This window comes from Vibrio furnissii CIP 102972 (assembly GCF_000176175.1).
GTDB lineage: Bacteria > Pseudomonadota > Gammaproteobacteria > Enterobacterales > Vibrionaceae > Vibrio > Vibrio furnissii.
This window is the reverse complement of record NZ_ACZP01000018.1, coordinates 173015-228926: the sequence shown is the minus strand read 5'-3', so window position 1 is coordinate 228926 and position 55912 is coordinate 173015. Positions and strand designations below refer to the sequence as shown.

General features: G+C 51.5%; 66 protein-coding genes and 1 pseudogene (2 of these 67 cut by a window edge). 17 read left to right on the top strand and 50 right to left on the bottom strand.

What is annotated here, in order from left to right; genetic code table 11:
- Window positions 1–26 carry the start of a flavin prenyltransferase UbiX gene (locus VFA_RS19885; protein ID WP_004728649.1) on the bottom strand. Its footprint begins 598 nt before the window's first position, so only the first 26 of its 624 coding nucleotides appear in the window; it begins with the start codon at window positions 24–26; the stop codon falls past the left edge of the window.
- A gap of 25 nt (window positions 27–51) precedes the next feature.
- The gene (gene mpl / locus VFA_RS19880) at window positions 52–1422 is read right to left on the bottom strand and encodes a UDP-N-acetylmuramate:L-alanyl-gamma-D-glutamyl-meso-diaminopimelate ligase (protein WP_004728648.1); all 1371 of its coding nucleotides are present in this window, start codon (window positions 1420–1422) and stop codon (window positions 52–54) included.
- A 259-nt stretch (window positions 1423–1681) separates the two neighbouring features.
- On the opposite strand from mpl, the gene fbp reads away from it, so the two are divergent.
- Both fbp and ppa read left to right on the top strand, forming a co-directional pair.
- A complete protein-coding gene (fbp, locus tag VFA_RS19875) occupies window positions 1682–2692 on the top strand; it encodes a class 1 fructose-bisphosphatase (RefSeq protein WP_004728647.1) in 1011 nt (336 codons plus the stop codon).
- A gap of 229 nt (window positions 2693–2921) precedes the next feature.
- On the top strand, window positions 2922–3452 hold the full coding sequence (gene ppa, locus VFA_RS19870) for an inorganic diphosphatase (protein WP_004728646.1): 531 nt from the start codon (window positions 2922–2924) through the stop codon (window positions 3450–3452).
- Between the two features lie 91 nt (window positions 3453–3543).
- Here the strand turns inward: ppa and VFA_RS19865 are convergent, their stop codons facing one another.
- The 4 genes from VFA_RS19865 to tamA all read right to left on the bottom strand — a co-directional run bounded on the left by VFA_RS19865 (window position 3544) and on the right by tamA (window position 9842).
- Complete coding sequence (locus tag VFA_RS19865) at window positions 3544–3891, bottom strand: DUF2799 domain-containing protein (RefSeq protein WP_004728645.1); 348 nt, start codon at window positions 3889–3891, stop codon at window positions 3544–3546.
- Window positions 3892–3980: 89 nt separating this feature from the next.
- The gene (locus VFA_RS19860; protein WP_004728644.1) at window positions 3981–4328 is read right to left on the bottom strand and encodes a gamma-glutamylcyclotransferase family protein; all 348 of its coding nucleotides are present in this window, start codon (window positions 4326–4328) and stop codon (window positions 3981–3983) included.
- A 46-nt stretch (window positions 4329–4374) separates the two neighbouring features.
- The gene (gene tamB / locus VFA_RS19855; protein WP_004728643.1) at window positions 4375–8130 is read right to left on the bottom strand and encodes an autotransporter assembly complex protein TamB; all 3756 of its coding nucleotides are present in this window, start codon (window positions 8128–8130) and stop codon (window positions 4375–4377) included.
- The gene (tamA, locus tag VFA_RS19850) at window positions 8127–9842 is read right to left on the bottom strand and encodes an autotransporter assembly complex protein TamA (protein WP_038152622.1); all 1716 of its coding nucleotides are present in this window, start codon (window positions 9840–9842) and stop codon (window positions 8127–8129) included. Before tamA ends, tamB begins: the two co-directional genes overlap by 4 nt.
- A gap of 145 nt (window positions 9843–9987) precedes the next feature.
- Between tamA and msrA the strand changes: the two genes are divergently transcribed.
- The 8 genes from msrA to VFA_RS19805 all read left to right on the top strand — a co-directional run bounded on the left by msrA (window position 9988) and on the right by VFA_RS19805 (window position 16161).
- Entirely contained in the window at window positions 9988–10623 is a 636-nt protein-coding gene (msrA, locus tag VFA_RS19845; RefSeq protein ID WP_004728641.1) for a peptide-methionine (S)-S-oxide reductase MsrA, read from the top strand.
- A 106-nt stretch (window positions 10624–10729) separates the two neighbouring features.
- Entirely contained in the window at window positions 10730–11281 is a 552-nt protein-coding gene (locus VFA_RS19840) for a YtfJ family protein (RefSeq protein ID WP_004728640.1), read from the top strand.
- A 106-nt stretch (window positions 11282–11387) separates the two neighbouring features.
- Complete coding sequence (locus tag VFA_RS19835; RefSeq protein WP_004728639.1) at window positions 11388–11729, top strand: DUF2607 family protein; 342 nt, start codon at window positions 11388–11390, stop codon at window positions 11727–11729.
- A gap of 20 nt (window positions 11730–11749) precedes the next feature.
- Window positions 11750–12412, top strand: a complete 663-nt coding sequence (gene zrgA, locus VFA_RS19830) for a zinc uptake protein ZrgA (RefSeq protein WP_004728638.1) — start codon at window positions 11750–11752, stop codon at window positions 12410–12412.
- A gap of 57 nt (window positions 12413–12469) precedes the next feature.
- Window positions 12470–13186, top strand: coding sequence for an ABC transporter ATP-binding protein (locus VFA_RS19825; RefSeq protein ID WP_004728637.1), 717 nt, complete (start codon window positions 12470–12472; stop codon window positions 13184–13186).
- Window positions 13183–14442 carry an ABC transporter permease gene (locus VFA_RS19820; protein ID WP_004728636.1) on the top strand — a complete coding sequence of 420 codons (1260 nt, stop codon included), beginning with the start codon at window positions 13183–13185 and terminating at the stop codon, window positions 14440–14442. The genes VFA_RS19825 and VFA_RS19820 overlap by 4 nt, the downstream gene beginning before the upstream one ends.
- Window positions 14443–14469: 27 nt before the next feature.
- A complete protein-coding gene (locus tag VFA_RS19815) occupies window positions 14470–14964 on the top strand; it encodes a DUF3299 domain-containing protein (protein WP_004728635.1) in 495 nt (164 codons plus the stop codon).
- Window positions 14965–15261: 297 nt separating this feature from the next.
- Entirely contained in the window at window positions 15262–16161 is a 900-nt protein-coding gene (locus VFA_RS19805) for a TIGR03899 family protein (RefSeq protein WP_004728633.1), read from the top strand.
- Window positions 16162–16228: 67 nt separating this feature from the next.
- On the opposite strand, the pseudogene cysC reads toward VFA_RS19805, so the two are convergent.
- The 5 genes and pseudogenes from cysC to cobA all read right to left on the bottom strand — a co-directional run bounded on the left by cysC (window position 16229) and on the right by cobA (window position 21955).
- Window positions 16229–16850, bottom strand: a pseudogene (gene cysC, locus VFA_RS19800) (adenylyl-sulfate kinase).
- Between the two features lie 29 nt (window positions 16851–16879).
- Window positions 16880–18604 carry an SLC13 family permease gene (locus tag VFA_RS19795; protein WP_004728631.1) on the bottom strand — a complete coding sequence of 575 codons (1725 nt, stop codon included), beginning with the start codon at window positions 18602–18604 and terminating at the stop codon, window positions 16880–16882.
- A 43-nt stretch (window positions 18605–18647) separates the two neighbouring features.
- Window positions 18648–20078, bottom strand: a complete 1431-nt coding sequence (cysN, locus tag VFA_RS19790) for a sulfate adenylyltransferase subunit CysN (RefSeq protein ID WP_004728630.1) — start codon at window positions 20076–20078, stop codon at window positions 18648–18650.
- A gap of 17 nt (window positions 20079–20095) precedes the next feature.
- Window positions 20096–21004, bottom strand: a complete 909-nt coding sequence (cysD, locus tag VFA_RS19785) for a sulfate adenylyltransferase subunit CysD (protein WP_038152619.1) — start codon at window positions 21002–21004, stop codon at window positions 20096–20098.
- Window positions 21005–21076: 72 nt separating this feature from the next.
- Entirely contained in the window at window positions 21077–21955 is an 879-nt protein-coding gene (cobA, locus tag VFA_RS19780) for a uroporphyrinogen-III C-methyltransferase (protein WP_004728628.1), read from the bottom strand.
- Between the two features lie 304 nt (window positions 21956–22259).
- Here cobA and cpdB point away from each other — a divergent pair, with 304 nt between their 5' ends.
- Both cpdB and VFA_RS19770 read left to right on the top strand, forming a co-directional pair.
- A complete protein-coding gene (gene cpdB, locus VFA_RS19775) occupies window positions 22260–24221 on the top strand; it encodes a 2',3'-cyclic-nucleotide 2'-phosphodiesterase (RefSeq protein WP_004728626.1) in 1962 nt (653 codons plus the stop codon).
- An 87-nt stretch (window positions 24222–24308) separates the two neighbouring features.
- The gene (locus VFA_RS19770) at window positions 24309–24875 is read left to right on the top strand and encodes a Crp/Fnr family transcriptional regulator (protein ID WP_172475431.1); all 567 of its coding nucleotides are present in this window, start codon (window positions 24309–24311) and stop codon (window positions 24873–24875) included.
- A gap of 3 nt (window positions 24876–24878) precedes the next feature.
- On the opposite strand, the gene dbpA is transcribed toward VFA_RS19770, so the two are convergent.
- The gene (gene dbpA, locus VFA_RS19765; protein ID WP_004728624.1) at window positions 24879–26261 is read right to left on the bottom strand and encodes an ATP-dependent RNA helicase DbpA; all 1383 of its coding nucleotides are present in this window, start codon (window positions 26259–26261) and stop codon (window positions 24879–24881) included.
- A 170-nt stretch (window positions 26262–26431) separates the two neighbouring features.
- On the opposite strand from dbpA, the gene VFA_RS19760 reads away from it, so the two are divergent.
- On the top strand, window positions 26432–26884 hold the full coding sequence (locus VFA_RS19760; RefSeq protein WP_004728623.1) for a GNAT family N-acetyltransferase: 453 nt from the start codon (window positions 26432–26434) through the stop codon (window positions 26882–26884).
- On the top strand, window positions 26881–27786 hold the full coding sequence (locus VFA_RS19755) for a DMT family transporter (protein ID WP_081454510.1): 906 nt from the start codon (window positions 26881–26883) through the stop codon (window positions 27784–27786). Before VFA_RS19760 ends, VFA_RS19755 begins: the two co-directional genes overlap by 4 nt.
- Here VFA_RS19755 and VFA_RS19750 read toward each other — a convergent pair.
- Window positions 27732–28310 (bottom strand): LysM-like peptidoglycan-binding domain-containing protein, encoded by a 579-nt coding sequence (locus VFA_RS19750; protein ID WP_004728622.1) that lies wholly within the window; start codon window positions 28308–28310, stop codon window positions 27732–27734. The genes VFA_RS19755 and VFA_RS19750 overlap by 55 nt on opposite strands.
- Before the next feature lie 230 nt (window positions 28311–28540).
- Here VFA_RS19750 and VFA_RS19745 point away from each other — a divergent pair, with 230 nt between their 5' ends.
- Together VFA_RS19745 and VFA_RS19740 are read left to right on the top strand one after the other, a co-directional pair.
- The gene (locus tag VFA_RS19745; RefSeq protein WP_004728621.1) at window positions 28541–29161 is read left to right on the top strand and encodes an FKBP-type peptidyl-prolyl cis-trans isomerase; all 621 of its coding nucleotides are present in this window, start codon (window positions 28541–28543) and stop codon (window positions 29159–29161) included.
- 99 nt (window positions 29162–29260) lie between these two features.
- On the top strand, window positions 29261–29758 hold the full coding sequence (locus VFA_RS19740) for a DUF2780 domain-containing protein (protein ID WP_004728620.1): 498 nt from the start codon (window positions 29261–29263) through the stop codon (window positions 29756–29758).
- Between the two features lie 85 nt (window positions 29759–29843).
- Here VFA_RS19740 and rplQ read toward each other — a convergent pair whose 3' ends face one another.
- The 30 genes from rplQ to rnr form a co-directional block, all read right to left on the bottom strand.
- Window positions 29844–30230: a 50S ribosomal protein L17 gene (gene rplQ, locus VFA_RS19735; protein ID WP_001216360.1), complete on the bottom strand. Its 387-nt coding sequence runs from the start codon at window positions 30228–30230 to the stop codon at window positions 29844–29846.
- 26 nt (window positions 30231–30256) lie between these two features.
- A complete protein-coding gene (locus tag VFA_RS19730; protein WP_004728619.1) occupies window positions 30257–31249 on the bottom strand; it encodes a DNA-directed RNA polymerase subunit alpha in 993 nt (330 codons plus the stop codon).
- 24 nt (window positions 31250–31273) lie between these two features.
- The gene (gene rpsD / locus VFA_RS19725; protein WP_014204361.1) at window positions 31274–31894 is read right to left on the bottom strand and encodes a 30S ribosomal protein S4; all 621 of its coding nucleotides are present in this window, start codon (window positions 31892–31894) and stop codon (window positions 31274–31276) included.
- 27 nt (window positions 31895–31921) lie between these two features.
- On the bottom strand, window positions 31922–32311 hold the full coding sequence (rpsK, locus tag VFA_RS19720; RefSeq protein WP_001118870.1) for a 30S ribosomal protein S11: 390 nt from the start codon (window positions 32309–32311) through the stop codon (window positions 31922–31924).
- A gap of 19 nt (window positions 32312–32330) precedes the next feature.
- On the bottom strand, window positions 32331–32687 hold the full coding sequence (gene rpsM, locus VFA_RS19715) for a 30S ribosomal protein S13 (RefSeq protein WP_004728617.1): 357 nt from the start codon (window positions 32685–32687) through the stop codon (window positions 32331–32333).
- Window positions 32688–32836: 149 nt separating this feature from the next.
- Entirely contained in the window at window positions 32837–32950 is a 114-nt protein-coding gene (rpmJ, locus tag VFA_RS19710; protein WP_000868186.1) for a 50S ribosomal protein L36, read from the bottom strand.
- 38 nt (window positions 32951–32988) lie between these two features.
- Window positions 32989–34323 (bottom strand): preprotein translocase subunit SecY, encoded by a 1335-nt coding sequence (gene secY, locus VFA_RS19705; protein WP_004728616.1) that lies wholly within the window; start codon window positions 34321–34323, stop codon window positions 32989–32991.
- A 20-nt stretch (window positions 34324–34343) separates the two neighbouring features.
- A complete protein-coding gene (rplO, locus tag VFA_RS19700) occupies window positions 34344–34778 on the bottom strand; it encodes a 50S ribosomal protein L15 (protein ID WP_004728615.1) in 435 nt (144 codons plus the stop codon).
- Window positions 34779–34783: 5 nt separating this feature from the next.
- A complete protein-coding gene (rpmD, locus tag VFA_RS19695) occupies window positions 34784–34960 on the bottom strand; it encodes a 50S ribosomal protein L30 (protein WP_000201159.1) in 177 nt (58 codons plus the stop codon).
- 7 nt (window positions 34961–34967) lie between these two features.
- Entirely contained in the window at window positions 34968–35471 is a 504-nt protein-coding gene (rpsE, locus tag VFA_RS19690) for a 30S ribosomal protein S5 (RefSeq protein ID WP_004728614.1), read from the bottom strand.
- A 15-nt stretch (window positions 35472–35486) separates the two neighbouring features.
- The gene (gene rplR / locus VFA_RS19685; RefSeq protein WP_004728613.1) at window positions 35487–35840 is read right to left on the bottom strand and encodes a 50S ribosomal protein L18; all 354 of its coding nucleotides are present in this window, start codon (window positions 35838–35840) and stop codon (window positions 35487–35489) included.
- A gap of 9 nt (window positions 35841–35849) precedes the next feature.
- A complete protein-coding gene (gene rplF / locus VFA_RS19680) occupies window positions 35850–36383 on the bottom strand; it encodes a 50S ribosomal protein L6 (protein WP_004728612.1) in 534 nt (177 codons plus the stop codon).
- 12 nt (window positions 36384–36395) lie between these two features.
- A complete protein-coding gene (rpsH, locus tag VFA_RS19675) occupies window positions 36396–36788 on the bottom strand; it encodes a 30S ribosomal protein S8 (RefSeq protein WP_004728611.1) in 393 nt (130 codons plus the stop codon).
- 29 nt (window positions 36789–36817) lie between these two features.
- Entirely contained in the window at window positions 36818–37123 is a 306-nt protein-coding gene (gene rpsN, locus VFA_RS19670; RefSeq protein WP_004728610.1) for a 30S ribosomal protein S14, read from the bottom strand.
- A gap of 17 nt (window positions 37124–37140) precedes the next feature.
- On the bottom strand, window positions 37141–37680 hold the full coding sequence (gene rplE, locus VFA_RS19665) for a 50S ribosomal protein L5 (RefSeq protein WP_004728609.1): 540 nt from the start codon (window positions 37678–37680) through the stop codon (window positions 37141–37143).
- A 24-nt stretch (window positions 37681–37704) separates the two neighbouring features.
- Window positions 37705–38022, bottom strand: a complete 318-nt coding sequence (rplX, locus tag VFA_RS19660) for a 50S ribosomal protein L24 (RefSeq protein WP_004728608.1) — start codon at window positions 38020–38022, stop codon at window positions 37705–37707.
- A 14-nt stretch (window positions 38023–38036) separates the two neighbouring features.
- Window positions 38037–38408 (bottom strand): 50S ribosomal protein L14, encoded by a 372-nt coding sequence (gene rplN, locus VFA_RS19655; RefSeq protein WP_004394532.1) that lies wholly within the window; start codon window positions 38406–38408, stop codon window positions 38037–38039.
- A gap of 161 nt (window positions 38409–38569) precedes the next feature.
- Window positions 38570–38824, bottom strand: coding sequence for a 30S ribosomal protein S17 (gene rpsQ, locus VFA_RS19650; RefSeq protein ID WP_004728607.1), 255 nt, complete (start codon window positions 38822–38824; stop codon window positions 38570–38572).
- On the bottom strand, window positions 38824–39015 hold the full coding sequence (gene rpmC, locus VFA_RS19645) for a 50S ribosomal protein L29 (RefSeq protein ID WP_004728606.1): 192 nt from the start codon (window positions 39013–39015) through the stop codon (window positions 38824–38826). The genes rpsQ and rpmC overlap by 1 nt, the downstream gene beginning before the upstream one ends.
- Window positions 39015–39425 carry a 50S ribosomal protein L16 gene (gene rplP, locus VFA_RS19640; RefSeq protein WP_004728605.1) on the bottom strand — a complete coding sequence of 137 codons (411 nt, stop codon included), beginning with the start codon at window positions 39423–39425 and terminating at the stop codon, window positions 39015–39017. The genes rpmC and rplP overlap by 1 nt, the downstream gene beginning before the upstream one ends.
- 11 nt (window positions 39426–39436) lie before the next feature.
- Window positions 39437–40138, bottom strand: a complete 702-nt coding sequence (gene rpsC / locus VFA_RS19635) for a 30S ribosomal protein S3 (protein ID WP_004728604.1) — start codon at window positions 40136–40138, stop codon at window positions 39437–39439.
- Between the two features lie 19 nt (window positions 40139–40157).
- Window positions 40158–40490 (bottom strand): 50S ribosomal protein L22, encoded by a 333-nt coding sequence (gene rplV, locus VFA_RS19630; RefSeq protein WP_004728603.1) that lies wholly within the window; start codon window positions 40488–40490, stop codon window positions 40158–40160.
- 10 nt (window positions 40491–40500) lie between these two features.
- Window positions 40501–40779, bottom strand: a complete 279-nt coding sequence (rpsS, locus tag VFA_RS19625; protein WP_004394525.1) for a 30S ribosomal protein S19 — start codon at window positions 40777–40779, stop codon at window positions 40501–40503.
- 21 nt (window positions 40780–40800) lie between these two features.
- Window positions 40801–41625: a 50S ribosomal protein L2 gene (gene rplB, locus VFA_RS19620; protein ID WP_004728601.1), complete on the bottom strand. Its 825-nt coding sequence runs from the start codon at window positions 41623–41625 to the stop codon at window positions 40801–40803.
- A 16-nt stretch (window positions 41626–41641) separates the two neighbouring features.
- Window positions 41642–41944: a 50S ribosomal protein L23 gene (gene rplW, locus VFA_RS19615; RefSeq protein ID WP_004728600.1), complete on the bottom strand. Its 303-nt coding sequence runs from the start codon at window positions 41942–41944 to the stop codon at window positions 41642–41644.
- On the bottom strand, window positions 41941–42543 hold the full coding sequence (gene rplD, locus VFA_RS19610) for a 50S ribosomal protein L4 (RefSeq protein ID WP_004728599.1): 603 nt from the start codon (window positions 42541–42543) through the stop codon (window positions 41941–41943). Before rplD ends, rplW begins: the two co-directional genes overlap by 4 nt.
- 16 nt (window positions 42544–42559) lie before the next feature.
- On the bottom strand, window positions 42560–43189 hold the full coding sequence (gene rplC, locus VFA_RS19605) for a 50S ribosomal protein L3 (protein WP_004728598.1): 630 nt from the start codon (window positions 43187–43189) through the stop codon (window positions 42560–42562).
- A 14-nt stretch (window positions 43190–43203) separates the two neighbouring features.
- Complete coding sequence (gene rpsJ, locus VFA_RS19600) at window positions 43204–43515, bottom strand: 30S ribosomal protein S10 (protein WP_001181007.1); 312 nt, start codon at window positions 43513–43515, stop codon at window positions 43204–43206.
- A 418-nt stretch (window positions 43516–43933) separates the two neighbouring features.
- Entirely contained in the window at window positions 43934–44674 is a 741-nt protein-coding gene (gene rlmB, locus VFA_RS19595) for a 23S rRNA (guanosine(2251)-2'-O)-methyltransferase RlmB (protein ID WP_004728597.1), read from the bottom strand.
- Window positions 44675–44681: 7 nt separating this feature from the next.
- The gene (gene rnr, locus VFA_RS19590; protein ID WP_004728596.1) at window positions 44682–47132 is read right to left on the bottom strand and encodes a ribonuclease R; all 2451 of its coding nucleotides are present in this window, start codon (window positions 47130–47132) and stop codon (window positions 44682–44684) included.
- 183 nt (window positions 47133–47315) lie between these two features.
- On the opposite strand from rnr, the gene VFA_RS19585 reads away from it, so the two are divergent.
- Window positions 47316–49151: a DUF3413 domain-containing protein gene (locus tag VFA_RS19585; RefSeq protein WP_004728595.1), complete on the top strand. Its 1836-nt coding sequence runs from the start codon at window positions 47316–47318 to the stop codon at window positions 49149–49151.
- Window positions 49152–49204: 53 nt separating this feature from the next.
- Here VFA_RS19585 and motX read toward each other — a convergent pair whose 3' ends face one another.
- From motX to kefG, 7 genes are all read right to left on the bottom strand, one after another.
- A complete protein-coding gene (gene motX / locus VFA_RS19580) occupies window positions 49205–49840 on the bottom strand; it encodes a flagellar protein MotX (RefSeq protein ID WP_014204354.1) in 636 nt (211 codons plus the stop codon).
- Window positions 49841–50066: 226 nt separating this feature from the next.
- Window positions 50067–51383 (bottom strand): adenylosuccinate synthase, encoded by a 1317-nt coding sequence (locus tag VFA_RS19575; RefSeq protein WP_004728593.1) that lies wholly within the window; start codon window positions 51381–51383, stop codon window positions 50067–50069.
- 128 nt (window positions 51384–51511) lie between these two features.
- Window positions 51512–52453, bottom strand: coding sequence for an isoaspartyl peptidase/L-asparaginase family protein (locus tag VFA_RS19570; protein WP_004728592.1), 942 nt, complete (start codon window positions 52451–52453; stop codon window positions 51512–51514).
- A gap of 169 nt (window positions 52454–52622) precedes the next feature.
- Complete coding sequence (slyD, locus tag VFA_RS19565; protein ID WP_004728591.1) at window positions 52623–53186, bottom strand: peptidylprolyl isomerase; 564 nt, start codon at window positions 53184–53186, stop codon at window positions 52623–52625.
- A gap of 164 nt (window positions 53187–53350) precedes the next feature.
- On the bottom strand, window positions 53351–53566 hold the full coding sequence (locus VFA_RS19560) for a YheV family putative zinc ribbon protein (protein ID WP_004728590.1): 216 nt from the start codon (window positions 53564–53566) through the stop codon (window positions 53351–53353).
- Between the two features lie 13 nt (window positions 53567–53579).
- A complete protein-coding gene (kefB, locus tag VFA_RS19555) occupies window positions 53580–55382 on the bottom strand; it encodes a glutathione-regulated potassium-efflux system protein KefB (RefSeq protein ID WP_004728589.1) in 1803 nt (600 codons plus the stop codon).
- Window position 55383: 1 nt separating this feature from the next.
- Window positions 55384–55912 carry the 3' portion of a glutathione-regulated potassium-efflux system ancillary protein KefG gene (gene kefG / locus VFA_RS19550; RefSeq protein ID WP_004728588.1) on the bottom strand. It continues 41 nt past the right edge of the window, so the window shows 529 of its 570 coding nt (coding positions 42–570); its start codon lies off the right edge, out of view; its stop codon occupies window positions 55384–55386.

Genomic DNA, 55912 nt, shown 5'->3' with positions numbered 1-55912 from the left:
GTAATGGCTTTGGGTTGTTTCGTCATAGGGTTCGCAAATTCACTGTTTGAGTTAAGCCGGTTGCTGCGCTTTGGCTTTCAGCGCTGCCAGCAGTTTGCCGTGAATGCCATCAAAGCCGCCGTTGCTCATCACCAAAATTTGGTCGCCCGGCTGGGCTTCTTGGCAAATTTGCGCCACAAACTCGGCCATGTTGTCGCTCACGTGCGCCGGTTGCGAACATTGGTCAGCCACATCCTGCACCGCCCAAGGAATGTTACTGGGTTGGAACAGGTAAACCGAGTCGGCCGCCGCCAGCGATGCCGCTAAGGTTTCTTTGTGCACGCCCAATTTCATGGTCGCGGAACGGGGTTCCAGCACAGCAATGATTTTACGGTCGCCGACTTTATTACGCAGCCCTTCCAGCGTCAGTTCAATCGCAGTCGGATGATGGGCAAAATCGTCGTACACTGTGACACCATTTTCGGTACCTTTCAGCTCCAAACGACGTTTGGTGTTGATGAAAGAACCCAAAGCCTCACACGCCAGATCTGGCGTCACGCCGACATGACGCGCCGCCGCGATGGTCATCAGCGCATTATTCACGTTATGCTCGCCCACCAAATCCCACGTCACGGTGCCAACACGTTCGCCTTGGTGTAACACATGGAATTGCGAGCCATCTTTGCAGATTTTCTCCGCTTGCCATTCGCCCTGCTCGCCCGAAAACTCGGTTTCGCTCCAACAACCACGACGCAACACATCAGCTAACGCGGCATCTTGACGCGGTGCCAGAATGCGGCCATTGCCCGGCACGGTACGCACTAAATGGTGAAATTGACGCTTAATCGCTTCCAGATCATCGAAGATGTCCGCATGATCGAACTCTAGGTTATTCATCACCAAAGTGCGCGGATGGTAGTGAACGAACTTCGAACGCTTATCGAAAAAAGCACTGTCGTATTCGTCCGCTTCAACCACGAAAAACATGCTTTCGCCCAAACGGGCTGAAATGCCGAAATTTCCCAGAACGCCGCCGACCAAAAAGCCAGGTTGGTAACCGCAATGTTCGAGTACCCACGCCAACATGCTCGAAGTGGTCGTTTTTCCGTGCGTTCCCGAAACCGCCAGTACCCAACGATCGTATAAAAGATGGTCTTGCAACCATTGCGGGCCCGAGGTGTAACGCAGGTTATGATTCAGCACATATTCCACACATGGATTGCCCCGGCTCATGGCGTTGCCAACCACCACCAGATCAGGCCTCGGCTCCAATTGAACCGGATCAAATCCCTCGATGATGTCAATGCCATGCGATGCCAACATGGTGCTCATTGGTGGGTAAACATTGGCGTCACTACCGGTCACTTTATGGCCTAACTGGCGAGCCAACATGGCGACACCGCCCATGAATGTGCCACAAATTCCCAGAATATGAATGTGCATAAACCTAGCCTCATTACGACTGTTTTGTATTGCACTCCATTATCCTGATTCGCATCGCAAAAGCGAGCACCACAAATCAGAGCAATGTAATTTCCAAAAAGTCGACAAACAAATTGAGATCTCCGTCTGTTACTTCATTACCCATAAAAAGATCTACCCCCTAAAATCGTCGCTAGGCGCGAGTGCAAATAAGTTCCCCCCAAAGAACCCGTCACGGCGCCGACAAACTCCCCCAAAAAATTAGTGTTAAGGAAAGAACATGTCTGAGATGCGCACCCTTGGTGAGTTCATTGTTGAGAAGCAACATGACTTCCCCCATGCAAGTGGTGAACTATCCTCCCTACTGGCATCGATTCGTCTTGCTGCGAAAATTGTCAACCGCGAAATCAACAAAGCGGGCCTAGCCGACATTACTGGCGCGTCAGGTAACGACAATATTCAAGGTGAAGAACAACAGAAGCTTGATGTGTATGCGAACGAAAAATTCAAATCCGCTCTCGAAGCGCGCGACCAAGTGTGTGGCGTGGCGAGTGAAGAAGAAGATGAAGCCGTCGCGTTCAATAAAGAGCTGAACAAAAACGCCAAATACGTCGTGCTGATGGACCCGCTTGACGGCTCATCGAACATCGATGTGAACGTGTCCGTGGGAACCATTTTCTCGATTTACCGCCGTATTTCACCGGTGGGCGGTCCACCAACTGCGGAAGATTTCCTGCAACCGGGCAATAAACAAGTCGCCGCGGGTTACGTGATTTATGGTTCATCTACCATGCTGGTGTACACCACCGGCAATGGCGTGAACGGCTTTACTTACGACCCGTCAATTGGCTCATTCTGCCTGTCGCATGAAAACATGTGCATTCCAGAAAACGGGAAGATTTACTCGATCAACGAAGGCAACTACATTCGTTTCCCAACCGGCGTGAAAAAGTACATCAAATACTGTCAGGAAAATGTGCCGGAAGATGGTCGTCCTTACACCTCTCGCTACATCGGTTCCTTGGTGGCAGATTTCCACCGCAACCTGCTCAAAGGCGGCATCTACCTCTACCCGAGCACGCAAAGCCACCCGAACGGCAAACTGCGTCTGTTGTATGAGTGCAACCCGATGGCCTTTTTGATTGAGCAAGCTGGCGGCACCGCATCGGATGGCGTGAACCGTATCATGGACATCAAACCGACCGAGTTGCACCAGCGTGTGCCGTTCTTCGTCGGTTCGAAGCGCATGGTGGCGAAAGTCGAAGAATTCCTCGAAGCCAACCCCGATTAAATCACTGAGCGTCGCACATGCGGCGCTTTTTTTCGCTTCACAGAAATTCAAGCAGTTAGCCATGCGCGGCCGCTCGGTGGCGTGATTCGGCTGAGGTTTATTTGGGAATCAGTCAATTTGAGAGTAAACTCTCGGCGTAACTGAGTGTTGATTTTTGCACCTCAGCGCAACTTGAATAATAATAAGTCTCGATTTTTTGAAGTCCGGCCAACAGAAAAAGGAAAACTTAATGAGCTTAAACAATGTGCCAGCAGGCAAATCGCTTCCTGATGACATCTACGTTGTAATCGAAATCCCAGCCAACGCGGATCCGATCAAATACGAAGTCGACAAAGATTCTGGCGCTGTGTTCGTAGACCGTTTCATGTCTGCGCCAATGTTCTACCCATGTAACTACGGTTACGTGAACCACACCCTGTCTCTAGACGGTGACCCGGTAGACGTATTGGTCCCAACGCCATACCCACTGATCCCAGGTTCAGTGATTCGCTGCCGCCCAGTTGGCGTCCTGAAAATGACAGACGAGTCTGGTGAAGACGCGAAAGTTGTTGCGGTACCGCACTCTAAACTGTCGAAAGAGTACGACCACATTCAAGATGTGAACGATCTGCCAGAACTTCTAAAAGCACAAATCACTCACTTCTTCGAGCGTTACAAAGAGCTTGAATCAGGCAAGTGGGTGAAAGTTGACGGTTGGGAAGATGCAGCTTCAGCTCGCGCTGAAATCCTGACTTCTTACGAGCGCGCTCAACAAAAATAAGCGTTTCGACGTCAGACGATCTAAAAAGCCAGCAATTTGCTGGCTTTTTTACGTCGACAGGCTGCGAAATGAACCTGACATAGTGCTCGACTTAGTCGAGGCTGGCACCATCATCCCACCATAACCCCTCAGAAAATTGAGCGCGGAAATTGGGGTTTTGCGCATCACACACACCCAAATAGGCACGTTGCGCTTTCCCGAGGGCAACCGGATCCTGAGCGCAGTACTGTTGCAGGCCTTGCGCATACCCTTGCTGATAGCTGGCAATCATATCCGACGTCGCTTTCTGTTGGTCGAAATTCATCGCCACACGCCCATGAGTCCCTTGGTCATAGCCATAAGATTGCCAATCTGCCGCGTTAAACGCCGTGGTATCTGGATTCATGCTACAACCGGCCATCACGGTGACGGCCACTGCCATTAACCAACCTTTCTTCATGATATCGTCTCCTTTATAGGTAACCATATCAATAGTATGGACGTTTTTGGGTCAGACCTTGTAAATGAAATGTAAATCAGTGTAAAGATTTAGATTCTCTGACACCAGTCACCGGAATCGATGATCGCATCAAGGCGACTGGCATCTTGGTAGATGTAAATCCACGCCATGCCATACGGCGTCTCGATGGTCTCACGCCGATATTCCACCGGTACATCTTCCAGAATATCGAGCTTGGCGAGTGTCGCTTCATCAACGCGATAGACTTCGCCATGAATCGACTGATGGCCCGCGACCAATCCCGGATAAGGACCGAGATCATGAAGGGCATACTCAGGCAACGTATCAAAACGCCCCAGCAGTTCACCGTCGGTCAGGTAATTGTGGTTACTCTCACCTTGACGCAACGTGCCATAAACAAAGACCAGATGCTGCACAGCTTTTCTCCCTGATGTCATTCGGCTTGCGATCGTCAGCCAGCGATTAGTTAAACTCGAAGCGGTACAACAGATCCACCGCACTGTCGATGCCCGACACCGCTTCCAGATAGAGATCCTTCATTAACCGGTAGCGAACGGTAAACTCGCCCACCGAGTTAAAAATACCCACACCATACTTCACTTGCAAGCCCGGCAGAATGTAACCACTCACCGTCACCTGCGAATCATCGCCAGAACCGGCAGTATCCAATTGCAAATCCTGCACACCGAGCTCTTCGCCAATCTGGCCAACCACTTTCCCGCTTTTCGCAAGGCTCAAACCAATCAACGTGGTGGTCATGGCATTGCCGCCAGTTTCGCCATCAATGTCCTGACCACGCAGCAAGTAAGACAGCGCGTTGGCCTGAGGCATCGACGGCTCAGAGAAAATCGACACCGTCGGTTCATCCGCCGGCCCCGTCACCTGCACCCCGGCAACCACGTCATCTTGCGTGTTATCCGGGTTACGAATCGCTTTGATCGACACGTACGGCTGATCCACCGGACCATTCATCAAAATTTTGCCTTCTTGAATGATCAAATCTTGGCCGAACGAACGATACTGGCCGCCCTGAATGTTCACCTCACCGGTCACAAAGGGGCCTTTGTCTTTTTGGCTCACTTGCAAACGACCAACTAAGCCGCCCGACAAACCAAACGCATTGAGTCTAAAGTCATCCCCAATCACGATGCTGACATTGGTTTCGACATCAAACGGAATCGCGCTTTGTTCAGACACCGGTTGCAGATCCGCATTCACCAACACTTGATCTTTCGACACCCCAATGGCGCTTGGTGGCAGCTCTTCCACCACGATACGCCCCCACGGCAATGCGATTGAGCCGTCGATTTTGGCCAGTTGTGGACGAATGGCCAGCGTCAAATCCGGCACCACCTTCATCTTCACCATCGGCGGCATATCCACCAACAACGACGCCGCACCGACATGCGCGTTGACGCGCCAGTCGTCGAGTTGTTGCCAGTTGGCATCCCCGGTGACATTCAGCAACCCGTCGGTGGTTTGTATGTCTGCATTGAGCGTGGCGTCATAGCCATTGAATAAAAGCGCCACCGTGCCGTCGTTGATTTCAACGGGCGAAATGTCACCACGCACCACCATGTCACTGACGTTGAAACGGCCTTTGACCTGCGGATGTAACATCGCACCACTGAAGGTCAGGTCGGTTTCAATGTTGGATTTCACTTCGCTGTACTCACCAATCAACGGCGCAAGAAAATCGATGTTGAAGGTCGTCAGCTTGAGCCCGCCCTGCATCTGTTTGTCCTGCACGGTGACGTCGGGAATCATCAATTTACCGCTGATGTCGCCGTTGTCGGTGATATCCAATCGCCAATCGGCCTCCAAGCGGTTTTTAAGCAGCGTCGCGTTGAGTTCAATGTCATCCCAACCCACATGCAGTGGCTGATCGAATTTCTGTTCGACATGGCCTTGCGGCAGACGAACTTTGGCTTTGACTTGAGGCGGCTGCTCTGGGGCCCATTGGGCCCACACATCCGCATCAACCGAGCCACGCAATTGCGTTTCGGCAGGCAAAAACGCGCTCACCTGTGAGAAATCAAACTGGTTGATGGACAACTGCGCTTCACCGCGCGTGCCGACCGTGGCGGGTTTATCGAGACACAGCGACGACCCCGCTTGCAGCCAGCAGTGCGCCGCTATGGTCGCATTCTGCTGATCGATGTTGGCGTCAATCGCCGTGGGTTGATTGAGCGACCACACGCCCTGCTGCGATTCAATGCGCGCGCGTTCCAAGCGGCCCTGCCAACGCATCGACGGCTGTGTCAGCAAACTACCACTGATCGCGATCTGCGTGGAGACAATGTCTGATGCCACATCCAGTGTCAGTTCATGTTGCTGCTGCCCGCCTGCGGCAACCAAGCTCACGCTGTCGATGCGCTGATCTTGATATTGAATGTCGCTGATGCGTAGCCTTACATCGCCTTGCGGCACCGGCATCGGGGTCACGTTGCCCACCAGTGTGACGTGCTTCACCGTGGCCTCTTTCTGCCACGCCAAGCTGTCGGCATCGAGCGCCAGTTTGACTTTCGGCGTCTTGAGCGGCCCCAATAGCGTCACATCGCCAATCACTTTGCCGTGTAAATCGGGCACACTTTTGGCTAAATCTGGTAAATCCAGCGATAATCCAAGCCGCCAATCAGTATCCAGTTGGCCTTGCGCGGTCACTTGGTTTGGCCCGTGAGCCAACGTCAGCCCCGGCGTCGTAAACTTAAATTCTCCGTTGCCACTGACATCCGATGCGCTGAGCGTGCCGTTAATGTCCAACGGGTAATCCCGCACGATGCCTCGAATCGCCAACGTTGGCAGCTCAATCTGCCAGCCGCCTTGCTTGGTCAATTGACCTGACGTGGCGATGTCTCCACTGATCACGCCTTCGGCTTCCGGCCACTGCAACCCCGGTTGAATTTGATTCAGATTGAGCGACGCCTGCCACTTCGCCAGCGCGCTCCAATCGGCGCTGACTTGTCCCTGAATGGTTCCGCCCAGCGTCTGCACGTTCAGCGTGTTGAGGGCGATGTGCTGCAAATTGCCTTCGCCTTGCAACGCCACATCCACGTTGGGTATTGCTTGGCCTTGGAGATGAGTTTGCAGCGTCATGTGATAGCCGTTGAGTGAGCCCTGAGCGCCGATGTGCGGCGCTTGAACAAAGTACTCGCCTTGCTCTACCAGTGGCCACTGCGCTTTCAGTTGTTCAATGGCAATGTCAAACGGCAGCGCGCGTTTCAGCGGTTGCAATTGCGCGGAGAGGTTCGCCTCCGCACGGCCACCGAGCTGCGCTTTGAGTGTTAAGTCAGCGACACTGCCACTCGCTTGCAGCGCCAAGGTTTGTCCTTGGGCTTCCGCCTGTTTCACCGTCGCATTGAGGGCGAGCGACAATGGGTAGTCGCCACGCAAGGTGACTTGTGTGTTGAGCTTGGCGACTACCTGCGGCATGTCGAGTTCTAGCGTGTCGACATTGACCTGCGACTGAAACGCGTTGGCTTGGAGCCCCAGATGATGAATTTGAATCGGCGTCTCTTGCGCCAGCGTAAAATCTCGCAGATCAAAGCGGCTCAGTTCCACTCGCAAGGGAATGATGACGGCGGGCAGCTCGATGTCTTGAGCCGGTTCAACCGGCGCAGGGGCCGTGGCGGCCTCGGGTTCGCTGGCCTGCGCCAGCGCAATGCGCACGCCGTGCCAATCGGTCTGACCGATGCGCAGGCGGTTACTCTGAAACGTCGCGCTGGTCGCAAAGTGTTGCCAGTCAATCTGGTGGCCCAGCACGTTGAGATGAATGTCATCTAGCACCAGACGACCCAGTTTGATCGGCACGGGAGTGGCGATGCGCGTCACCGGTTTGGCCGGTGGCGTCGGTTCATCCGACGATGCCGGCAGCGTCGGCATATTGAAATGCAGGCCGCTGACGGCCACTTCATTGATACACACCACCGGATCAAGCAAGCAACTGGCTTTGACTGCCAGCGTTAACCGTTCGACCTGAGTGTCGATGTGTCCTTCTGGATCATGGAAGCGTACTTGCTGCAAGGTAAAGCGAGGAAACAGCGCACCTTGCGTCGCACCGACCGACAACTGCGGTAGCGCCTGCTGCGCGCCCCAGACCATTACATTCAAGCCTTGATTGGTGAACACCAAGCCCGCAATGGCCAGCGTGAGGATCATCGCCAGCGCCACAAATCCAGCCGAGCACCATTTGGTCCATTTCAACGCATGTTTGATCATAACTCAGGCCCCAGCGTGAAGTGGATCTTAAAGCGATCGCCCGGATCCGAGTCCAACCCCCAGGCAAAATCGAGCCGAATCGGCCCCACTGGCGAGATCCAGCGAATGCCAAACCCGGTCCCGGTTTTCCAGTCCGGCGTGTCGTTAAACGCATCGCCGTAATCGACAAACAGCGCGCCCCACCAGTTCCCCGTCAGGCGGTATTGGTATTCAAGCGAGCTGGTCGCTATGTATTTGGCACCGGTCAACGAGCCACTTTCATCGCGTGGTGAAATCGATTCATAACCGTAACCACGCAGGTTATTGTCGCCCCCGGCAAAGAAGCGCAATGACGGCGAGAGCTTGTCAAAATCTTCAGCAAAGTTGGCCCCGCCATCGAGGCGAATCAGACCACGATGATTCCGCCCGGCGCTGCGCAGCCACGAAGTCCCCGCTTGCACACGCGTGACACGCGTTTCCGACACAAACGCCGGATCGCCATATTCCAACGTGATGGTCTGTTTATCCCCCCACGTAAGCAGCGAGCCATTCATGCGCGTGCGGGTTCGCGTGTAAGTGACCCCGGGCAGCACGAATTGCGCGACGTCGTCTTGCAAGCCTTGTTCATAGTTTTCAATCAGATAGCGAATAAACAGCGTGCGGTGCCAGCCGTCATCAAGCAGCCAGTGACGCTCAAGCGACAAGTTGGATTCAATACTTTTCGTATCACGGTTATCGACGTTTTTCATCCCGTACTGAATGCGATAGTACTCGTGCAACACGTCTTCAAGCGGAATTTTGTAGCCAGCGGTAATGCTCTGCTCAGGGGCCGAAATAGAGAAACTGCTGTCAAAACTGTGACCCCGTTCGTTCACCCACGGTTTTTTCCATTTTAGGGTGCCACGCACGCCAACGTCGGTCGAATAGCCAATCCCCGTTTCGAGTTGGTTACGCGACTGGGGCGCGAGCGACACCTTCATCGGCAATTCCCGCCCCTGGTCGAGCTGGCTGAGATCCGGCTCGACCAACACCGACGAGAACCAATCGGTATTCGACAAGTTCTGGTTAAACTGCCCCACTTGCGACACCAGATACGGATCCCCTTCTTTAAACGGTTGCAGGGAACGCACACGATTTTCATCAATCTGACTGCCCGTGATCGTGGTGGCCCCAAAGTGATAGCGAATCCCACTGGCATAGTGCATACGCACGAACGCTTGGTTCAACTCCGGCGACACTTCAAGTCGACTGGTAAGGTATTCCCCATCGAAATAGCCTTTCTGTAACGCCAAATTGCGCAGGCTTGATTTCAAACTGTCGTACTGGCCGTGATTCAGCGGTTCACCCACGCTGAGGCCGCTGCGGCGAATCAAACGCTGGAAATCGGGGTCGTTCTCCGCTTCACCGGTGATCACAATGTCGACCAATTGCAGGCGCACCACTTCGCCGGGATTTACCGTCAGGGTGAGCGCCTTGTCGGGGCTGGTCACGTCAAAGGAAAATTGCGGATGGTAGTAGCCCAAAGCGTTGAGCGCTTCGGTGACCACTTTCTCCAGGCGCGACTGAAAGCGCAACTGCGTGGAGTAGTCGCTCTTGGGAATGGAAGATAGGTAAGCATCGACATTATCTTTCAACCCTCCTTCCAATCCTTTGATGGTTAAATCCACGTCGGCGAAAGAAGCAGCGGAAAAGCATAAAGCCGAGATTAGCACTGGTAATGGGGTCCGTCTCATGCTTAATTATTGGCGTTATACAGCAGTTAGATTTAGCTAGTTGGGAATCATACCGTCAATATGCAATTTAGTCTGTATGAAATCCGTCAATTATCCGGTCTCTCTGTTTTGAGTCACACAGTCAGCGAATCAAAAAGGAAATACCATGGTAGACAAACAAGTGATGGTCACCGCTGAAACGGCATTGCCAGGACGTGCAACGCCCCTGAGTGTAGACGACACTCACTTCGTCAATCAAACCCGCCTCTCGGCGCCACCCGCTGCCGGTCAGGAAGAAATTCTGATTGGTATGGGCTGCTTCTGGGGCGCCGAACGCCTGTTCTGGCAACTCGATGGCGTCGTCTCAACATCGGTTGGTTATGCGGGCGGCTACACCCCAAACCCGACCTATGAAGAAGTGTGTACCGGTCGCACTGGCCATACCGAAGTGGTGCGCGTGATTTACAATCCCCAAACCCTGCCACTCAAAGCCCTGCTGCACGCATTTTGGGAACGTCACGATCCCACCCAAGGCATGCGCCAAGGCAACGATTTGGGCACCCAATACCGCTCCGCGATTTACACTTACAGCGACGAGCAACACGCGATCGCGACGCAGAGTCAAGCCGATTATCAAGCGCTGCTGGAAGCGCACCAACGCGATCACATCACCACCGAGATTCTGCCCGCTGGCCCTTACTACTTTGCCGAAACTTACCACCAGCAATATTTGGCGAAAAATCCACAAGGCTACTGCGGCTTGGGCGGCACAGGCGTCTGCTTTCCGCCAAGTTTAGCGTAACGCACTCATGCGAAGTCAGGTGCGATCCCACATTCCGACCACCTGACTTTTTCGCAACTGCATTTTCTGTGCTATACCTTTGAGTGCTCAACCAAAGGAAAAAACAATGAAAAATAAAACACTTATCGCCTTAATGCTGGCGTGCTCTCCCACCCTTGCTCTCGCACACAACATTCAGCTCGGTCAAGCGGTGCCGAATGTCGAAGTCGACAGCTACGGGGAAGTGATTCTGCAAAATAAAGACACCGCGTTCCAACCTTGGAACAGCGCGCAAATGCCCGGTAAAGTACGCGTCATTCAGGCGATTGCTGGCCGCAGCAGTGCCAAAGAGATGAATGCACCGCTGATGACCGCTATCACCGCCGCACATTTGCCGCAAGAACAGTACCAAACCACGTCGATCATCAACCAAGACGATGCCATGTGGGGCACCGGTTCGTTCGTCAAATCCTCCGCACAAGACAGCAAGAAAGAGTTCCCATGGTCTTCTATCGTGCTGGATCAAAACGGGAAAGTAGCGAAAAGCTGGGATCTACAACCAGAGTCGTCTGCCATTATCGTGCAAGACAAAGCCGGTAAAGTCTTGTTTGTGAAAGAAGGCGCACTGAGTGAGCCGGAAATCGAACAGGTTCTGGGATTGGTCAAACAAAGCTTGTAACCTTGATGCCGTGAGAAGAAATCTCGCCTCACGGCACAATCCGCACTTGCCTCTGCGCTCAATTGTTATATTATAACAATTCTTTCTCATTCCAGTTGGATTCATCATGAAGCATAGCCTGCACAGTCTGCGACTGCATGCTCGGGTAGTCGCGTTAACGGCTATCCTGCTGACGCTATGGCTCAATCTGGCGTTTGTCGAACACCAACTGGACGTCACACCATCGCATCATGCGCAGCATCACTGCCAACTGTTTTCCGCAGCCCATCATGGCGTCGCGGCGGCCTTACCTGAGCTGCCGGTGTGGATTGAACATGAGTACCTGCAGCCTGTCGCCACGCCACTCAGCGTGACGCTGCTTTATCTGGCCTATCTGGCCCGTTCACCGCCGACTTCATCCCTCACAAAAGACCACGATGCGCCCTCGCGCGCGGATTACTTATTTTGAATTGATGGAGTCAAACCACCATGTTTACCAAACCAATGCTGGCACTCAGCATTTCTGCTGCCGTATGCGGTAGCGCTTTCGCTCACGAAGAATTTCGCCAACACGACGCGCACGTCCACGGTCAAGTTGAACTCAACATCGCGCAAGATGCGCACGATCTGCTGATTGAAATCACTGCACCGGGTGCCGATGTGGTGGGTTTTGAACACGCGCCGAAAACCGACGCCGAAACACAGCGCCTGAATCAAGCCCTAGAAAACCTCAATACTGCGGATGCATTGTTCACTTTAAGCGAGCGTGCCCGTTGTCATCTGGAAACAGCCTCGGTGCACCATACGCTGGGGGGTCATGACGACCACGACCACGACCACGACCACGACCACGACCACGACCAGCATGATGATCATGACCACGCGCAACATCAAGCGCATGATGACCATGAGCATCACGACGATCATGACCATGACCATGACCACGATGGCCATGACCACCACGATCACCAACATGGTTCGTTTACCGTGCAATACCAGTATCACTGTGACCAGATTCAAGAGCTCAAGCAGATCGACACACACTGGTTCCAACTGTTCCCAAGCACCCAGAAAATGGATGTCAACTTGCTGACCGATACACAGCAAACGGCGACTGAACTGCGTCCGGGCCAAACCCGCATTTCACTGTAATCATCCTCTCGGGTAAGTCAGCACTTACCCGAGTTTTTGTTTTTGCGAGGCACCGTGATGAGTGAACCCCATCTCTATTCTGCAAAACAGGTGATCGAACTGCAGCAGGTCACCTTTCATTGGCCCGACAGCGACGCTCCGACATTAGACATCGAGCACCTTGTTGTCGCCGCCAAAGAACATCTGTTTATTAAAGGTCCCAGTGGTTGTGGTAAATCGACGTTACTCAGCTTGCTGACGGGCATCAACCCAGCCACCAGCGGCGCGGTGCGTCTGCTCGGTCAGGACATGACGCAACTGAAAGCCAGCGCACGCGATCGCTTTCGCGCCGACCATATCGGCTATATTTTTCAACAATTCAACCTGTTGCCTTACCTGTCGGTGATCGACAACGTGATTCTGCCGTGTCAGTTCTCGGCGCTGCGTCGCAGCAAAATCAATGAACCGTTGATAACGCGCGCCAAAGCTCTGCTGGCTCGGCTGCATTTACCGCCATCCTTACTGGACAAACCGGTCGTTGAACTGAGCATCGGCCAGCAGCAACGTGTCGCAGCAGCTCGAGCATTGATGGGGGAACCGCAACTGATCATCGCCGATGAACCGACCTCATCACTCGATTACGACAACCGCACCGCATTCATTGAACTGTTGCTAGAAGAGGCGAATCGCGTCGGGTCCACCTTGGTGTTTGTCAGCCATGATCCTACGCTGGAAAGCCTGTTTAGCCGAAGTGTCCACTTACCGACTCTCAACCGCGCGCGAGGCATGCTATGAGCGTCACGATCAAATTGGCTTGGAAAAGCCTACTCAATCGCAAAACCACCGCCCTGTTGACCGTTTTAACGGTCGCGATTTCCGTCATTCTGCTGCTCGGGGTCGAACGCATTCGGACTCAGGCCAAAAGTAGTTTTGCCAACACCATTTCCGGCACCGACCTGATTGTGGGTGGTCGCAGCGGACAGGTGAACTTACTGCTCTATTCGGTGTTTCGCATTGGCAATGCCACCAACAATATCGACTGGAAAAGTTATCAAGAATTCAGTACCCATTCGGCCGTGAAGTGGGCGATTCCGATTTCGCTCGGCGATTCGCACAAAGGCTTTCGTGTGATGGGCACCAACCACAGCTACTTTGAACACTATCGCTACGGCAGTAAGCAACCACTTACTTTTTCTCAAGGTCGCGAGTTCAACGGGTTGTTTGAAACCGTGCTGGGCGCCGATGTCGCTCGCCAGCTCGGGTATCACATCGGTAGCCAAATCATCATTGCGCACGGCATCAGCGACGTCGGTTTTGCCCGTCATGACAACCTACCATTTACCGTGGTGGGCATTCTGGCGCCAACCGGCACCCCGGTGGATAAAACCGTGCACGTCTCGCTTGGCGCCATTGAAGCGATTCATGTCGGCTGGGAGTCCGGCGCGCGATTGGGCAAAACACCTGATGCCGCCCAACTGGAGCAGCGTCAGTTTGAACCCAAGCAGATCACCGCCATGCTGATCGGGCTGAAATCCAAAATTCAGACATTTGCGCTGCAGCGCCAAATCAACGAATATCGCCAAGAACCGCTCAGCGCGATTATGCCGGGAGTCGCACTGCACGAGTTGTGGGGCATGATGTCCGTCGCCGAACAAGCCTTGATGGCGGTGTCGGTATTTGTGGTGGTCGCGGGGCTGCTTGGCATGCTCAGTAGCCTGCTCACCAGCTTGCAAGAGCGGCGCCGAGAGATGTCCATTCTGCGCGCCATGGGCGCACGGCCGCATCATGTGTTTGCGTTGCTGGTCAGTGAAGCCAGCGTGTTGACCTGTTGTGGTATTGTGGTCGGCCTTGGCGGACTTTATGCGCTGTTGGCGATTGCCGCGCCGCTGATCGAAACTCAGTACGGCATTCGCTTGCAACTGGAATCGCTGTCGCACTATGAGTGGCAATTGCTGGGCTATGTGCAAGCAGCGGGTATCCTGATCGGCTTTATTCCAGCGCTACGCGCTTACCGTCAGTCGCTCAGCGATGGCATGACGATTCGACTTTAATCCCTCCACATCGACATGAGGAACGAGATGAAAAAATGGCTGGCGAGCGCCACGCTGCTGCTACTCACGGTGGCAGCCCCTGCATTGAGCAATGAGGTCTTGAAACTGGACTGGATCGATCTGATCCCGGAAAACGAACGTAACTTGTTTGATCACCAAGGCATGCCCATGCCGGATCACAGCGGAGATGCGCCCGCACAGCAGCAAAAAATTGGCAACGTGCGCCCCGAACTCAACGGCAGTACGGTGAAAATTCCTGGCTTCGTGATTCCACTGGAAGGGGATGAAAATACCGTCACCGAGTTTCTGTTGGTGCCGTATTTTGGCGCCTGCATTCACGTGCCGCCTCCACCACCGAATCAGATTATTTATGTGAAATTCCCGAAAGGTGCCCCCGTGCAGGAGCTTTGGGATGTGGTGTATGTGATCGGCACGCTCAAAACGCAATCGGTCAGTTTGGATCTAGCGGAAACCGGCTATGTGATTGAAGGCCAAGAGATTGCCGAATACGACGATATGTAAAATTTCTTAACAACCAAGTTACCTATGGATTGTGCTGCCTAAACGATGTACTTGGAGAGATACGTCAGTACTCCCAGATAAACGACAAACAGTAGCGCAATCGATAGGTGCTTGCGTAGTTTATTATCCTTCCAATATTTCATGTGCACCCCCACAAACAGCGATAACAATTTTAACAAACTATTATCATTTGGCATAGTGCAAATTTGTGCACTCCAACCAAGAGTTTCGCTGGAGGCATCGCGGCAGACAGGGTACATTTTAAACCATGTCCGAAACGCATAACTGCTGGTAAACATGGCCGAATCGAAACAACCTGTCGTGATTGAACACGAACCGACATCGGGTTCGTCGCAGAACAAAAAATCGCATTACGTGAAAGACAGCGGCAAGCGCATCTTTGCGATCGCGCAGCAACATGGTGTCGATGCGCTGTTGCTGAGTGAAGCGCCGAAGAAAACGCCGCTCGACCGCGCGTTCAAGCGCGAACGTGATCGCAAAGAGCAGCGCCAGAAAAACTTAGAGCAGATTGTGCGTTTGGCGCACGTGTCATGCCACAATGAAACCGCCGGTGACCCCGACCAAGATTGGCTGTACCGTTTTTTCGATATGGCGCAAGACATTCACAATTCGTCGATGCAGCGCTTGTGGGCTCAAGTGCTCAAACGCGAAGTGACCAATCCGGGATTTACCTCGATGAAAGCGTTGAAAGTGCTGCAAGACATGACGCCCAAAGAGGCGCAGATTCTGCAACGCGCCGCCGGCCTATCGTGTAGTTTTGGCAGTGACCACAGCTTGAAATTGCTGTTTGGCCTCAAGATTCAAAATGGCTTGTTCAGCCTCGGCAAACGGGCGGTGACCAACACGCTCAACATTGGCAATCATCAAATGCCCTACTCCAGCTTGCTGGTGCTGATTGAGCTTGGCTTGCTGCATGCCACCGAACTGGAATCGGGCGAAATTGAGCTCGACCCGCCACTCACCCTCAGCTATCAAGGCAAGCATTTGTCGCTGAACGCCAACTCGCGCGGCGTGCGACTGCTCTATTACCGCTTCACGCCCACCGGCAATGAGCTGTGCCGCCTACTCGGCAACAAGCCCAACATGGGGTATTACGATCAACTGGTGGCCCTGCTCAATCAGAAATTTACCGTGCACACCGAAGCCAGCGCATCGACCATTCACCACACGGTGTAATGGCGCCGCAGAGACAAAAAAGTCAGGCTGAGCCTGACTTTTTGTTTATCGTGTTCAGTCTATGGATTTACTGAGCGATGATACCGCGCGCGTTGAGCTCAGCCACACATTGCGCCACCAGCTCATCGATACTGGCCTCACCGGCAGGCAAGTCGATCTCAGGATCGCGTGGCGCTTCGTACGCAGAATCAATCCCAGTGAAATTAGCAATCTCCCCGGCACGTGCTTTCTTGTACAGCCCTTTCGGATCCCGCTGCTCACACACGTCCAGCGACGTGTTGACAAACACTTCGATGAACTCCCCTTGCGGCAGTAAGTCTCGCACCAATTGGCGCTCGGCGCGATGCGGCGAGATAAAGGCCGTCAGCACAATCAAACCGGCATCGGCCATCAGCTTGGCCAGCTCACCGATACGGCGAATATTTTCGCGGCGATCTTGCTCCGAAAAGCCCAAATCGCTGCACAAACCATGGCGCACATTGTCGCCATCCAGCAAGTACGTATGATACCCCAGCGTCGCCAAACGACTTTCCAGCGCGCCCGCCACGGTTGACTTGCCCCGCGCCGGACAGGCCGGTAAACCACAGCACGGCCGGTTTCTGCTTTTTCAGTTCAGCGCGACACTGTTTATCAACCGAGTGTTGATGCCACACGATGTTGTCGTCTTTCACATTCGATGCGCTGCTCATAGGTTATCCTTTTACACAGATTCTAAAAATTAAAATGGAAAAAATACCGGGATCAAGGTCAGGACTAACACGGAATACACCAATGAAATCGGAATGCCGACCCGCACGTAGTCACTCAGTTTGTAGTTGCCCACGCTATACACCAACAAGTTGGTTTGATACCCGTAAGGGGAAATAAAGCTCGCACTGGCACCAAACAGCACCGCCATGATAAATGGCATCGGATCCACGCCATACCCGACCGCCATGCTGTAGCCAATCGGAAAGGCCAACGCTGCGGCGGCGTTGTTGGTGATAAGTTCGGTTAACACCAAGGTCACCAAGTACGTGGCAATCAAACCGCCCACCACGCCCCAGCCGTTAAAGGCCTGAATAAACATCTGCCCCATACGCTCGGACAAACCAGACGAAATCATCAGTTGCGCAATCGACAGCGCCGAGCCGACGATCACCACGATATCGACCGGAAAACGGCGACGCAGCTCACCCACATGCACAATACCAAACACAAACAGCAGCAGCAGATACGCCAGCAAGCCTTTGATGATCGGCATCACCCCAAGGAGCGACGCGCCAATGACTGCAGCAAACCCCACCAACACCAAAGTGGATTTGGTGGTATCGAGTTTGGCACTGGAATCTAAATCATTGATCAGCACAAATTCGCGGCTGTTGGCGCTGCGCTGCGCATCAAAGCGTTTGCCCGGCACCAATACCAGCGTGTCACCGGCAGTCAGCGTGATATTACCCAGCCCGCCTTCCAAGCGCTCATGCCCACGGCGAATCGCCACCACCACCGCATCAAAACGGTCGCGAAAGCGGCTCGATTTCAAGGTTTTGTTGCAGAAACTGGCCGAGGAACTCACCACCACTTCGACAAAGTTTTGGCCGTTGAGATGGTGCTGACCAAACAGCGTCAAACCTTGAATTTCCTGCAATGTCGAGACACTTTCCACGTCGCCACAAAACAGCAGACGATCGCGCGCCTGCAACACAAAATCCGGCCCGACCGACGGCACACTTTCCCCATCACGGTTCACTTCAGCGAGAAACAGCTTACGCAAGGCACGCAGGTTATTTTCGGCAATGCTGTGGCCCACCAACGGTGACCCCGGTTCGACAATCGCTTCCAAAAAGTACGGCAGATCGTCTTGGCCCTGCTCATCGTAACTGGGCAGCAGATAACTCAGCGGGATCAAAATGATCACCCCGCCCACCAGCACCGCCAGACCGATCAACGATGGCGCGAAAAAGTTCAGGCTGGGTAGCCCGGCATCTTCGACAAAGCTATTGATGATCAAGTTGGTCGACGTGCCGATCAAGGTCAGCGTGCCGCCAAAGATTGCGGTGTACGACAGCGGGATCAATAACTTCGACGGCGCGTGTTGTTGATTGCGCTTGATCGCGCCGATCAACGACACCACCACCGCGGTATTATTGGTGAATGAGGAGAGAAATGCGGTCGACAAACCCAACTTGGCGACCACAGTGCCCAAATTGCCTTCTGAAATGTTGCGGCTCACCCAGCTCACCAGACGCGTTTTTTCCAACGCACTGGAGGCCAAGATCAACAAAACCAGAGTCAACAGAGACGTGTTGGTGAAGTTCGACGCCAGCGCGTTCACATCCATCATGCCGGACATAAACGCCACAAACGCCGCGCCGGCAAAAATGAAGCTCGGCTTAATTCGCGTGACCAGCAGACAGGTCACGATGCCCAGCAGAATCGCCAGTACCAGCCCTTGTTCCCACATAACACATCCCTCAACACGAGGGTGGTTGCCCACCCTCCATCACTTATGATTTAAGCAATTGACTCAGATCCTTCGCATCCCAGTGTGGGAAGTGTTTACGGATCAGCGCGTTGAGTTCAACTTCAAACGCAGAGAATTGACCTTCGGCTTGCGCCACGCTTTGCAAACTGTCTCGCACCAAGCCCGCACCCACGGTGACGTTGGTCAGACGATCGATGATGATGAAACCACCGGTGTCGGCACAATCGAGGTATTTATCCAGCGCAACCGCTTGGTTAAACGTCCACTCACATAAACCGATGCCATTCAGCGGCAGTTCGTCTGCGGCATAGCTCGACAGGTTGTTGATGTCGTATTGGTGGCGAATCGCCGTCACTTGACCCACGGTTTTCTTGCCAGCAATCTTCACGTCGTAATCACGACCCGGTTGAAGCGGTTGCTCCGTCATCCACACCACATCGGCCAGCAGATGGTTGGTGCTTTCCACTTGATCGTGCGCCAGCACAATCAAATCGCCGCGGCTGATGTCAATCTCATCTGCCAGCGTCAGCGTGACGGCAAGCCCAGCGCGCGCAGATTGCAGATCGCCATCAAACGTGACAATGCGAGCAACCGTAGACGTTTTGCCCGATGGCAGCACTTTGACCGTGTCGCCCACATTGATGGCACCGGACGCGATCGTGCCGGCAAAGCCACGGAAATCGAGGTTTGGACGGTTGACGTACTGCACCGGGAAACGGAACTCGCCGCTGCCTTTTTGCTGATCAACATCGACGGTTTCCAGCAGATCGAGCAGTGATGGACCTTGGTACCAGTCCATGTGCGCGCTTTTATCGACCACGTTGTCGCCTTCCAGCGCCGACAGGGGAATGATCTGAATATCGATGTCACCGTGTAGGTGTTTGGAAAACTCAAGATACTCGGCGCGAATCTCTTCAAAACGCGCTTGCGAATACTCGACCAAGTCCATCTTGTTGACCGCGACCACAAAGTGTTTCAGCCCCAACAAGTTGGAGATAAACGAGTGACGACGCGTTTGATCCAGCACGCCTTTGCGCGCATCAATCAAGATCACCGCCAGATCACAAGTCGAGGCACCAGTCGCCATGTTACGGGTGTACTGTTCGTGTCCCGGTGTATCGGCGATGATGAATTTGCGCTTCTGCGTCGAGAAATAACGGTACGCCACGTCAATGGTAATCCCCTGTTCGCGTTCCGCTTGCAGACCATCGACCAGTAGCGCTAAGTCTGGGCGCTCGCCCGTGGTGCCGACACGTTGGCTGTCGGAATGCACCGCGGCCAGTTGATCTTCATAAATTTGTTTTGAGTCGTGAAGCAGACGACCAATCAGCGTACTTTTACCATCGTCAACTGAGCCACAGGTGAGGAAGCGAAGTAGCGATTTGTGTTGGTGTTGATTGAGGTAACCTTCAATACCTAGCTCAGCAAGTTGAGCTTGAACTGCACTATTCATGTTCTTTCCTTAGACCCTTAGAAGTAACCTTGACGTTTTTTCAATTCCATCGATCCGGACTGATCGTGGTCGATCGCTCGGCCTTGACGCTCACTCGACGTCGCCACCAGCATCTCTTCGATAATTTCCGGCAGTGTTTTGGCGTTCGATTCAATCGCGCCAGTCAGTGGGTAACAGCCAAGCGTACGGAAACGCACACTCTTGTGTTCAATTTTCTCACCCGGTTGCAGCTTCATGCGGTCGTCATCCACCATGATCAGCATGCCGTCGCGCTCCACCACTGGACGCACATCCGACAGATACAGCGGCACAATCTCAATGCCTTCTAACAAGATGTATTGCCAGATATCCAGTTCCGTCCAGTTCGACAGCGGGAACACACGAATGCTTTCACCTTTGTTGATTTGGCCGTTGTAAGTTTTCCACAGCTCCGGACGCTGGTTTTTCGGGTCCCACGTGTGGTGCTTATCGCGGAATGAGTAGACACGCTCTTTGGCGCGCGATTTCTCTTCGTCACGACGCGCGCCACCAAAAGCGGCATCAAAACCGTATTTGTTCAACGCCTGTTTCAGGCCTTGCGTTTTCATGATGTCGGTGTGCTTGGAAGATCCGTGATCAAACGGGTTGATACCCATCGCCATCCCTTCCGGGTTTTTGTGCACCAGCAGCTCAAAACCATATTTCTTTGCGGTCGCGTCACGGAACGCGATCATGTCGCGGAATTTCCAGTCGGTGTCGACGTGTAACAAGGGGAATGGGATCTTGCCCGGATAAAACGCTTTGCGCGCCAGATGCAGCATGACCGAAGAGTCTTTGCCGATCGAATACATCATGACGGGATTGGCAAATTCCGCAGCCACTTCACGAATGATGTGGATACTTTCTGCCTCAAGCTGTTTTAAATGGGTTAAGCGTTGTTGATCCATTTTGCGTGCTTCCTTTTAGCTGCCTGTTGGCTTGAAAGACCCGCAACCGGGTCTCGCAATTTGAATAATGAGTTATGCGTATTGGTATTGCGCTGACGGGTTGGTATGGTCACCAAACCAGGCCAGTTTGTCGGCCAGCGTGACGACTTCGCCAATGACAATCAGTGACGGCGACTGAGCATGTGCCGCTAACTGAGGTAATTCACTGAGTGCGCCGCGAAATACTTTTTGTGAGGACTGCGTACCACGTTCAATGATGGCAATCGGCGTGCTGGCGTGGCGACCGTGTTCCATCAACTGCTGCGCAATGGTGCTCGATTTCATCAGCCCCATGTAAATCACCAGCGTTTGTTGGCTGCGAGCCAGCGTTGACCAATCCATATCCGCGGCATCGGCTTTCAAATGTCCAGTGACAAACAGCGCCGATTGCGCGTAATCACGGTGAGTCAATGGAATGCCTGCGTAGGCCGTTGCCCCTGCTGCGGCGGTAATGCCTGGCACCACTTGAAACTGAACGCCGGCGTCAAACAGCACTTCCAGCTCTTCACCACCACGACCAAACATGAACGGATCGCCGCCTTTGATGCGCACCACACGGTGGCCTTGCTTGGCAAAATCCACCAGCAACTGGTTGGTTTTTTCCTGCGGCACGCTGTGGTGGCCAGCGCGTTTACCCACGCAAACCAAAATGGTGTCGCTGGGAATCAAGGCCATGATGTCGTCCGAGACCAAATAGTCGTACAGCACCACGTCTGCCTGTTGCAGGTAGCTCAGCGCTTTGACGGTCAGCAGTTCCGGATCACCCGGCCCCGAGCCCACCAGCGCTACTTCACCCGGCTGCAATTGACTGCGAGCAATCTTCGACCATGTCGCGTTGTGTGTGCCACTATCCACGGCAACTAAGCGTGGGGCTGCGGTGGTCAGCGTTGACACTGTGTGAGAACCCGCCATGTCTTGTCATCCTTTACCCGATTGATGATTGCATTATGGGCAGTTCCTTTTATTACCGGAAATTCTAAAATTTCATTTTTTATTCGAAAAACTGATATAGGCTTGGCACAGTTGAAGCATTGCGTGGCTACAATTCGAACGGATGGCGTGATGACGAAATGCGCAGCACCTTGGCAAAACGGCCCATGGATTACGCAATAAAGTGCGTAAAATCACACTTCAACTTCAAGTGAAGTCATTGTTTCATCGATATTTGTTACATTTATCGAGTTATAGACTTCCCTTAACCCGATTGGAGCGCACGATGACAGCGGCAATCAAACCTCTCTCTATCGCCATTCTCGGCGGCTTGCTGACGCTAGCTGGCCCGGCGATGGCAGAAACCATCAAACTTCGTATTATCGAAACCACCGACATCCATACCAACCTGATGGATTACGACTACTACAAAGACAAACCGTCGCAGCAAATTGGTCTGGCGCGAGCGGCCAGCCTCGTCAAAGAAGCGCGCAGTGAAGTCACCAACAGTATTCTGGTAGATAACGGCGATTTGATTCAGGGCAGCCCGATGGGCGATTACATGGCGGCCAAAGGCATCAAGCCGGGCGAAGTCCATCCCGCATATAAGGCGATGAATCAGCTCAGCTACGACGTGGGCAATATCGGCAACCACGAATTCAACTACGGTCTGGAATTTCTGCTCGAAACCATCAATGATGCGAATTTCCCGTACATCAATGCCAACGTCTACGACGCGAAATCAGGCGAGCACTTCTTTCAGCCCTATCTGATCAAAACGCACACCTTTAAAGACACCGATGGCAAAGCGCATTCCGTCAAAGTGGGTTACATCGGCTTCGTCCCCCCACAAATCATGGTGTGGGACAAAAAGAATCTCGAAGGCAAAGTGACCGCCAAAGACATCAAAGCGACCGCTGAAAAACTGGTGCCAGAAATGCGCGCGCAGGGCGCGGACGTGATTGTGGCGATTCCACACTCGGGCGTCTCTTCCGACCCATACAAACTGGGTGCGGAAAACTCGGTCTATTACCTCACCCAAGTGCCGGGCATTGATGCCATTGCCTTTGGTCACTCACACGCCGTCTTCCCGGGCAAAGAGTTCGCGTCACTGCCGGGCGCCGATATTGAGCAAGGCACCATCAACGGGGTCACCGCCGTGATGCCGGGCCGCTGGGGCAGCCATGTCGGGGTGATGGATTTGACGCTGGAACAAAAAGAGGGCCAATGGGTGGTGACACACGGCCAGTCTGAAGCGCGCCCGATCTTCGATAAAGCACACAACAAACCGCTGGTAGACGCCGACCAAGGGATCGTGAAAGCCCTGAAAGCGGATCACAAAGGCACCCGCGATTTTGTCAACCAACCGATCGGCAAAGCCAATGATGTGATGTACAGCTACCTCGCGCTGGTGCAGGACGACCCAACGATTCAAATCGTCAACTTGGCGCAGCAAGATTACGTCGAGCGCTTTATTCAGGGCGACCCGAACTTGGATGGCCTGCCGGTACTTTCCGCCGCCGCACCATTTAAAGTGGGCGGGCGCAAAAACGATCCGTCTAACTTTACCGAAGTGGAATCAGGCGAGCTGACATTCCGCAACGCCGCCGACCTCTATTTGTACCCGAACACGCTGGTGACGATGAAAGTCTCCGGCCAGCAAGTCAAAGCGTGGCTGGAATGTTCGGCAGGGCAATTCAATCAGATCGACGTCAACACTGAGCAGCCACAATCGCTGATCAACTGGGATGGATTCCGCACCTATAACTTTGATGTGCTTGATGGCGTGAACTACCAAATTGATGTCACGCAGCCGGCGAAATACGATGGCGAGTGTCAGGTGATTCATCCCCATGCACAGCGCATCGTGAACCTCACCTATCAAGGCCAACCAATTCGAGATGATCAAACCTTCTTGATCGCGACCAACAACTACCGCGCATACAGCAACAAGTTCCCAGGCACCGGCAGTGAGTTCATTGCATTTGATTCTCCGGATGAGAACCGCACCGTGGTGGCCGATTACATTTCTCGCGTCAGCAAGGAGCAAGGGCAAGTGATGCCAAGTGCCGATAACAACTGGTCGTTCGCACCGATTCACAGCACGCACAAACTCGACATTCGCTTTGAAACCTCACCGAGTGACAAAGCGGCGCAGTTTATTGCAGACAAAGGTCAGTACCCGATGCTCAAAGTGGCCACGGATGAGGTCGGCTTTGCCGTCTACCGTATCGATCTACAAAACTAACGCAAGATTGAGTACAGTATCAGCCGCAGCATGTGCTGCGGCTTTTTTTTATCGGAGCAAACCGGCATGCCATTCGCCGAGACAGACATTCAGCAGCAGTTTCATCAGGTGATGACCGAGCACGGTTTTTGCGCCGACGACATCGCGGAACTGCTCGCGGCGGCCACGCCGTTGGAGCTGCCAACACGCCATATTCTGGTCAATCAGGGGGAAACCCCGACGCATTTTTACTTCATCTGTAAGGGCATTTGTCACGCCAGCTACCTGACGCCAGAGGGCAAGGAGTTCAGTAAAGAATTTTACTGGGAACAAGATTGGATCATTGGTTTTGAAAGCTTGATTCACCGCGCACCATCGCCGTATCTGCTGGAAAGCCTGACGCCGGTGACGTTGCTGTGCTTACCGATTGAGTATTTATATCAATGGCGCCAGCGTGTGCATCCGTTGTACATCAAACTGCTGGAAGCGCAGTTGATGCACAAGGAGAATAAAGAACGCTTCATGTTGCTCTATCGCCCAGAGCAGCGTTATCAAGTGATGTGTCAGCAGTTTCCGGAATTGATGCCGCGAGTCAGCGACACCCACATCGCCGCCTATCTGGGGATCACGCCCATCAGCCTCAGCCGAATCAAGGCTCGGCTGAGAAATGAGTGACGGTTATTTGATGTAACGCGCGCGGAACTGGCGGCCTTTCATTTTGCCGTTGCTAAGTTTATCCAGCGCCACTTTGGCCACGCTCTTTTGCACCGCGACATAGGCGCGCATTTGGAACAGGTTGATCTTGCCGATCTGATCTCCAGTCAAGCTGCCATCGCTGGTCAAAGCGCCCAGAATGTCGCCCGGGCGTACTTTCTGTTTCTTACCGCCGTCGATCTGAATCGTCACCATGTTTGAACGGTACGGCGCAACCCCTTTCACCGGTTCAGGCAATTCGGCTGGCGAAATCACCATGTCCATGTACTCTTCGATCTGCGCAATGCGGTACATCTCTTTATCGCTAAAGAAACTGATCGCCAGACCTTGGCTGCCTGCGCGACCAGTACGGCCGATGCGGTGGACGTGGACTTCCGGATCGCGTGACAGCTCGAAGTTAAATACCGCGTCGAGATTATCCACATCCAGACCACGTGCAGCGACATCCGTCGCGACCAACACCGAGATACTCTTGTTGGCAAACTGCACCAGCGCCTGATCGCGCTCACGCTGTTCCATGTCTCCATGCAGTTCAATCACACTGAAGCCTTTGTGGTGCAGCTCATCCGCCACACTTTGTACTTCACGTTTGGTGTTACAAAACACCACCGCAGATTCCGGTTGATGATTCAGCAGCAGGGTCGCCAACGCTTCATCGCGCGCTTCGGTGCCTTCGACTTTGTAGAACTGTTGACGAATGCTCGAGGTTTCATGGGTCGATGCCACTTTGATCATCAGCGCGTCACGCGTCACCGATTGGGCGATCTCTTGGATCGCTTCCGGATAAGTGGCACTAAACAGCAAGGTTTGACGCTGTTTTGGCGCTTCGGCAATGATCGCATCCAGCGCTTCCTGAAACCCCATTTCCAGCATACGGTCCGCTTCATCAAGCACCAAAGTGTTGAGTTCTGACAGGTCGATACGTCCTTTGGACAAATGATCCAGAATCCGCCCCGGTGTACCCACCAGAATGTGCGCGCCGTGCTCCAGCGAGCCAATCTGAGGCCCCATCGGCATGCCGCCACACAACGTCAGCACTTTGATGTTGTGAATCGCGCGGCCCAGTGTGCGAATGTCGGTCGCCACTTGATCCGCCAGTTCACGCGTCGGACACAGCACCAAAGATTGCACGCGAAAACGCTTCACGTGGAGGTTTTGCAACACACCCAGACCAAACGCCGCGGTTTTGCCTGAGCCGGTTTTCCCCTGACCAATCACATCCTGACCGTTGAGGATTGCTGGCAGAGATTGCGCCTGAATTGGCGTCATATGAGTAAACCCCATGGTGTCGAGGTTTGAGAGCAGTTCTGGCTTGAGGTTCAAAGCAGCAAAAGATGTTGGGTTCAAGGGTGTGTCCTTAGGTCAGACGAAAAAACGAGCGGCTATTATCGTTATTTTAATCGTCAGCACCAGTGAATATTGATTTAAATTTTTTGCGGTCGACGCTTAACTTTTGTTAATGCCGATACAAGAATGCGCTGCTAGAGTAACACGCAAACCATCCTAAGGAGTGACGCATGGTAACCTGGCAATGCCTTTCTTTTTCTGAACTCAGCAACCACCAACTGTACGAGCTGCTCAAACTGCGGGTTGACGTGTTCGTCGTCGAGCAAACCTGTCCTTATCCGGAACTCGACAACAAAGACATCGTCGACGGTGTCAAACATCTGCTTGGCTATCGAGACGGGCAGTTGATCGCGTGTTCACGCTTGCTGCCCCCCGGCATCAGTTATTCCAGTGTCAGCATCGGCCGTGTTGCAACCTCCCCCACCGCCCGCGGAGATGGCCTTGGCCATCAACTGATTCGCGAAGCACTGAAGCAATGCCAAAGCTTGTGGCCCAAGCAAGCGATTGAAATCGGCGCGCAAGCGCACCTGTCGGAATTTTACGCCCGTCATGGCTTTGTTCGAACCTCTGCCCCCTATCTCGAAGATGGCATCGCGCACGTGGACATGAAGCGCAACGCATGACCTCGCAAACGCTCGCGCTGTGGTTACTGATTTTCGGCAATCTGGCCGCGTCACTCTCGGATGTCGCGGTCAAGCTGCTTGACGGAGAAGTGTCGCCTTTTCAGTACATGTTTCTGCGTCAGTTGATTTCATTCGCCGTGATCCTGCCCTTGTGGTGGCGACAACCTCGCGCCCAGCGAGCGCTGCATCATCCTGGCATCACGGTATTGCGGGCGCATCTGGTCTTAATCGGCAGTGGCTGTATGTTGGTCGCGATTACCTATTTGCCGCTCGCCACCGCCAATGCGGTATTTTACGCGGCGCCATTGTTGATGCTGCCACTGTCGATTGTCTTGCTTAAGGAAACTCCGGGACTCGGCAAAGTGGTGGCGACGACGTTGGGATTTGTAGGCGTATTGGTGGTTTTGCGTCCCTCGCAGTTTCACTGGGCGGCGCTGTTTGCACTCGGCACTGCGATGACCTTAGCACTGTTTAATATTTTGGCGCGGAAGATTCCCGCGAAGCAGACGGTGGTCACGACCCTGATGTGGACTTGCCTCTTTTCGCTGCCGCTGTCTGCGGCGCTTGCGCTGTGGCAATGGCATGCCATGACTTGGGAACAGATGGGTTGGGTGGCCAGTAGCGCGCTGCTGATCTTGACCTACAACGGTTTGGCCGTGGCTGCCTACCGGCGTGCACCCGCTAGTCAGATTGCATTGGCGGAGTATTCCGGCTTGATTTTCGTTGCATTGATGGGCATGGGGTGGTTCAACGAAATCCCCGATCGCCTCACTTGGCTTGGCATCGCGTTGATCGTTCTGCCACTGCTGCCCGTTAGAATTCTCAAACGGACAGCCGTCGCTGGCCATTATTTACTGCGGCCGAAACCACCGTCGGATAAACGGAAAAACATCACCGATTGATTGTTTTTCTCAAGTTGCAGAATATCCAATTTGCCGTCGCTGGCGAGTTTAAAACGAATCAGTTGACCTTGCTGAATCTGACTCAGCGGCTTATCACTGCCTTCAATTTTGACCAAATCGTTCAGATCCGCCATCGGCAGTTGGTTATTACGAAACACTTGCGATAGCGTATCGCCCTGTTGCACGATGTATTCATGCCACACTGTCGACTTCAGTTGGCTCTGCTCTGCCGATTGTTGTTCACTCAAACCACGCGTGTTGATGTTCACTTCCACGCGTTGACCGGAAGCTGGCGTTTGTGGCGCTTGCTCCGAACGCTGAGGCAGTGGCATCACCATCAAGATCAAAACGACCGGCACCAACACCATCAAGGCACGCTGATGTAATCTCGGTAAACGTTGCCAGAACTGCGTCGCTTTGTGCTGATATTCACGCCAATCGAATTGAATATCGATGGCTGCCCACTTGCTTTGAATCAGTGCGAGATAATCCGTCTGCTGCTTTTTCTTATGTCGACGATTCATGTTAATCCGTCCCTAAAATCCTTGCCACAGTATAAAAACTCATGTGCCGAGAGTATAGAGGCAGCCCCCTAATCTGCTAAAGGTTGACATAATCCTGAAGAATTTCCTCTGGGATTCTGCGCGAAGTCACACCTTACACCCATATTGCAGCGATTTCCTGTCGAACGTTTCATCCCTATCCTGAACCTGTTATCCTGTGGCCTTTATTGATACGACAAAGAGTGACTTTTATGTCTGACGTAAAATTTGACACCGTAGAACAGAAAGCAAGCTACGGTATCGGTCTGCAAATGGGCCAACAACTGGCAGGTAGCGGTCTGGAAGGCCTGAGTGTTGACGCGATTGCAGCGGGCATTGCCACTGCACTGGTTGGCGACATGCCAGCAATCGAAATCGACGAAATCAACCAAGCGCTGCAAGCACTGCACATGCGCGCGGAAGAAGCACGCCAAGAAGCAGCAAAAGCAGCTGCGTCTGAAGGTGATGCATTCCTGAAAGACAACGCTTTGCGTTCAGAAGTAACCGTTCTGGAATCAGGTCTACAGTACGAAGTGATCACACAAGGTACTGGTGAAATCCCAACAGCAGATAAAGCTGTTCGTGTTCACTACCACGGTGAACTGGTTGACGGCACAGTATTCGACAGCTCAGTATCGCGCGGTCAACCTGCTGAATTCCCAGTGACTGGCGTCATCAAAGGTTGGGTTGAAGCCCTGCAACTGATGCCTGTGGGTTCTAAATGGAAACTGTACATTCCACACGACCTAGCATACGGCGAGCGTGGCGCAGGTGCCGCGATCCCTCCATTTGCTGCTCTGGTATTTGAAGTGGAACTGCTGGACATTCTGTAAGCAGAACAATTTAGCAAAGAATTAACATCAAGCGGCGCTCAGCGCCGCTTTTTTTATCTAAAATTAAAGCTCAGCCCACATTTAGGAATTTCATTCATCATGAAACAGTCGCTCGTATGGACACTGATGCTCGGTACGCTGATCAGCGCGCCGTCTTATGCCTTTCTCAACTTCGGTAGCAGCAATGATGATCTGGCCAGTATGGTCAGCAATACGCTCAATCAAGCAGAGAGTAACTCGTCACTGATTTCTCAAGTCACCAGTCAACTGCCCGTCTCAGGACAACAAGCCACAGGCGGCGTTGGTGCGTTATTGTCTCTGGCCCAAAACCAATTATCCGAGAGCAACAGCGAAGAACTCACCAAACTCATTCCGGGGATGGATCAGTTGACCAGCCTCAACCTGTCAGGCAGTTCGGGCAGCACCGATATTTTATCGAGCATTCAAAATATGGAATCGGTGAATAAAGTGTTTGAACAATTGGGATTGGATTCAAGTATGGTGTCGCAGTTTGCGCCGGTGCTACTGCAATACTTGACCGGCCAAGGGGCCAGTGATGGCTTGCTCAGCTCACTAAGCAGTTTGTGGGGCGCGTAACGCTCACGCAGCACATCGGATACATCACGATAGCGCAGATACAAAAAAGCCGAGCAAATGCTCGGCTTTTTTAATCACGAACTGATTACTCAGCAGCAGCTTCAACAGCAGCTTCTGGGCGATCAACAAGCTCAATGTAAGCCATTGGAGCTTTATCGCCTGCACGGAAACCACACTTCAGAATACGAGTGTAGCCGCCTTGACGTGCAGCGAAACGTGGACCTAGTTCGTTAAACAGTTTAGCAACGACTTCGTTGTCACGAGTGCGTGCAAATGCTAGACGACGGTTAGCAACACTGTCAGTCTTAGCTAGTGTAATCAAAGGCTCAACTACGCGACGTAGCTCTTTAGCTTTTGGCAAAGTAGTCTTGATAACTTCATGACGTACTAGAGAGCTAGCCATGTTGCTGAACATCGCTTTGCGATGACTGCTGTTGCGGTTGAGTTGACGACCACTCTTACGATGGCGCATGACCAAATCCTTCTAACTAGTATCGATTAATCTTCAGCGATGGACGCTGGCGGCCAGTTTTCTAGGCGCATGCCCAGAGAAAGACCACGTGATGCAAGCACGTCTTTAATCTCTGTAAGAGATTTCTTACCAAGGTTAGGCGTTTTAAGTAGCTCAACCTCAGTGCGCTGTACTAGATCACCGATGTAGTGAATCGCTTCTGCTTTCAGACAGTTAGCAGAGCGAACTGTTAGTTCAAGATCGTCTACAGGACGCAGTAGGATCGGATCGAATTCAGGCTTCTCTTCTTTCTCCTCAGGAACTCGTACATCACGTAGATCTACGAATGCATCCAGTTGTTCAGCAAGAATAGTTGCTGCACGACGGATTGCTTCCTCAGGTTCTAGAGTACCGTTAGTTTCCATATCGATAACGAGTTTGTCCAGGTCAGTACGTTGTTCAACACGTGCTGCATCAACAGAGTAGGCAATTTTGTCTACTGGGCTGAAAGTCGCGTCGACAAGTAGACGACCAATTGGACGCTCGTCTTCTTCGGTATGGATACGCGCAGAAGCTGGAACATAACCACGACCACGTTCAACTTTGATACGCATAGCGATCTCAGCGTTGTCATCAGTTAGGTGACAAATAACGTGTTCAGGGTTTACGATCTCTACATCACCATCATGGGTGATGTCACCTGCAACCACAGGGCCCGAGCCTGATTTGTTTAGCGTAATGAACACTTCATCTTTGCCTTCGGCAACGCGAACAGCCAGACCCTTCAGGTTCAGGAGAATCTCAAGGATATCTTCCTGAACACCTTCTTTGGTGCTGTACTCATGAAGTACGCCTTCAATCTCTACTTCTGTTACGGCACAACCCGGCATAGAAGATAGAAGAATACGGCGAAGTGCATTACCCAGAGTATGGCCGAAACCACGCTCTAATGGCTCAAGAGTTACTTTTGCGTGTGTCGTGCTGATTTGTTCGATATCAACAAGACGTGGCTTAAGAAATTCTGTTACAGAACCCTGCATTGTGTCCTCTCTTTAGTTTAAACCTTACTTAGAGTAAAGCTCGACGATCAATTGTTCGTTGATGTCAGCTGATAGATCTGAACGTTCAGGCAAACGCTTGAAAGTACCTTCCATCGAGCTAGCATCTACTTCAATCCAAGTTGGTTTTTCGCGTTGTTCTGCAACTTCTAGAGCTGCTTTAATGCGAGATTGCTTTTTAGCTTTCTCACGGATTGCAACAACGTCGTTAGCCGCAACATTGAAAGAAGGAACGTTTACAACTTTACCGTTTACTAGGATAGCTTTGTGGCTAACTAGCTGACGTGCTTCTGCGCGAGTTGCGCCAAAGCCCATGCGGTAAACTACGTTATCTAGACGACCTTCAAGAAGCTGAAGTAGGTTCTCACCAGTGTTACCTTTAAGGCGAGCTGCTTCTTTGTAGTAGTTACGGAATTGTTTTTCTAGAACGCCGTAGATACGACGAACTTTTTGCTTCTCACGAAGCTGAACGCCATACTCAGATAGACGACCGCGACGAGCGCCGTGTACACCTGGTGCGTTATCGATTTTACACTTGGTATCAATCGCACGAACGCCTGACTTAAGGAACAAGTCAGTACCTTCGCGGCGGCTAAGCTTCAGCTTAGGACCCAAATATCTTGCCATGATCTTTCTCCAATGTTCCCAGAAACGTTAAACGCGACGTTTCTTAGGTGGACGACAACCGTTATGAGGGATTGGTGTCGCATCAACGATGTTAGTGATACGGAAACCAGCGGCGTTCAGTGCGCGAACAGTAGATTCACGACCTGGACCAGGACCCTTAACCATAACTTCCAGGTTCTTCAGGCCATATTCTTTAGCCATTTCAGCACAACGCTCAGCAGCAACCTGTGCAGCGAACGGAGTTGACTTACGAGAACCACGGAAACCAGAACCACCTGCTGTAGCCCAAGCTAGAGCATTACCTTGACGGTCAGTAATGGTAACGATTGTGTTGTTGAAAGATGCGTGGATATGCGCTACGCCATCAGCAACTTGCTTGCGTACACGCTTACGAGCGCGTGTTGGTTGTTTAGCCATTGTACTCTACCCTTCCCGATTATTTCTTGATCGGCTTACGCGGACCCTTACGGGTGCGAGCATTGGTTTTAGTACGCTGTCCACGTAGTGGTAGACTGCGACGATGACGAAGACCACGGTAGCAACCAAGGTCCATAAGACGCTTGATGTTCATGGAAACTTCACGACGTAGATCACCTTCTACAGTGTATTTAGCTACACCATCACGCAGTTGATTGATCTGATCTTCAGTTAGTTCACTGATCTTAACATGCTCAGCAATACCCACCTCAGCTAGAATAGCTTGAGAGCGAGTTTTACCGATGCCGTAGATCGCAGTCAGTGCGATTACAGCATGTTTCTGATCAGGAATGTTAATGCCAGCTATACGGGCCACTATTCACTCCTAGTACTTTCTATAAAAGAATTAGCCGCAGCAAAGCCCGTAGAGGATACGCTGCGGGATACTACTTCTTTTGCACGCAAAAGGTAGGCCGAGGAATATACTCGACCAACCTTTACTTTTCAAGTAAAAATTTCTGCTTATTAGCCTTGGCGCTGCTTGTGCTTTGGCTCACTGCAAATCACGCGAACGACACCGTTACGCTTGATAACTTTACAGTTACGGCAGATTTTTTTAACGGAAGCACGAACTTTCATTGCTAAACTCCGTAAATCTACTCTGAATGGGCGACCGATTAACGGCCGTAACCCTTCAGATTTGCCTTTTTCAACACAGACTCATATTGATTTGACATCATATGTGTCTGTACCTGTGCCATAAAGTCCATGATTACGACGACTACAATCAGTAGTGATGTACCGCCGAAGTAGAAACGTACGTTCCAAGCGACCATCATGAACTCAGGGATCAGACAGATGAAAGTAATGTATAGCGCACCAGCAAGGGTTAAGCGAGTCATTACTTTATCAATATATTTAGCTGTCTGTTCACCTGGGCGGATACCGGGTACGAATGCACCTGACTTCTTCAAGTTATCTGCTGTTTCACGTGGGTTAAACACCAACGCTGTATAGAAGAAACAGAAGAAAATAATCGCTGCTGCATAAAGCATTACATACAACGGCTGGCCTGGGCTGAGAGCCAAAGACACATCAGTTAGCCAACCGAATGTGCTGCTCTCACCGTTCTGACCGAACCACTGAGCCAGTGTTCCTGGGAACAGGATAATGCTTGATGCAAAAATCGCAGGGATAACACCCGCCATGTTGATTTTCAACGGCAGGTGCGTGCTCTGCGCTGCAAATACTTTACGACCTTGTTGACGCTTCGCGTAGTTAACGACGATTCGACGCTGACCACGTTCCATGAACACAACGAAGTAAATAACAGCAAACGCAACCACTGCGATTAACAGTAGAAGAAGTACATGCAGTTCACCTTGACGCGCTTGCTCGATTGTTTGTCCGATTGCTTTTGGCAATCCAGCAACAATACCTGCAAAAATTAGCAATGAAATACCATTACCAATTCCTCGCTCTGTAATTTGTTCACCTAACCACATTAGGAACATGGTGCCGGTTACTAAACTCACGGTCGCAATTAGCGTAAACATGGTTTGGTTGATAACAACCAGATTGTCGACCATGTTTGGTAGGCCAGTTGCAATACCAATAGCTTGGAAAGTTGCAAGTACAAGCGTGCCGTAGCGCGTATATTGGCTGATCTTACGACGGCCTGCTTCACCCTCTTTTTTGAGTTCCGCTAACGCTGGATGAACTACAGTCAACAACTGAACAACAATCGACGCCGAAATATACGGCATGATGCCCAGTGCGAATATAGATGCACGCGAAAGTGCACCACCAGAGAACATGTTAAACATTTCAATGATGGTGCCTTTTTGCTGTTCGAACAAATCGGCAAGTACAGCAGCGTCAATACCAGGAATCGGCACAAAAGAGCCTGCTCGGAATACTAAAAGCGCACCCACTACGAATAACAAGCGCGACTTCAGTTCACTTAAGCCGCTCTGAGCACTACGAAAATCTTGTCCTGGTTTCTTAGCCATCTGTACCTCAATCCTCGAGATTATTCCTCGATTTTACCGCCTGCAGCTTCGATTGCAGCTTTAGCGCCTTTAGTCACGCGCAGACCTTTTACAGTCACTGCTTTGGTGATCTCGCCAGAAAGAACAACTTTAACAAACTCGATGTTCTTAGTAACGACGTTAGCCGCTTTCAGGCTGTTCAGATCAACTACGTCACCAGTTACTTTCGCTAGCTCAGCTAGACGAACTTCAGCAGACACTAGGCTCTTACGAGAAGTGAAACCGAATTTAGGTAGACGTTGTTTCAGAGGCATTTGACCGCCTTCAAAACCTGGACGAACTTTACCGCCAGAACGAGACTTTTGACCTTTGTGACCACGGCCACCAGTTTTACCAAGGCCAGAACCGATACCACGGCCCAAACGCTTCTTAGAAGGCTTAGAACCCGCAGCCGGTGCTAGAGTATTCAAAAACATTCTGATTACTCCTCAACTTTAACCATGTAGTAAACCTTGTTGATCATGCCGCGCACGCACGGAGTATCTTCAAGTTCTACTGTGTGGTTGATTTTACGAAGGCCTAGACCGCGCAAAGTAGCTTTGTGCTTAGGCAGGCGACCAATTGAGCTTTTAGTTTGAGTTACTTTAATAGTTGCCATGGTGTTCTTACTCCGAAATAGATTCAACAGTCAGACCACGTTTAGCAGCAACCATTTCAGGTGACTTAACGCTTGCTAGTGCATCGATCGTTGCACGAACGATGTTGATAGGGTTCGTAGAACCGTATGCTTTAGACAGAACGTTGTGTACACCAGCAACTTCAAGTACTGCACGCATCGCACCACCTGCGATTACACCAGTACCTTCTGCAGCAGGCTGCATGTAAACTTTAGAGCCCGAATGGCGACCTTTCACCGGGTGGTGAAGAGTACCTTCGTTCAGAGCGATCGTAGTCATGTTACGACGCGCTTTTTCCATTGCTTTTTGGATCGCTGCAGGTACTTCACGAGCTTTGCCGTAACCGAAACCTACACGACCGTTACCGTCACCAACTACAGTCAGTGCAGTAAAGCTCATGATTCGACCACCTTTAACCGTTTTAGAAACACGGTTAACGGCGATTAGCTTTTCTTGCAAATCATTCGCTTGAACTTGTTGTTCTTTAGCCATCTTTCCAACCCTACCTTAGAATTTCAGACCAGCTTCGCGAGCAGAGTCTGCTAGCGCCGCCACTCGACCGTGGTATTGGAAACCAGAACGATCGAATGCAACTACTGTTACGCCTTTTTCAAGCGCACGCTCAGCAACTGCTTTACCAACTGCTTTCGCTGCATCGATGTTACCAGAATATTTCACTTGCTCACGGATCGCTTTTTCTACAGTAGAAGCTGCTGCGATAACTTCAGAGCCATTAGCTGCAATCACTTGAGCGTACACGTGACGAGGAGTACGGTGTACTACTAGGCGAGTTGCACCCAGTTCTGCAATCTTACGACGTGCACGTGTAGCACGACGGATGCGAGATGCTTTCTTATCCATAGTGTTACCTTACTTCTTCTTAGCTTCTTTAGTACGCACATTTTCATCTGCGTAACGAATACCTTTACCTTTGTATGGTTCAGGCGCGCGGTAAGAACGAATGTCAGCCGCTACTTGACCGATGACTTGTTTATCACAACCAGTCAGAACGATCTCAGTTTGGCTTGGACATTCGGCTTTAACACCCGCTGGCAACTCGTGCTCAACTGGGTGAGAGAAGCCTAGGGTTAGACCTACAGCGTTGCCTTTGATAGCAGCACGGTAACCAACACCTTTAAGAACTAGCTTCTTAGTAAAGCCTTCAGTAACACCAACAACCATGTTGTTTACAAGAGCGCGAGCAGTACCTGCTTGAGCCCATGCATTTTCAACACCGTCGCGAGGGCCGAAAGTTAGCTTGTTTTCTTCTTGTGCGATCACTACGCCATTGTGAACAACGCGAGTTAGTTCACCTTTAGCGCCTTTTACAGTGATCTCTTGGCCGTTTAGTTTCACCTCTACGCCAGCTGGAATAGCGACAGGTGCCTTAGCAACACGAGACATTTTCTACTCCTATTACGCTACGTAAGCGATGATTTCACCACCAAGACCTGCTTTGCGAGCAGCACGGTCTGACATCAGACCTTTGGAAGTGGAAACGACAGCAACACCAAGACCGCCCATCACTGATGGCAGCTCGTCTTTCTTCTTGTAAACACGAAGACCTGGACGAGAAACGCGTTTGATTTGCTCGATTACTGGTTTTGCTTGGAAATACTTAAGAGTAATTTCCAGCTCAGGTTTTGCTTCGCTGTCAACAGCGAAGTCAACGATGTAACCTTCAGCTTTAAGTAGTGCAGCAATTGCAACTTTAAGCTTTGAAGAAGGCATTTTAACAGCAACTTTGTTTGCTGCCTGACCGTTACGAATACGGGTCAGCATATCCGAAATCGGATCTTGCATGCTCATAAACTTTACTCCAAATGATTAAGTGGCAATTACCAGCTAGCCTTACGAAGTCCAGGAATCTCGCCTTTCATGCAAGCTTCACGAACTTTGATACGGCTCAGACCGAACTTACGTAGGTAACCGTGTGGACGACCAGTTTGGTTACAACGGTTGCGCTGACGAGATGCACTTGAATCACGTGGAAGAGATTGCAGTGTCAGAACTGCGTTCCAACGATCTTCTTCGGATGCGTTTACATCGCTGATGGTAGCTTTAAGCGCAGCACGCTTTTCAGCGAACTTAGCTACTAGCTTTGCACGTTTTTCTTCACGTGCTTTCATTGATTGTTTAGCCATAACAGTAACCCTTCACCTTACTTACGGAATGGGAAGTTAAAGGCAGCCAGCAGAGCACGGCCTTCCTCATCGTTTGCAGCAGTAGTCGTGATAGTAATATCAAGACCGCGCACACGATCGACTTTATCGTAGTCGATTTCCGGGAAGATGATTTGCTCGCGAACGCCCATGCTGTAGTTACCGCGACCGTCAAAAGACTTAGCGCTAACACCACGGAAGTCACGTACACGTGGAAGAGCGATCGAAATAAGACGCTCCAGAAAATCCCACATGCGTTCGCCACGCAAGGTTACTTTACAACCAATTGGGTAGCCTTCACGAATTTTGAAACCTGCAACAGATTTACGAGCTTTAGTCACCAATGGTTTTTGACCAGAGATGATAGCCATATCAGCTGCTGCGTTTTCTAGTAGTTTCTTATCGTTGATTGCTTCACCAACGCCCATGTTGAGGGTGATTTTCTCAATTCTAGGGACTTGCATGACGCTTGTGTAACTGAACTGTTTGGTCAGTTCAGCGACTACAGACGACTTGTAGTAATCATGCAGTTTCGCCATAGTAGAACTCCAAATTACTTCTAATTAGTTAGAAACGGTTTCGCCGTTAGACTTGAAGAAACGAACTTTCTTGCCGTCTTCGATACGGAAACCGATACGGTCCGCTTTACCAGTAGCTGCGTTGAAAATTGCAACGTTAGAAACATCGATCGCTGCTTCTTGCTCTACGATACCGCCTTGGATACCTAGTGCAGGAACAGGTTTCTGGTGTTTCTTAACAAGGTTGATACCTTCAACGATAACTTTACCAGTTGCGAGAACCTTAGTTACTTTACCTTTCTTGCCTTTGTCTTTACCAGCAAGAACGATTACTTCGTCATTACGACGGATTTTAGCTGCCATTGTATTGCCGCTCCTTACAGAACTTCTGGAGCCAGTGAAACAATCTTCATGAATTTCGCGTTGCGAAGTTCACGAGTCACTGGACCAAAGATACGTGTACCGATAGGTTGCTCAGTGTTGTTGTTCAACAACACACAAGCATTACGGTCGAAGCGAATGACAGAACCGTCTGGACGACGTACGCCTTTACGGGTGCGAACTACCACCGCCTTCAGTACATCACCTTTTTTAACTTTACCGCGAGGAATTGCTTCTTTAACGGTAACTTTGATGATGTCGCCAACGTGGGCGTAACGACGGTGAGAGCCACCCAGAACCTTAATACACATTACGCTGCGAGCGCCTGAGTTATCAGCTGCGTCCAGCATACTTTGCATTTGGATCATGTTAGTGCTCCGCTAAATATTTAAATTAACTAGACCCATCTCGGGTCGGGCTGCCTCTTTAAAGGGACGCGAATTGTATCACCCTTTTTCGAGATTGGGTAGTCAAAAAACAAGCGGCCCCAAAAATAATTGGGGCCGCTTTTTCGTAGGTTTAAGCTAAATTAGATTTTTGCTTTTTCTACTACTTTCACCAATGTCCAAGTCTTAGTCTTGGACAGTGGACGACATTCTGAAATTTCAACTGTGTCGCCAATGCCACACTCGTTGTTTTCGTCATGTGCGTGTACTTTAGTCGTGCGCTTAACGAATTTACCGTAGATAGGGTGCTTTACGAAACGCTCGATAGCAACAGTGATAGACTTATCCATCTTGTCGCTAACAACACGACCTTGTTGGGTACGAATATTGTCGCTCATTATGCGCCCGCCTTCTCAGTCAAAACAGTTTTTACACGTGCGATATCACGGCGTACAGCTTTCAGAGTATGAGTTTGCTGTAGTTGACCAGTTGCAGCTTGCATACGCAAGTTGAACTGCTCTTTAAGCAGATTCAGTAGCTCTGCATTCAGCTCTTCAACGCTTTTTTCGCGTAGATCTAGTGCTTTCATCACATCACCTGTTTAGTTACAAATGTAGTCTTGAATGGCAGTTTACGTGCCGCAAGACGGAACGCTTCACGAGCCAGTTCTTCAGGTACACCATCAACTTCGTACATAACCTTACCAGGTTGGATTTGGGCTACCCAGTACTCAACGTTACCTTTACCCTTACCTTGACGAACTTCTAGTGGTTTTTCTGTGATTGGTTTGTCTGGGAACACACGGATCCAGATTTTACCTTGACGCTTAATGTGACGCGTCATAGCACGACGTGCCGCTTCGATTTGACGAGCAGTTAGACGACCACGGCCAACAGCTTTCAAACCAAAAGAACCGAAGCTTACTTCTGTACCTTTAGCCAGACCACGGTTACGACCTGTATGAACCTTACGGAACTTAGTACGTTTAGGTTGTAGCATCTGTCGACTCCTTACTTACGGCCTTTACGCGGCTTCTTGTTAGGCTTATCAGCCTTTGGCTCTACTGCGTTAGCAGCTGGCATACCGCCCAGAATCTCACCTTTGAAGATCCAAACTTTAACGCCGATTACACCGTATGTGGTGTGAGCCGAAGAAGTTGCGTAATCAATGTCTGCACGTAGAGTGTGTAGAGGCACACGGCCTTCACGGTACCACTCAGAACGTGCGATTTCAGCGCCGCCTAGACGACCGCTTACTTCCACTTTGATACCTTTAGCGCCTAGACGCATGGCATTTTGTACCGCGCGCTTCATAGCACGACGGAACATCACGCGACGCTCTAGTTGAGACGCGATGCTATCAGCCACTAGTTGGCCGTCTAGCTCAGGCTTGCGTACTTCAGCGATGTTAATTTGCGCTGGTACACCTGCGATTTTCGCTACAGCTGTGCGTAGCTTCTCAACGTCTTCACCTTTCTTACCGATAACAACGCCTGGACGAGCAGTGTGAATAGTCACACGGATGCTCTTCGCTGGACGCTCGATAACGATGCGTGAAAGAGACGCTTTTGACAGTTCTTTAGTTAGGAACTGACGTACCTTGAAGTCGCCGTCTAGGTTGTCAGCGAAATCTTTGGTGTTAGCAAACCATGTAGCATTCCAAGGCTTAACGATGCCTAGACGAATACCATTTGGATGTACTTTTTGACCCATTGCTTACTCTCCTAGTCTCTTAGCGATCTGCGACAACCACAGTGATGTGGCTTGAACGCTTCAAGATACGATCCGCACGACCTTTGGCACGAGGCATAATACGCTTCATGACAGGGCCCTCATCTACGAAGATTTTAGCGACACGTAGGTCGTCGATATCAGCACCTTCGTTGTGCTCCGCGTTTGCGATAGCTGACTCAAGAACTTTCTTGATCAGATCAGCAGCTTTTTTGTTGCTGAACGTCAGAACTTCTAGAGCTTGGTCTACTGATTTACCACGAATTAGATCTGCAACTAAGCGAGCTTTCTGAGGCGAAATGCGAGCAAAGTTATGTTTAGCTAATGCTTCCATTATTTACTCCTTAACGCTTCTTAGCTTTCTTATCCGCAGCGTGACCGCGGTAAGTACGAGTTGGTGCAAATTCACCCAGTTTGTGACCGATCATCTCGTCAGTTACAAAAACTGGAACGTGTTGACGACCATTATGGACAGCGATGGTCAAACCGATCATTGTTGGAATGATCATTGAACGACGGGACCAAGTCTTAATAGGCTTTTTGTCTCCGCTTTCCACCGCTTTCTCTACCTTCTTCAGCAAGTGTAGGTCAATAAATGGACCCTTCTTGAGAGAACGTGGCATGGCGATTCCTCTTTAAATAGATTACTTGTTACGACGACGTACGATGTACTTGTCAGTGCGTTTGTTCTTACGGGTTTTGAAGCCTTTAGTAGGCATACCCCAAGGAGAAACAGGGTGACGACCACCAGAAGTACGGCCTTCACCACCACCGTGTGGGTGGTCAACCGGGTTCATTACCACACCGCGAACGGTTGGACGAACACCGCGCCAGCGGCTTGCACCTGCTTTACCCAGTTCACGTAGCATGTGTTCAGCGTTGCCTACTTCACCGATTGTTGCACGGCCTTCAGACAATACTTTACGCATCTCACCAGAACGTAGGCGGATAGTTACATATGAACCGTCGCGAGCAACGATTTGAGCATATGCACCCGCAGAACGAGCTAGCTGTGCACCTTTACCAGGAGTCAGTTCAACACAGTGAACAGTAGAACCCACTGGGATATTGCGCATTGGTAGAGTGTTACCCGCTTTGATCGGTGCATCAACACCAGATTGGATAACGTCACCAGCTTGCATACCTTTTGGTGCAATGATGTAACGACGCTCACCGTCTGCGTACAGAACTAGAGCAATGTTTGCGCTACGGTTTGGATCGTATTCTAGACGCTCAACTTTCGCTGGAACGCCGTCTTTAGTGCGTTTAAAGTCGATTACACGGTAGTGTTGTTTGTGACCACCACCGATGTGACGTACAGTGATACGACCGTTGTTGTTACGACCGCCATTCTTAGAGTTTTTCTCTAGAAGTGGTGCGTAAGGCTTACCTTTGTGTAGGTCAGCGTTAACAACTTTAACTACGTGACGACGACCAGCCGAAGTCGGCTTACATTTAACAATAGCCATTTTTCAACTACTCCTGTTATTCCGCGCCGCCAACAAAGTCAAGATCTTGACCTTCTTTCAAAGTTACGTACGCTTTCTTCACGTCTGAACGACGGCCTTGGCGTAGACCTTGACGCTTGGTCTTACCCTTAATGATAAGAGTATTTACAGACTTAACTTCAACTTCAAATAGCTTTTCTACAGCTGCTTTGATCTCTTTCTTAGTTGCATCTTGTGCTACTTTGAAAACGATAGTGTTCGCTTTCTCTGCAGCCATAGTTGCTTTTTCAGAGATGTGCGGTGCACGTAGAACTTTTAGTAGACGCTCTTCACGGATCATGCCAGCATCTCCTCAACTTGCTTAACTGCAGCAGCAGTCATAAGAACCTTGTCAAATGCGATTAGGCTTACTGGGTCGATACCAGAAACGTCACGCACGTCAACTTTGTACAGGTTACGAGCAGCTAAGAATAGATTCTCGTCTACTTCGCCAGTAACGATTAGTACATCGTTAAGCTCAAGTTCTTTAAGCTTAGCTACTAGCTCTTTAGTTTTTGGTGCTTCAACTGAGAATTCTTCAACAACGATTAGACGCTCTTGACGAACTAGCTCAGACAGAATGCTCTTCATAGCACCGCGGTACATTTTCTTGTTTACTTTTTGGCTGTGATCTTGTGGTTTCGCAGCAAAAGTAACACCACCTGTACGCCAGATTGGGCTACGAATTGTACCAGCACGTGCACGGCCAGTACCTTTTTGACGCCATGGCTTAGCGCCACCGCCAGAAACTTCTGAACGTGTCTTTTGAGCACGAGTACCTTGACGAGCACCTGCTGCGTACGCAACAACTACTTGGTGTACAAGAGCTTCGTTGAACTCACGTCCGAAAGTAGTTTCGGAAACAGTTAGTGCGTTAGCACCTTTAACCATCAATTCCATTACTTACTCCTAGACGTTATGCTTTAACAGCTGGTTTAACGATCACGTTACCGCCAGTTGCGCCAGGGACTGCACCTTTAATCAGAAGCAGATTGCGCTCAGCGTCAACACGTACGATCTCTAGGTTTTGAGTCGTTACACGCTCAGCACCCATGTGACCTGCCATCTTCTTGCCTTTAAACACGCGGCCTGGAGTCTGACATTGACCGATAGAACCAGGAGCACGGTGAGACAATGAGTTACCGTGAGTCATATCTTGAGTACGGAAGTTCCAACGCTTAACAGCGCCTTGGAAACCTTTACCCTTCGATGTACCAGTAACGTCTACTTTCTTAGTTTCGTTGAACAGTTCAACAGTCAGTTCTGAACCAACTTCAAACTCTTCACCGTTTTCCAAACGGAATTCCCAAAGACCGCGACCAGCTTCAACGCCAGCTTTAGCAAAGTGACCTGCTTCAGCTTTGTTTACACGGTTAGCTTTCTTAGAACCAGCAGTTACCTGGATTGCAGCGTAGCCGTCAGTTTCAAGAGTTTTCACTTGAGAAACGCGGTTTGCTTCAACTTCAACAACAGTTACTGGAATAGAAACGCCGTCTTCAGTAAATACGCGGGTCATGCCCACTTTACGACCGATTAGACCAATCATTCTTCTAATCTCCCTTAACCTAGGCTAATTTGTACGTCAACGCCCGCAGCAAGGTCTAGACGCATCAGAGCATCAACAGTTTTGTCTGTTGGCTCAACGATGTCGATTAGACGTTTGTGAGTACGGATTTCGTACTGGTCACGAGCATCTTTGTTAACGTGTGGAGAGATAAGAACTGTGAAACGCTCTTTACGAGTTGGCAGTGGGATTGGACCACGAACCTGTGCGCCAGTGCGCTTAGCTGTTTCAACGATTTCCGCGGTAGAAGCGTCGATCAGTTTGTAATCGAATGCTTTTAGGCGGATACGGATACGTTGGTTCTGCATGAGACAGAGCTCCAATATTAAAAAATTACACAAACAATATCGCCACTCAAACTCGTCGAGACGAGAGAATGCCGATTGATTTATGTGAAACCGTAGCATCCAAGATTAGGACGCATTGTCAGCTAATAGGTGATTAACCTGAACTATCATAACGATAGCGAAAGCTAAATTTTTATTAACTGCGAACATAAGCTGAGTTTACATTACCTAACGAATCGTAAGATTCATCAGCTCCTCGCTGCTCATTGGTTCACAACTGGCTTAACCAGTGCGCTGCATTATACAGATCACATGTTTTCATGCAAGTAGTGTTTGAAAAATAATCGCCTCTCGACTTAAGCAGCTGATTGTTGGTTGAACACAGGCAATAAAAAACGCAGGCAAAATGCCTGCGCTTTGGACTCATACGTCGAATGGCTTATGCCAATGAACGCTGACGCACCGCTTCAAACAAACAGATGCCGGTGGCGACCGAAACGTTGAGGCTCGAGACGCTACCCGCCATTGGGATCTTGATCAGGTCATCACAGGTTTCACGTGTGAGGCGGCGCATGCCATCCCCTTCCGCTCCCATGACAATCGCCAAAGGCCCAGTCAGTTTGCTTTGGTAAATATCGTGTGTCGCTTCACCCGCCGTTCCGACAAACCAGATGCCCTTTTCTTGCAGCGCACGCATGGTGCGAGCCAAATTGGTCACGCGAACCAGTGGCACGGTTTCGGCCGCGCCACACGCAACTTTGCTGACCGTAGCCGTCATTGGCGCAGATTTGTCTTTCGGCACGATGACCGCCGCCACGCCCGCAGCGTCTGCATTACGCAAACATGCGCCGAGGTTATGAGGGTCAGTCACACCGTCCAGCACCAACAGCAAAGGCTGAGGATGCTGAGCAATGATGTCATCCAGGTCGTTTTCATTCAGTTGTTTCGCCGGTTTCACTTTGGCAATCACGCCTTGGTGATTGGCCCCTTGCGCTTTGTCATCCAGCGCTTTGCGGTGCATTTCCTGAATCGAAATCCCCAAACGTGCCAGTTCATTCAGAACCGGCAACAGTCGGTCATCCTGACGACCTTTCAGTACATAGGCTTCCACAAAACGAGCGGGATCGCGCTCAAGAACTGCGTTCACCGCGTGGATGCCATAAATAAATTCGTTACTCATTGTTTACCTATTGTTTTTTCGCTCGCGCTTTGCCAGCTTTACTGCGAGCTTTTTGCTTACGCGCTTTTTCGGCTTTGGTCTTGTTGTGTTTCGGCCCTCGGGCAGCCCCCGGTTCATCCGGACGCTTGGTTGGCTCGACCAAAGGCACCGCTTTACCACCACGGGTCGCCGCTTGTTTTTTACCTTTGGCTTTGGCTTTCGCATCCGCCGCGCGTTTCTTCGCCGTTTTGCCTTCGCCGCGTAGCTTACGACTTGTTTCGACTAATTCAAAGTCTATTTGACGATCATCCAAGTTCACCGCCAGCACTTTCACTTTGACCACATCACCCAAGCGGTAAATTGCCCCAAACGATTCGCCAATCAGGCGTTGACCAATCGGGTCAAACTGGTAGTAGTCGTTTGCCAGCGTCGAGATGTGCACCAGACCATCGATGTGCAGTTCCGTGAGGCGGACAAAGAAGCCAAATCCGGTGACATTAGCAATCACCCCTTCCAGCTCTTCTCCCACGTGATCTTGCATGTATTCACATTTCAGCCAGTCCGACACTTCGCGCGTGGCATCATCGGCGCGGCGCTCGGTCATCGAACATTGTTCGCCGTAGTAATCCATGTCATCAAACGAATAATGATAGCCACCGGTCGGCGTCCAACGATCTTGGTTACGGCCTTCTTCTTTGGCAATCAGGTACTTGATGGCGCGGTGCAACAGCAAATCCGGGTAGCGACGAATAGGCGACGTAAAGTGCGCATAACGTTGCAGCGCCAAACCAAAGTGGCCAGCGTTGTCTGCGTTGTACACTGCCTGTTTCATCGAACGCAGCAGCATGGTTTGAATCAGCTCTTTGTCCGGACGCTCACCCACTTGGCTCATCAAGTGCGCATAATCAGTCGGGGACGGTTCCAGACCGCCGCCCAGATCTAGGCCGAGTTCGCCGAGGAAATCACGGAAGCCCATCAAGCGCTCTTCACCCGGCGCTTCATGAATTCGGTACAGCGACGGCTCTTTGGCTTTTTCTACCAAGGACGCCGAGGCGATGTTGGCCATGATCATGCACTCTTCAATCAGTTTGTGTGCATCATTGCGAATCAATGGTTCAATGCTCTCGATTTTACGTTGCGCATTGAAAATAAATTTGGTTTCTACGGTTTCGAATTCAATCGCACCCCGTTGCTCACGCGCACCTTTCAGCACTTTATACATGCGGTGCAACTCTTCGAGGTGGGGAACCAGTTCGCGATAACGCTCACGGAGCTCTTCGTCACCTTCCAAAATGTCGTGCACTTTGTTGTAGGTCAGGCGAGCATGGGAATTCATGACCGCTTCGTAGTGCTTGTAGCCCGACAGTTTGCCTTTGTCTGAGATGGTCATCTCGCACACCATACACAGGCGATCCACCTGCGGGTTGAGCGAACACAGACCGTTGGACAGCACTTCCGGCAACATCGGCACCACTTGGGATGGGAAGTAGACGGAGTTGCCGCGGTTGATGGCTTCTTTATCCAGCGCACTGTTTGGGCGCACGTAATAACTCACGTCGGCAATCGCCACCCATAAGCGCCAGCCGCCACCTTTTTTGGCTTCACAGAACACGGCGTCATCGAAGTCGCGTGCGTCTTCACCATCGATAGTCACCAACGGCAGCGCACGTAAGTCAACACGGCCCTGTTTGGCTTCTTCTGGAACCTCTTCGCCCAGCCCAGTGATCTGTTGCTCCACTTCTTGTGGCCACACGTGCGGGATCTGGTGCGTACGAATCGCAATTTGGGTTTCCATGCCCGGCGCCATATTTTCGCCTAGCACTTCGACCACTTTCCCCATCATGCCACGGTTGCGACCGCCCCGATCGGTGATTTCAATCACCACCACGTTGCCCATGCGAGCCCCGCCGCGCAGTTCATTCGGGATCAAGATGTCCTGATGAATGCGTGAATCATCTGGCACCACGTATGAGTACCCGTATTCAAAGAAGAAACGACCGACGATTTGCGTCTGACGCTCTTCCAACACGCGGACTAGACGCCCCTCTTTTCTGCCGCGTTTATCGGTACCGGTTGGTTGCACCAAAACCAGATCGCCATGAATGATGGTCCGCATCTGGTGATGAGGAAGTAGAATATCGTTGTCTTTATTATTGCTGCCTTCTGGGCGCACCCAGCCGTGACCGTCTTTATGACCAATCACATAACCTTTCACCATTTCCAGTTTTTCTGGCAATGCGTAACACTGACGGCGCGTAAAGACGAGCTGGCCATCACGCTCCATCGCACGCAAGCGGCGGCGCAGACCTTCGTATTGTTCTTCACCATTCAGCTCCAAGGCTTCAAACAGATCATTACGGTTCATTGGCACATTGGCCTTCGTCAGGAATTCAATGATGTATTCACGACTTGGAATCGGGTTGTCGTAGTTATCAGCTTCACGATCCGCAAACGGATCAACGTGGGTGGTGTCAGACATAGGCAGACCTGCTTATTTAGGTAGGGGATTACAGTATATCCTACCGAGTTCCTAACCTTAAGGGTTAATACGAATATCCTGAACAACATCACCAAACGACAAGATGTGACATCGCTCGAATAATTCGTTACATTGTGCACGTTTTTCCCCCATTTGTTCACCCCGTCAGGGAACCCATTTTTTATGCGATTCACGATTCGACAAAACGTTCGTTGGTTATTGTGCCAATTTATTTTGAACATTGTTTTATTATCTGGTTTAGGTTTACCGTACCTGACATGGATGACGCCCCCCGACCATGATGTCGTGGCACACCTGTACTTGGTGACCACTCAAATCGGCTGGTTCGGCCTGTTTGCTGTCGTCATTTTGTTTGCCATGCTACTTCTGAGTTGGCTGCCTTGCCGTGTCTTACGCATATTGGCCACCTTCGTGACTTGGCTGGGGTCGGTGCTGCTGATGATTGATGTGGCGGTGTATCAGCAATATCGCTTCCATCTCAGTGGTTTCATTTGGGAACTGTTGATTGAAGGGGGCGATGAGGTCATCTCACTCTCTTGGTACACCCTGTTGATGGCGACGCTGCAAGTGCTTGCCGTCGCCATCGCGTGCACGGCGATTGCCCTGCTCAGCACTCGCCTCGCCAAGCGTCACTTGCGTTGGGCGGCTTATGCCGGCGGGGTATGGCTGGCAGCGTTGTTGGTCAGCCAATCCATTCACATGTGGCGCGATGCCAACTACGATACCACCGTACCGAGCTACAGCGTGCATTGGCCGCTGTATTACCCTCTGACCGCCAAACGCTTTTTCCATCGTTTCGGCTGGGTGGATACGCAGGCCGTGCGAGAACAAAGCTTGAACATGAGCCGACCAAGCAACTCCCATCTGAATTATCCGTTGCATCCGCTAGTCATCGAGCCGCCGCACGAGCAACCCAACATTCTGTTCATCGCCATTGATACGTGGCGTTATGACGATGCCAACTCCGAGGTGACGCCAAACATCGCTCAGTTTGCCCAACGCTCGCTGCGTTTTGAACAGCACATCAGTGGCGGCAACTCGACACAAGCCGGTATATTTAGCCTGTTTTACGGTTTACCAGCGACCTATTGGGACGCCTTTCATGCGGCCCAAAAACGCCCGGCGATGATGAAAACACTGGCAGCACTCAACTATCAGTTTGCCATTTACGCGTCGGCGCCGCTCAACAGCCCGCCGTTTGATCGCACCGTTTTTCGCGGCATCGACCATCTGCGCGTCGACACACCGGCCGACCGTTCGACCGATCGCGACCGTCGGATCACTGATGACTTTGTTGACTTTCTCGCTCAGCGAGACACTCAGCAGCCGTATTTTGGTTTTCTGTTCTACGATTCAGCGCATGCGACCGAATTTCCGGCCGACATGACGCCGCGTTTTACCCCATCTTGGAGCCGTGTCGATCACATCAAGCTCAATAACGACTTCGATCCTGAGCCGTATCGAAACCGCTACCGCAATGCGCTGTATTACATTGATGGCCAAATTGAACGCGTGTTAAGTGCCGTGGAAGCGCAAGGCGGTTTAGACAACACCATCATCGTGATTACCTCCGACCACGGTCAGGAGTTTAACGACAATCATCAGAACTATTGGGGGCATGGCAGTAACTACAGCATGGCGCAAATTCATGTTCCGCTGTACATCTATGTGCCGGGCGAAGCACCGGAAGAGATTGACTGGAAAACGACACACTTGGATATTGCCCCAACCTTTATGCATCGTGTGCTCGGCGTCCAAAATCCGACGGACGACTATTCGGTGGGGTACGATTTACTGAACACACAACGTGACCGAGAATGGTTGATTGTGGGCAGTTATTTCAACTATGCGCTGGTTGCCGATGATGAAATTATGGTGACCTACCCCAGTGGCGCGGTTCAAACCATGACGCCGCAATTGGAGCCCAAGGCACTTCGCTCACTGAGCAGTGGCGATCTGATGCAGGCGTTGAAGCAGATGAATCGATTTTTGAATTGATGGCAGGAATCAGGTGATGACGACCTTTGGTAACGGACGGGTATGAGTGCCCGTTACCAAAAGGTGCCGCGACGCTTAGCGCGCGCGATGATGTTTTCCGGCATGCGTTGCTCCAAACCTTGGCGCAAAATCGCAATGCGGTTATGCGTGCGTTTGTCGGCAGTCACGGAGTTATACAGCCAACGATAAGCATCTTCGTAATCCAGCGGGCTACCGTAATCACGCAGCAGCAGTTCGGCCAGCTGAATTCGCGCATTCAAGTTGCCCATGGCGGCCGCTTCTCGCAGATAAGGGATCGCGCGCTCTTTATCTTGTTGCACCAAGGTGCCACGCGAATAATAACGCCCAAGCTGCTCCAGCGCTTCCGGCAGGCCTTGATGCGCCGCGTTCTCCATGTAGTAAAGCCCCAGCTCCACGTCTTGGTTCACACACACGCCCCACGCCAGCATGTCGCCATACAGAAACTCGTACGACGGCAAGTTGATACGCGTGGCACGCGCAACAATGTCTTCCACCAACTGGCAATTGTCTGCTTTCACACGCTCAAGGTGTTTGTTTTCTGCAATTAATTTAATCAGCTCTGCTTCTGAATAGATCGGCACGGGTTCTCCGACTTCGGTCACGTTGGCGTAACTAAAAGCCGAATGCAATGCGAACACTAAAGAAGCAGCTACCGTACGTAGCTTCATACCTGCACTCTTCGTTGACTCCGATAGCCATAACAGTATAGCGCGTCGTCCGCGCTGGCTCGGTCTGATTCCTTTATCGGCCATTTGGCGCCACGCTTTAATGAAAACTTGCCTAGCAGCGGCAATTTTTTGCCACCAGCGCACAAAATCACAGCAAAACCAATGCACAACAGACATAAAAAAAGCCGACTGAGTCAGTCGGCTTTTGATGTTCAGAAACGCAAAATTACACGCTAAATGGGTGTACTTTGATGATGGTTTCGTTACGGTCTGGACCGGTTGAGATGATGTCTACAGGTACGCCAGTCAGCTCTTCGATACGTTTGATGTAATCCAGTGCCGTTTGAGGCAACGCATCAATCGATTTAGCACCGAATGTTTTTTCAGACCAACCCGGCATGGTTTCGTAGATTGGAGTAACGTGTTCGTACGCATCAGCAGCCATTGGCGACACTTCAAGTACAGAACCGTCCGCCATTTGGTAACCGGTACAGATCTTGATTTCTTCTAGGCCGTCTAAGACGTCTAGTTTCGTCATACAGAAACCGGTAATTGAGTTGATTTGAATGGCACGACGCATCGCAACCGCATCGAACCAACCGGTACGACGCAGACGACCCGTTGTCGCACCAAATTCAGCACCGACAGTACCCAAATGCTTACCGATTGGATCTTGCTTCTCTTTACCATCGTAAAGTTCAGTTGGGAATGGACCTGCACCCACACGAGTACAGTACGCTTTCGCGATACCCAGAATGTAACCCAAGTGACGAGGACCAAAACCAGAACCTGCTGCAACGCCACCTGCTGTGGTGTTAGAAGAAGTCACGTATGGGTAAGTACCGTGGTCGATGTCCAGCAGTGTGCCTTGTGCACCTTCGAACATGATCTTATCGCCGCGCTTACGTGCTGCATCCAGCTCGTCTGTCACGTCAATCACCATAGAAGTCAGCAGGTCGGCATAACCCATGGCTTGCTCAAGTACGTCTTCGTAGCTTACAGGTTCAACTTTGTAGAAGTGTTCTAGCTGGAAGTTATGGAGCGCCATGACTTCTTTAAGTTTCTCAGCGAATGCTGCACGGTCAAATAGGTCGCCAACGCGCAGACCACGACGTGCCACTTTGTCTTCGTAAGCTGGACCGATACCACGACCCGTTGTACCAATCGCCTTATTACCACGCGCCGCTTCGCGCGCTTGGTCCAAAGCAATGTGATAAGGAAGAATTAGAGGACAAGCTTCAGAAATGAAAAGACGCTCTTTCACAGGAACACCGCGGTCTTCTAGACCAGTCATTTCTTTGATAAGTGCATCAGGTGAAAGTACAACACCGTTACCGATAATGCATTTCACGTTGTTGCGAAGGATACCTGATGGAATCAGGTGAAGAACGGTTTTCTCACCGTCGATTACGAGCGTGTGACCTGCGTTGTGACCGCCTTGGTAGCGAACCACGTATTTTGCATCTTCAGTTAAAAGGTCTACGATTTTACCTTTCCCTTCGTCACCCCATTGGGTGCCAAGAACGACTACGTTATTTCCCATCTTTCCAAGTTCTGTTGCTAGTTAAAAATGGATTCTAGCATCGAATTTAGATCGTTGCAGTCATTTTTTAAGCATGTAAATACCATGCGAAAAAGACGGATAGAATCCATTTTTTCGTGAAAAAACACTCACTCGTCTGCATAAATTTTGACGAGCAAATCCCCTTGTGTGTCAATGCTTGCGCGATACATACCGCTGCTGTTCATGGCAAAATGAATCTCGCCGGAGGCATCCAAGGCGATCAAGCCCCCTTCACCGCCTAAGGTTTTGAGCTCGCCCTGAATCACCTGTTCACTGGCGGTGTGAACATCCTCTTTCAAGTACCGCATGCGCGCTGCCACATCGCCCGCGACCATTTTGCGAATAAAGAATTCGCCCATGCCGGTGGTCGAGACGGCCACATTGCCATTTTCTGCCACCGTGCCCGCGCCTATCAGTGCAGAATCGCCCACGCGGCCAAATTTCTTGTTGGTGATGCCGCCGGTACTGGTTGCCGCTGCTAAGTTACCGTGCTGATCGAGCGCCACCGCGCCCACGGTGCCAAATTTCTTATCATCCGGATATTTGGACTCCGACAGCGCAAACAGCCCTTTGGCTTTCATCGCTTGCAACTGCTCATAACGGCGTTCAGTGAAAAAGTAATCCTGTTCGGTATAGTCGTAACCTTGGCCAAACGCAAACGCCTCCGCCCCATCGCCGATCAGCAACACATGGTCGCTGTGACGCATCACATCACGCGCGAGTTCAACTGGATTACGAATGTGGCGCACTCCCGCCACCGCACCGGCATCCATGTGCAAGCCATGCATGACCGACGCATCCATTTCAACCATCTCTTGGTGTGTCAGCACCGAGCCTTTGCCCGCATTGAAGTACGGCGAGTCTTCCAACACCCTTACCGCTGCCACCACGGCATCGAGCGCATCGCCCCCTTGAACTAACAGCTGATGACCAGCGCGCACCGACTGCTCCAGCGCCGCGACAATCCCCTGCTTGAGTTCATCGCTCATCTGCGCTCGTAAAATGGTGCCCGCGCCGCCGTGAATGGCAATCGCAATAGGTTGAGACATGTTCGATTCCTTACCGTCAAATGGCCAATTCATCAGCCTGATGTATCTAACATACCGCATCTCAACTGGCGCGCATAAAAAAAGCGCCAACCGATCGCTCGATTCGCGCTTTTTGTCTCTTGCTTCAGCCAAGAGATTCACCCCGGCCGAAGTCGCTTGTCACTGCAACTTAGTGGCAGTGACCGCCGCCGCAGCAGCCGCCTTCGTGGTCATGGCCGTGATCGTGGTCATGACCGCCACAGCAACCACCTTCATGGTCGTGATCGTGTGCTTGGTGGATGTGACCGTGCGCGATCTCATCTTCAGTCGCTTCACGCATTGCAACCACTTCACATTCGAATGTCAGTGTGTGGCCAGCCAGCATGTGGTTACCATCAACCACAACTTCGTCACCATCAACTTCAGTGATTTCGACAGGGATTGGACCTTGGTCAGTATCGGCCAAGAAACGCATGCCCACTTCGATTTGATCCACGCCTTGGAAAACGTCTGCTGGTACGCGCTGAACGAGCTCATCGCTGTGTTCGCCGTATGCGTCTTCTGGTGCGATGGTTGCAGTGAATTTATCGCCGGCAACTTTGCCTTCCAGTTCACGCTCAAGACCAATGATCAGGTTGTTGTGACCATGCAGGTAATCCAGTGGGGCTTCCACTGTTGATTGGTCAACCACGATGCCATCTTCCAGTTTGACTTGGTAGGCAAGGCTTACAACCACGTTCTTTTCAATTTTCATAACGGCTCCAAGGAGTTGTGTATTCAATACTCAATTCGTGCCAGCGAACTGGCGACTGAGATGGGCAATATTATGGAGTAATCCCCCAGTCACCTCAAGCCATCTGTGACCACCTTGGCATCGAACTGCTGTTCAATCCCGTGAATCACGGGGCAGACAGCGCATTATTCCGGTTTAAAAATACCGATCATCTGCTCGCTGCCATGGTCGCTGCTTTCCACCGATTTCGGTTTGCGCTGCTCGTGGTAGTCACACTCCACACACTCCACCAGCTCGATATTGTTCTCAATCCACCAGCGCAGAGTGTCCTGCGCCTTGCAGCTTGGGCAGCTCGCCCCGGCGATAAAGCGTTTTTTTGATTTTAGTTGATTGTTGTTCACGTTCTTGGTCCTGTTACTTTTCCCAATAGCCGCGCGATTGACGATCGTTGTCCATCTCGCGGCCAAAAATTTCTTCCAACTCTTTGCGCGCTTCTCTGGCCCGCAAGGTCAATCGCTTGTCTTCATTGTGTTGTGGCAGCAACTCTTTGAGCATCGCACTATCCAAGCGGCGAAAATGCGCTTCCGCGCGTTTGGCTTCATACGGATGCATGCCCAGCGTCACCAGAGCTTGGCGGCCTAAATCCAACGCCCCGAGGAACATCTCGCGCGAATAGCGTTCCACACCATGATTGAGCAGTTGGTGCGCTTCTACGCGGCTGCGAGCACGCGCAAGAATTTTCATGCGCGGGAAGTGATGTTGGCACAATTCGACGATTTTCATCACTTCATCCGGCGCGTCGGTACAAATCACGATGGCTTCGGCTTCATCGGCTCCCGCCGCACGCAGCAGTTCAAGATGCGTGGCATCGCCATAAAACACTTTGTAGCCATATTTACGCAGCAGTTTAATTTGGCTGGGATCGCTCTCCAGCACGGTGATTTTAATCTTATTGGCGTACATCAGACGACCCACAATTTGGCCAAAGCGGCCAAATCCGGCAATGATCACCCGCGGTTCTTTATTCACGATATCGCTGGCCAACTTGTCATCGCCAGACACATTAAGATTGCGCGCAAACCATTTGCGCTGCGCCGTCAGAAGCAGCGGAGTGGTCACCATGGATAAGCTCACCACCACCAGCAAGAAGGAGACTTGTTCGCTGTGCAACAACCCCTCGCTACTGGCCGCCGTGAAAATCACAAACGCAAATTCACCGCCCTGGCTGAGGATCGCCGCCATGCTGCTGCGCGCTTTCGCGCGGGTGCCCGACAAGCGTGCCAACACGTACAGGATCAACCCTTTGACCACCACCAAGCCGATCACCGCCAGCACGATCTGCACTGGCATCAGTGCCAATAAGCCGAGATCGACCGCCATGCCGACCGCGATAAAAAATAAGCCCAGCAGCAGCCCTTTGAACGGCTCAATCGCGATTTCCAGTTCATGGCGAAATTCGCTCTCCGCCAGCAGGACGCCCGCAAGGAAGGTGCCGAGCGCCATCGACAACCCCAGATTTTGCATCAGCAGCGCAATGCCGATCACCAGCAGCAACGCAGCGACGGTGAACAGCTCACGCACACCACTGAGTACAATATATCGAAACAACGGACTGAGCAGATAATGGCCGCCGACCAGCAGCCCCACAATGCCGCACAGCATCCACACGCCATCAAGCCAGTTCCCGCCGGTGTTTCCGGCCAGCACCGGCATCAGCGCGAGCATCGGGATCACCGCGATGTCCTGAAACAGCAACACCGCAAATCCAGATTGGCCGGTTTCACTGCGCGACCAACCTTGCTCTTCAATCACGCGCAGCGCAATCGCCGTCGATGACAGCGCCAAGCCCATGCCGATCACCAAACAGCTTTGCCAATTGAACCCTAGCAGGTAAGCAATGCTCGCCAGCACCGCCCCGGTCACCAGCACTTGCGCGCCGCCCAGCCCTAAAATCGGCCCGCGCATCTGCCACAATTTTTTCGGATTCAATTCTAAACCGATCAAAAACAGCAGCAGCACCACCCCAAATTCGGCGAAGTGCAAAATGGCATTCACATCGCTAATCAGCCCCAGTCCCCACGGACCGATAGCCACGCCCGCCAGCAAGTAACCGATCACAGACCCCAAACCCATCCGCTGCGCCAGCGGCACCGCCACCACCGCCGCGGTGAGAAACACCACGCCGCTTTGTAGAAAATCGCCCGTTAACGAGGCCATGTTATCGCCCTCCACCCGGGAGTGGGTTTTGCAACCAGTCGAAGTACGCTTCCGCGTGTTGATAACGCTCGACGTCACTGACATTGCGCGCCCAGTACAGCACCAAGGGTTCCACCCACTGCATGCGACACAGCGCCGCCGTCAGCTCAAATGGCTGGAGAATTTCACGCATGGTGTAGCGGTTGTAGCCATCGGAGGTGAAGGCATCTTGATGGCCGCCAGCCGTCACCACGCTGCGCCACACTTTGTCTTTCATCGCACTCTCATTACCAAACGCAAAGCCTTTGCCGAGCACGCGGTCAATCCACTCTTTTAACAAGGCCGGGCAGGAATACATGTACAGCGGGTGCTGAAATACAATCACGTCGTACTGCAACACCCGTTGGTGCTCAGCATGGACATCGATGAAGAAATCGGGATAGGTGGCGTACAGATCGAGGATCGACACATGCTCCAGCGCGGCGATCTTTTTGATCATCACCTGATTGGCGACCGAATGATCCGGCTCGGGATGCGCGTAGATCACCAGC

Bases quoted from the DNA above. Each gene is read 5' to 3' on its own strand.
- cobA (WP_004728628.1), bottom strand. From the start codon at position 21,955: ATGGCGGGTTCTCACACAGTGTCAACGCTGACCACCGCAGCCCCACGC.
- VFA_RS19585 (WP_004728595.1), top strand. From the start codon at position 47,316: ATGCGATTCACGATTCGACAAAACGTTCGTTGGTTATTGTGCCAATTT.
- rplE (WP_004728609.1), bottom strand. From the start codon at position 37,680: ATGGCGAAACTGCATGATTACTACAAGTCGTCTGTAGTCGCTGAACTG.
- rplW (WP_004728600.1), bottom strand. From the start codon at position 41,944: ATGATCCGTGAAGAGCGTCTACTAAAAGTTCTACGTGCACCGCACATC.
- rplF (WP_004728612.1), bottom strand. From the start codon at position 36,383: ATGTCTCGTGTTGCTAAGGCACCTGTCGCTATTCCAGCTGGCGTAGAG.
- secY (WP_004728616.1), bottom strand. From the start codon at position 34,323: ATGGCTAAGAAACCAGGACAAGATTTTCGTAGTGCTCAGAGCGGCTTA.
- rpmC (WP_004728606.1), bottom strand. From the start codon at position 39,015: ATGAAAGCACTAGATCTACGCGAAAAAAGCGTTGAAGAGCTGAATGCA.
- msrA (WP_004728641.1), top strand. From the start codon at position 9,988: ATGGTAGACAAACAAGTGATGGTCACCGCTGAAACGGCATTGCCAGGA.
- cysD (WP_038152619.1), bottom strand. From the start codon at position 21,004: ATGGATCAACAACGCTTAACCCATTTAAAACAGCTTGAGGCAGAAAGT.
- tamB (WP_004728643.1), bottom strand. From the start codon at position 8,130: ATGATCAAACATGCGTTGAAATGGACCAAATGGTGCTCGGCTGGATTT.
- VFA_RS19730 (WP_004728619.1), bottom strand. From the start codon at position 31,249: ATGCAGGGTTCTGTAACAGAATTTCTTAAGCCACGTCTTGTTGATATC.
- rplX (WP_004728608.1), bottom strand. From the start codon at position 38,022: ATGGCAGCTAAAATCCGTCGTAATGACGAAGTAATCGTTCTTGCTGGT.
- rplB (WP_004728601.1), bottom strand. From the start codon at position 41,625: ATGGCTATTGTTAAATGTAAGCCGACTTCGGCTGGTCGTCGTCACGTA.
- VFA_RS19745 (WP_004728621.1), top strand. From the start codon at position 28,541: ATGTCTGACGTAAAATTTGACACCGTAGAACAGAAAGCAAGCTACGGT.
- ppa (WP_004728646.1), top strand. From the start codon at position 2,922: ATGAGCTTAAACAATGTGCCAGCAGGCAAATCGCTTCCTGATGACATC.
- rplQ (WP_001216360.1), bottom strand. From the start codon at position 30,230: ATGCGCCATCGTAAGAGTGGTCGTCAACTCAACCGCAACAGCAGTCAT.
- VFA_RS19570 (WP_004728592.1), bottom strand. From the start codon at position 52,453: ATGTCTCAACCTATTGCGATTGCCATTCACGGCGGCGCGGGCACCATT.
- rpmJ (WP_000868186.1), bottom strand. From the start codon at position 32,950: ATGAAAGTTCGTGCTTCCGTTAAAAAAATCTGCCGTAACTGTAAAGTT.
- rplN (WP_004394532.1), bottom strand. From the start codon at position 38,408: ATGATCCAAATGCAAAGTATGCTGGACGCAGCTGATAACTCAGGCGCT.
- rpsC (WP_004728604.1), bottom strand. From the start codon at position 40,138: ATGGGTCAAAAAGTACATCCAAATGGTATTCGTCTAGGCATCGTTAAG.
- rplO (WP_004728615.1), bottom strand. From the start codon at position 34,778: ATGTTTTTGAATACTCTAGCACCGGCTGCGGGTTCTAAGCCTTCTAAG.
- rpsS (WP_004394525.1), bottom strand. From the start codon at position 40,779: ATGCCACGTTCTCTCAAGAAGGGTCCATTTATTGACCTACACTTGCTG.
- VFA_RS19740 (WP_004728620.1), top strand. From the start codon at position 29,261: ATGAAACAGTCGCTCGTATGGACACTGATGCTCGGTACGCTGATCAGC.
- fbp (WP_004728647.1), top strand. From the start codon at position 1,682: ATGTCTGAGATGCGCACCCTTGGTGAGTTCATTGTTGAGAAGCAACAT.
- rpsQ (WP_004728607.1), bottom strand. From the start codon at position 38,824: ATGAGCGACAATATTCGTACCCAACAAGGTCGTGTTGTTAGCGACAAG.
- rpsN (WP_004728610.1), bottom strand. From the start codon at position 37,123: ATGGCTAAACAATCAATGAAAGCACGTGAAGAAAAACGTGCAAAGCTA.
- cpdB (WP_004728626.1), top strand. From the start codon at position 22,260: ATGACAGCGGCAATCAAACCTCTCTCTATCGCCATTCTCGGCGGCTTG.
- rnr (WP_004728596.1), bottom strand. From the start codon at position 47,132: ATGTCTGACACCACCCACGTTGATCCGTTTGCGGATCGTGAAGCTGAT.
- rplP (WP_004728605.1), bottom strand. From the start codon at position 39,425: ATGCTACAACCTAAACGTACTAAGTTCCGTAAGGTTCATACAGGTCGT.
- VFA_RS19795 (WP_004728631.1), bottom strand. From the start codon at position 18,604: ATGTGGGAACAAGGGCTGGTACTGGCGATTCTGCTGGGCATCGTGACC.
- mpl (WP_004728648.1), bottom strand. From the start codon at position 1,422: ATGCACATTCATATTCTGGGAATTTGTGGCACATTCATGGGCGGTGTC.
- VFA_RS19755 (WP_081454510.1), top strand. From the start codon at position 26,881: ATGACCTCGCAAACGCTCGCGCTGTGGTTACTGATTTTCGGCAATCTG.
- VFA_RS19575 (WP_004728593.1), bottom strand. From the start codon at position 51,383: ATGGGAAATAACGTAGTCGTTCTTGGCACCCAATGGGGTGACGAAGGG.
- motX (WP_014204354.1), bottom strand. From the start codon at position 49,840: ATGAAGCTACGTACGGTAGCTGCTTCTTTAGTGTTCGCATTGCATTCG.
- zrgA (WP_004728638.1), top strand. From the start codon at position 11,750: ATGTTTACCAAACCAATGCTGGCACTCAGCATTTCTGCTGCCGTATGC.
- VFA_RS19760 (WP_004728623.1), top strand. From the start codon at position 26,432: ATGGTAACCTGGCAATGCCTTTCTTTTTCTGAACTCAGCAACCACCAA.
- kefB (WP_004728589.1), bottom strand. From the start codon at position 55,382: ATGGCCTCGTTAACGGGCGATTTTCTACAAAGCGGCGTGGTGTTTCTC.
- rpsE (WP_004728614.1), bottom strand. From the start codon at position 35,471: ATGGCTAAAGAACAACAAGTTCAAGCGAATGATTTGCAAGAAAAGCTA.
- rplV (WP_004728603.1), bottom strand. From the start codon at position 40,490: ATGGAAGCATTAGCTAAACATAACTTTGCTCGCATTTCGCCTCAGAAA.
- rpmD (WP_000201159.1), bottom strand. From the start codon at position 34,960: ATGGCAACTATTAAAGTAACTCAAACTAAAAGCTCAATTGGTCGCCTG.
- tamA (WP_038152622.1), bottom strand. From the start codon at position 9,842: ATGAGACGGACCCCATTACCAGTGCTAATCTCGGCTTTATGCTTTTCC.
- rplR (WP_004728613.1), bottom strand. From the start codon at position 35,840: ATGGATAAGAAAGCATCTCGCATCCGTCGTGCTACACGTGCACGTCGT.
- VFA_RS19865 (WP_004728645.1), bottom strand. From the start codon at position 3,891: ATGAAGAAAGGTTGGTTAATGGCAGTGGCCGTCACCGTGATGGCCGGT.
- rpsH (WP_004728611.1), bottom strand. From the start codon at position 36,788: ATGAGCATGCAAGATCCGATTTCGGATATGCTGACCCGTATTCGTAAC.
- VFA_RS19840 (WP_004728640.1), top strand. From the start codon at position 10,730: ATGAAAAATAAAACACTTATCGCCTTAATGCTGGCGTGCTCTCCCACC.
- rplC (WP_004728598.1), bottom strand. From the start codon at position 43,189: ATGATTGGTCTAATCGGTCGTAAAGTGGGCATGACCCGCGTATTTACT.
- rlmB (WP_004728597.1), bottom strand. From the start codon at position 44,674: ATGAGTAACGAATTTATTTATGGCATCCACGCGGTGAACGCAGTTCTT.
- VFA_RS19815 (WP_004728635.1), top strand. From the start codon at position 14,470: ATGAAAAAATGGCTGGCGAGCGCCACGCTGCTGCTACTCACGGTGGCA.
- VFA_RS19805 (WP_004728633.1), top strand. From the start codon at position 15,262: ATGGCCGAATCGAAACAACCTGTCGTGATTGAACACGAACCGACATCG.
- VFA_RS19835 (WP_004728639.1), top strand. From the start codon at position 11,388: ATGAAGCATAGCCTGCACAGTCTGCGACTGCATGCTCGGGTAGTCGCG.
- rpsD (WP_014204361.1), bottom strand. From the start codon at position 31,894: ATGGCAAGATATTTGGGTCCTAAGCTGAAGCTTAGCCGCCGCGAAGGT.
- VFA_RS19750 (WP_004728622.1), bottom strand. From the start codon at position 28,310: ATGAATCGTCGACATAAGAAAAAGCAGCAGACGGATTATCTCGCACTG.
- VFA_RS19820 (WP_004728636.1), top strand. From the start codon at position 13,183: ATGAGCGTCACGATCAAATTGGCTTGGAAAAGCCTACTCAATCGCAAA.
- rpsK (WP_001118870.1), bottom strand. From the start codon at position 32,311: ATGGCTAAACAACCAACACGCGCTCGTAAGCGTGTACGCAAGCAAGTT.
- rplD (WP_004728599.1), bottom strand. From the start codon at position 42,543: ATGGAATTGATGGTTAAAGGTGCTAACGCACTAACTGTTTCCGAAACT.
- VFA_RS19825 (WP_004728637.1), top strand. From the start codon at position 12,470: ATGAGTGAACCCCATCTCTATTCTGCAAAACAGGTGATCGAACTGCAG.
- slyD (WP_004728591.1), bottom strand. From the start codon at position 53,186: ATGAAAATTGAAAAGAACGTGGTTGTAAGCCTTGCCTACCAAGTCAAA.
- rpsJ (WP_001181007.1), bottom strand. From the start codon at position 43,515: ATGCAGAACCAACGTATCCGTATCCGCCTAAAAGCATTCGATTACAAA.
- cysN (WP_004728630.1), bottom strand. From the start codon at position 20,078: ATGAATAGTGCAGTTCAAGCTCAACTTGCTGAGCTAGGTATTGAAGGT.